The organism is Micromonospora sp. NPDC047620, from assembly GCF_043205005.1.
Taxonomy (GTDB): domain Bacteria; phylum Actinomycetota; class Actinomycetes; order Mycobacteriales; family Micromonosporaceae; genus Micromonospora.
In genome coordinates this window covers 1-55816 of record NZ_JBIDDG010000039.1, presented here as the reverse complement: position 1 = coordinate 55816, position 55816 = coordinate 1, and the positions used below count along the sequence as shown (strand labels likewise).

The following is a 55816-nucleotide window of genomic DNA, read 5'->3' as shown; positions in this document are numbered from 1 at the left end:
CGTCAACTCATCTACCGCGCCCGCACCCTCTACCGCTGGGACACACGCCCCACCACCCGCAGGCTCAGGTAACACCTATCGCCGGTCGCTCTAAGAAGCCGCACCGATAGGCGTGTTGGAGACACCCGGCCGGGGCGGTGGGGCACCATCTTGGTGATCACGGTGTGGTGACGTTCCGTGATTACTGAGGGGTGTTTTGTGCCTGTCCTGCCGTCCTGGCTGACCGAGCCGTTGTGGGAGCAGTTCGCGGCATTACTGCCCGAGCGGTCGGTCTACGATCCGGCTCATCCGCTGGGCTGTCACCGGCCACGCATCAGTGACCGGGTCGTCTTCGACAAGTTGCTGCAGCTGCTGCGGTTCGGCTGTTCCTACCAGGCGATAGCCGACAGCACGTGCTCTGCCACCACGATCCGCACCCGCCGCGATGAGTGGATACGACTGGGCGTCTTTACCCGGCTGAGGCAGCTCGCGCTTCAGGCGTACGACCGGATCGTGGGGCTGGTCCTGGACCAGGTCGCCGTCGACGGCTGCATCACCAAGGCTCCCGGCGGTGGCGAGGTCGCGCGGCGCTCGCCGGTCGACCGCGGCAAACAGGGCCTGAAACGCTCCGGCATGGTGGACGGCTACGGCATCCCCCTGGGGCGTGTCCTGGCCGGGGCCAACCGCCATGACTCACCACTCCTGGCCCCGACCGTGGACCTCCTGGGCGATTTCGCGCCCTTGCCCGAACAGACTCTTGTCCACCTCGACGCCGGCTACGACAGCGACAGCACCCGCACCCTGCTGGCCGGGCGCGGCCTGCACGGCCGCATCGCGCACAAGGGCGAGAAAGCCCCCACTCAGGCGGGGCGGCGGTGGCATGTGGAGCGCACCCATGCCTGGCAGAACGCTTTCCACCGCCTGGCCCGCTGCTTTGAGCGCCGCGCCGTGGTCGTCGACGCGTTCTTCGACCTCGCCGATGCCATCATCACCGTCCGTAGTCTGATCCGCCGGGCGTGGACCAGCCACCGCTGGCACACCCGACCCCACCGCCGCCCCTGAACTATCGACGTTGGCACGCCCCCGGGGGGCGTCGGCCACGTGGCAGCCCCCAGGGGCGTGCCATGCGGGACGCGGTCAGCGGGGGCCAGCACTATGGACGATGGTGGACGCGACCGGGACCCTTGGCGGCGAACAAGCCCGGCCCCATCCGGTTCGGCGGTGAAGGTTCAGTTGTCGCGTGTTTCAGCAGCGCGAAACGGTAGACCTGCGTAGACGCGCCGCTTCAGCTCGCGGAAGTCGCGGAAACCGTCCATGTGGGTGATCGCGTTGCCGTTGTCGTCATGGTCGTCGAACACGCGCAGTAGGTCGCGGTCGAAATGGTCCAGCATGCGGAGGTCGTCTATGTCGATCGCGGCTGGCGGGGTCGCGATCTCGAGGCGCGGTTCACCGATCACCGCGTCGGCGTTGAGCGCGCCACCGATCGTGAAGTGATGGTGTTCGCCATAGAAGAGCTGGGCATGGACGTCGCCGCCGATGTAGGCGGCGCAGTCGTTGTAGTCGCCGATGAGCCGATCGGTGCTCAGGTCGCCGTGGACCTCGAGCCAGCCGCCGGTCACCACGTCGCGGGCCCGCATGTTGCCGGTCACCAGCAAGAAGGACTCGGGATAGTGGCTGTCGACGTACACGCCGTCGACGACCAGATCGCCGAGCACGACCAAGAGGTAGGCGCACTCGTCCAGTTCGAGGTCGCCGGGTATGTGCAGGTCGTGATCGGCAAGCCAGATATCGCTGGTGTAGCTCTCGATCTCGTCGAGCGCTGCGGTCACACGCTTGATGTGGTACTTGTCGCACCTGCTGATTGCCGAGAGGACCTCGGCCCGGGAGACCTGATTCTTCTTGTAGCTACGCGCGTTGGCAATCATGGCCAGGACACTCTCCTCGTGTGATTGGCACCCGGTTCTGTCGAAGTGCATCTGCTCAGACGACGAGCCGCCGAGCTGACCTCTTCGAAGCCGCACCGGCATGCTAAACGCCCTCACTGACACGCCCGCTCCGGCCCGACACCCCACGTCGAAATGCCGTACCGCAATAGGTACTTCTACCGACCCCACCGATCTGGAGCAGCCACCGTACCCGTAGCGACAATCACAGTCGGTAACAGCAGCCCCGCCCTCACCCTGACCTGACCGAATTGCCCAACCGCCCTATCCGCGCGGGTTGTAAGAGCTCCTAACTAAATGATGTTGGGCGTGTCAGCGGACGTGAGGATCGTTCTGTCTGAACGTGAGGAGGGGTGAACAGCCGCCGTGGATTGTCTCGGACGAACTCTGGGCCGAGATCGCACCGCTGCTGCCACCCCGACCACCACGGCGGCATCGGTTCCCGGGCCGCAAGCCCCTCGATGACCGCAAGGTGCTGTGCGGGATCCTGTTCGTGCTCTACACCGCGATCCCCTGGGAGTACCTACCCAAAGAGTTGGGCTTCGGCTCAGGCATGACCTGCTGGCGGCGGCTGCGCGACTGGAACGACACCGATGTCTGGCAACGACTGCATGAGGTCCTGCTCGGCAAACTCCGGGCCGCAGGGCAGTTGGACATGTCCCGGGCGGTGATCGACAGCTCCCACGTTCGGGCGCTCAAGGGCCCTGCTGCACTGGTTCCGCCGCCTACGCATCCGCTGGGAGATCCGCGACGACATCCACGAAGCGTTTCTCACCCTCGCCTGCGCCATCATCTGCTGGCGCCGACTCCAACACTCAAAGAGTTAGGAGTTGTTACGCGGTCCAGCCTCCGGTGGCCGCCACGTCTCGGCAGTAGTCGGTGAAGTCGCGGGGTGGCCTGCCCAGAGCTCGTTGAACTCCGTCGGCGAGGTGGGCGTTTCGTCCGTCGAGCACAGTGGTGAATAGGTAGGTCAACAGGGTGACAGCATCGCTGGGCACGCCATGGTCGGTGAGTGCAGTCGCGTAGTCCGCGGCGCTGGTCGGCGTGAATCGGATCGGGCGGCCGGTCGCGGCCGCGATCTCCGCGACCGCGTCGGCGAAGGTCAGCAGTCGTGGTCCGGTCACCTCGTACACCTGACCGGTGTGTCCTGCTTCGGTGAGCGCCGCGACCGCGACGTCGGCGATGTCGTCGGCGTCAACGAAGGGCTCGGCCACCTCTGCGGCGGGAAGGATCACCTCGCCGGCCAGTACCGGCTCCAGCAGGTAGTTCTCACTGAAGTTCTGGTTGAACCAGCTCGCCCTGATGATGGTCCAGTCGACGCCGGATTCCTGGACCACCTTCTCGCAGGACTGCGCCTCGTCCTCGCCTCGGCCGGACAGCAGGACGAGCCGCTGGACGCCGGCGGATACAGCGAGATCGGTGAAGGCCCGGATGTCGTCGATCGCGCTGGGGACCGCGAGGTCCGGGGCGTAGGACAGGTATACCGCGTCGACGTCGGCCAGCACGGCAGACCAGGTGGCCCGGTCCGACCAGTCGAACCGGACTGTGCCGGAGCGGGAGCCGATCCGTACCGGCACGCGGCGTGCGGTCAGCCGGTCGACGATCCGGCGACCGGTCTTGCCGGTGCCGCCCAACACCAGGGTCGTGGGGTTGCTGCTCATGTCAGGCCTCCTGCTGTTCCGGGCCCGGGGTGGCCCATTCGACGAACTGGACGGTGATGCCGCTGGGATCGGTGATCTGGAACAGGCGTTCGCCCCACGGTTCTTCCCGTAGCGGCATGGTGATGGGGACGCCTGCCGCGCGAAGCCTCGTCTCGTGGGCGGCGAGGTCGGTGACGGTGAACGCGACGATGACTCCGGCGGCATGCTCGTCGCGGAATCCTTCGGGCAGCACCTCGGTCCCGCGACGCAGCAGCACGATGTCGACGGCCGCGTCGTCGCGCCCGAGGGAGGCGAACCCGTCGGCGGCCATGCGTTGGTTGAACCCGAGGTGGGTGGTGAAGAAGGCGGTCGACTCGGCCACCTTGTCAACGGTCAGGGAGATGGTGGATGCGGTGATGTGCACGGGGCTCCATGTCATGTCTGAGCGGTGTAGGTCAGGAGGGTGACCCCGCTGTCGAACTCCCGCGCAGAGGTGGGAGCGAACCGGGTCGGCTGGTAGTTGCCGGCGAGCAGCGGGATTCCCGCGCCGGCGACGATCGGGTGGCGCTTGATGATCAGCGTGTCGATCTCTGCGAGCAGGTGACCGGCGAGGTGACCGCCGCCGCACAGCCAGATGTCGGCGCCGTCATCCTGTTTGAGTCGGCGGATGAGGCCGACCGGGTCTTGGGCGACGACCTTCACTGTCGGGTCGTCGACGGTCAGTGACCGGGACACGACGTACTGGCGCAGGTGCGGGTAGGAACTGGTGGTGCCCACGCTCAGAGTCGGTTCGTAGGTGCCACGGCCCATCACGACCGTGTCGAACCGTCGGTGGGGGACGCCGACCAGCCCGAAGTGGTCCCGCATGTGCACGGGAATCGTCTCGGGAAACTCCGCCGCCAACGCGGCCATGTGGTCGCCCTCGTGGAGGAAGCTGTCGTACTGCCCCTGCGGGCCGGCGATGTACCCGTCGAGGGTCGACGCGACGTAGTAGACGAGTTTGCGCTGGCGCATCGTGCTCCTAACGTGAGGTGAAAGGGTCGGTGGTCACCTGCCTGCGGTGGCCCGCGTGTCCGGGACCGAACATGCAGGCCGGCGGGGGGCATCGTTGCCATGGGGCAGCTCCTCGATCGGGTCAGGGATCCGGTCAACCGTCCGCTGTCCACGATCGCCCGGGCCCGAACCGCAAACAACCCAAGATCCAGTAAGGTTCGATAATCGCTGGGTTATCGATCGCCAGCGTTCGAGGGAGGCCGGCGTGGAACTGCGCGACATCGAGATCTTCCTGACGCTGGCCGAGGAGCTGCACTTCGGGCGCACCGCGACGCGCCTGCACGTGTCCCAGGCCCGGATCAGTCAGTCGATCGCGAAACAGGAACGCCGCGTGGGCGCCGCCTTGTTCGAGCGCACCAGCCGCCGGGTAACGCTCACCCCGATCGGTGCCCGCCTACGGGATGATCTCGTCGTCAGCTACCAGGGCATCCTCACCGCGATCGACACCGCCACCACCACCGCGCGCGGCATGCACGGAACACTCACGCTCGGCACCATGGGCGCCCTCGCCCAGGCCGTCGCCGACGTCACCGACCTGTTCCGCGCTCGACATCCCCACTGTGAGCTGCGCTTCCGGGAGGTGCACGTCGCCGACCCGTTCACGCCGTTGCGCACCGGCGAGGTCGACGTCGCGCTGCTGTGGACACCGGTCACCGAGCCCGACCTGACCGTCGGTCCGGTCCTGCGCGCCGACCCGATCATGCTCATGGTCGCCGACGACCACCCCCTCGCCCGTCAAGGCGAGGCCAGCATGGAAGACCTGGGTGACTACCTCGTCGCCCGAACCGCCACACCCATCCCCCGCTACTGGGAAGAAGCGCTCGTGCCGTTCCACACCCCGACCGGCCGAGAAGTACGCCGCGGACCGACAGTCGCCACCTGGCAGGAAGTCCTCACCGTCGTCGCGGCCGGCACCGTCGTGCAACCGGTGCAGGTCGAAGCCTCCCGCTACTACCCCTGGCCGGGCATCACCTACCTACCCGTACGCGACGCCCCCACATGCTCCTGGGCCCTGGTATGGCGCACCGCCGCACACACCGCCCTGATCGCCGCCCTCGCCCAAGCCGCCCACGACCGCCGCCCAGCACCCAACTCAAACCTCTCAGGTCCGGCGCAAAGCCAATAGCGGGACCCTTTCGCCACGTGGCGCGGCCCGCATGGCCGAGCGACCCGCCTACCCGCCTGCCACCGGCCAAGGGTCGGGTGGTCGTGAAGCCGGCGGCGTCGACGAGTGCGGGCACGGCGACGCGCCGGTCCTCCCGCGTGCGGAGGGCACCGAATCGGGCGAGGACCAGACGGGCGAGCCGGTGCTGCTCGAACCGGCAGCGTGGTCCGCGTTTGCGGTCGCCTTCGAAGGTGGCCCAATTGCCAGCCGCTTCCTATCTTCTCGTATTGGCCGGCGACGGCCTACTCGTAGAGCACTGACCGTCCGGCCTCCTGGGCCGCAAAAGAAGACGGCCTGAGGGTGATCCCTGTAGAAGTCGTACCGCTCACGTTCCGCCACGGTGAAATCGGCGCCGAGGAACCCTACGCGAAAGAGCGCAAGGATCCCGTCGACCAGGCCACGTTGGTAGCTGCAGCCCATGACCACGCCGCCGAAGTAGGGCTCAAGGTGCTCCTCCAAACCGTCGTCCTCACGGGCGTACGTCGCCGTCAGCCCCAGCCGAGCACCGAACTCTGGCTCGAGTGCCCAGGAGAACGTCTTCGCCCCGTACCGGTGCACCTCGTCGGCGACGAGCAGTCCAGCCGTACCCCGGTGCAGCATCTGATACCTGGCTGCGGACTGCACGGTGGCCACCAGAAGCCTGGTGGTCGTCGAATGAGTCCCCGTGGCCGTCCCCGAATCGTCCGACGCGAGTGCCGCGAAGATCACGGCTTAACTCCTCCCCAGAGCACCGCCACCAACGGAGTCCGGCGAGCCGCCCACCGAGGAAGCTGCCGACCACAGCGGCCGCGGTGACCGCGAGCGCCAGCCCCCAGCTGATGTGCACGTTGGACAGGTAGCCGGCCAGGCCGGCGAACGACTTCATCGCGACGACCACCAGCGGGTGTGCGCAGGAAACCGAACTCGGCCGTCAGTTGTCGTACCGACTCGCCCAAGGTCTGGATCGCCGCCGGCAGGGCCGCGGTAATCGGTTCCTCGTCGTCGATTGCCGTGATCGCCCTTCGCGTCAGGCCCCGCATGTCACAAGCGGGGCCTGGTCGGGGTCTCCTGCCGGATGGCCTGGTCCGAGACGTTCCGCCGTCGGCGGTGGAGCAGGACGGCTAGCGCCGCGGCGGCGACGAGCAGCAATATCGCCTCGTCCGGCACGGACCCGAGGGTGCTGGTCACCCACTCCTGTGCCGCAGCCTCGACGTCGGTCAGGCCCAGGCCGCCGGCCAGCCCTGCGGTGCCGTCGAAGACCAGGAACAGCGCGCCGAGCGCGATGAACAGCAGCCCGGAGACGAAGGAGGTGCTGTGCACCCGGAACCTGCCCACCGTCAGGCCCCGGCCCCGCAGCCACCGCCGCTGCCCGATGCGCCACCGCTCCCAGACCAAGGCGAGCAGCAGCAACGGCGCGGTCATGCCGAGGGCGTAGACAGCGAGCAGCGCCCCACCGGAAGCGGGCTGATCGGATGTGGCGGCGACCGTGAGGATCGCGCCGAGGATCGGCCCGGAGCAGAAACCGGCGAGCCCGGAGACCGCGCCGAGCGCGAACACCGAGGCCGGGGAGTCTCCGGTCAGCCGGCCCAGCCAGCGCTGCGCGGGCCCGAAGGCGAAACCGCGTCCGGCCAGCTGTACGACGCCCAACGCGATGATCGCCCAACCCGCGACCAGGATCAGGGTGTCGCGGTGGCGGAAGAACACGCCCGCGATGGCGGAGGAACCGACGCCGAGGGGCACCAGGACCGCGGCGAGCCCGAGGTAGAACACGCCGGTGCGTGCCACGAGGCGGCCGGGGCTGCCGAACGCGTACGCGAAGAACGACGGCAACAACATCGCGCTGCACGGGCTCAGCAAGGCGAGCGTCCCGCCGAGCAGCGCGGCCAGGTAGCCGACGTCGCTCATCGCGCCAGCTCCAGCTCCTTCTCGATGGCCTGCTTGAACGCCTCGAACGGCTGGGCGCCGATGATTGGGGTGCCGCCGACGATGAACGCCGGCGTGCCGGTGATCCCCATCGACGTGGCCTCCTGCTCGTCCCGATCGATCGCGGCTGTGGTGACCGCGGAGGCACGGTCGGCGTCGAAGCGCGCCAGGTCCAGCCCGAGCTCGCGGGCGGTGGCGCGCAGCGCCTCGTCGTCCAGGCTCCCGCTGTTGACCCGCCGTTCCTCGGCGTACAGCGCGTGGTGGTACTCCCAGAACTTGCCTTGTGCGCCGGCGGCGCGGGCGGCGGCTGCGGCGTCCCGGGACTCCGGCCCGAGGTACGGCAGGTCCCGCCACTCGATGCGGACCAGCCCCTTGTCGACGTATTCGCGGATCAGCCGGGGTTCGACCTGCCGGGCGTGCCGTCGGCAGAACGGGCACTGGAAGTCGGAGTATTCCAGCATCACGACGGGCGCGTCCGGCTCACCCAGTGCCACCGGGTCTCCCGGTGTCCGCCGGGCCAGCCCGGCGAACGGGTTCTCCCGTTCCTCCCCGGAGCCTGCCGCCTGTCCGCCGGGCGCGGCCGGCGTTGCGTCGGAGGACGGCCGGCCGAGCACGATCAGCACGGCGACCGCGGCGATGACCAGCACCGGACCGAGCCACCCAGCGGTATGCCGGATGGCGTGCGGCCCACTTGCGCGGCGTACGGGCCGACGCGGAGCGGAACGGGCGGAGGGCTTCATGGTTGCTCCCTGGACACTTCTACTATCCGTCCTAGTACTATCCACCCTAGTACTATGCTGGTTCGTACGGAGGTGAGGAGGACCACCATGCGGAGCTGGACGCCGCGCCGGCTGGTCGTCGCGGTGGTCGGTGGCGTCGTCACCGCGGTGGTGATCGCCGTGCCGACCGACCTGCTAGACACGCCCCTGTTCGGCCGCAGCGTTCCGGTGACCTGGTGGGCCTGGCCGGTCCTGGTCGTCACGGCGGCGCTGTCGGGTCTGCTGCTGGCCACCTACGTCCGGCCGGCGGACACGACGCGGCCCCCTCGCGCGGAGCAGCGGGTGGGCGCGGTGGGCGGTGTGCTGTCACTGCTGGCGGTGGGCTGCCCGGTCTGCAACAAACTGGTGCTGCTCGCGCTCGGCACCAGCGGCGCGATGAACTGGTTCGCGCCGGCCCAACCGCTACTGGCCGCCGCCTCGATCGTCCTGCTCGGCTGGGCGCTGCGGCGGCGGCTGCTCGGTGAACGGCAGTGCCCGGTGCCGGCGTCGGGCACAAGGGTCGAGCGGTGATCAGGCCCGGGCGCCGTGACCGCGGCGCGGAACGCTCCCTCGGCCCCTTGGAGTCCGAGGTGATGAACCGGCTCTGGGCGGTGGATGCTCCGCTCACGGTCCGGCAGATGGTCGACTCGCTCGCCGACAAGGGCCTGGCCTACACGACGGTGATGACGGTCCTGGACAATCTTCACCGTAAGGGCTGGGCGGAGCGGGACCTCGTCGGCCGCGCCTACCGCTACCGGCCCCGCATCAGCCGGGAGGAACACGTCAGCCAGGTGATGGCCGACGCGCTCTCCTCCGCCAGCGACCAGCATGCCGCCCTCGCCCGGTTCGTCGACACCATGAGCCCCGAGGAGGCGGCCCTGCTACGCGCCATCCTGCACGACCGGCAGGAGTCGGCGTGATCAGTCTTCTCCTGCTCGTCTGGGCATTGGCCGTCGCCGTGGCTGCGCCACGTGCCATCGCCGCCCGGTCCTGGAGTCGGGCCGCCCCACGGGTCGCCGTCGGCCTGTGGCTCGGTGCTCTGGCTTCGGCGACCGGAGCCGTCCTGAGCGCCGGACTGCTCGTCGCCGTGCCGCCAGCCGCGCTCGCCGCAGGCCTCGACGGCGTCGTCGAGGCCTGCGCCCGCGCGCTGGCCCGCCTCGGCGCTCCCAACGGGACTCTCGCCGCGCTCGCCCTTGCCGCCACCGCCGTGCTCGCCGCCCGCCTCGCGGTCAGCGCGGTCGCCACCCTCCACGCGGCCCGACGGTGGCGGCGGCACCACCTGGCGGCGCTGTCCCCCGTGTCCCGACCAGGACCGACCGGCGGTTGCACCGTGGTGGAGCACGCCACGCCAATGGTCTACTGCCTGCCCGGCAGACCCGGACACGTTGTCGTCACCCGTGGCGCGCTCGACGCGCTGACCCCGCAGCAACTCAAGGCGGTGCTGCGGCACGAACGCGCCCATCTACGCGGTCGTCACCACCTGCTCGTGGCCGTCGCGGCGGCCTTTCACCGGGCCCTGCCCGGGCTGCCCCTGGCCCGCACCGCCGAGAACGAGGTCCGCCGCCTCGTCGAGCACCTCGCCGACGACCGGGCCGGCGCACAGCACGGCCGCCACACCGTCGCCGCCGCCATCGTCCGACTCGCCGACACCACCCCCGGTCATGCCCTCGGCGCCGGCGGCACCGCCGTTGACCGGGTGCGCCGACTACTCACCCCCGCCCCACCCAGGTCGACCGCACGGGGTCTGCTCGGTGCCGCCGCCGTCGCCCTGCTGCTGATGTTCCCCCTGGCCACGACCGCAACAGCCGCGGGGATCGCCGTACATGAGACCACCTGCTCACACTCACGCACCTCCGCCCACGGCTGAGCCTGGGAAAGACCCGCTCACACCCCACCTGCCGGCGACGCTGGGAGGCGGAAGACGCCACCAAACCGAAGGAAGCCGAAACGTGGACAGTGCCGACTGGGATGCCCGCTACGCCGAAGCCCCCGAGCTTGTCTGGACCGCCGAGCCAAACCGGTTCGTCGTCGAGGAGACCGCCGACCTGCCGCCGGGCCGGGCGCTCGACCTGGCCGCGGGCGAAGGCCGCAACGCGGTCTGGCTGGCCGAACGCGGATGGAGGGTCACCGCCGTCGACTTCTCCGCCGTGGCCGTGCGACGCGGCCAGGACCTTGCCCGCGAACGGGGCGTCGACATCGACTGGCAGGTCGCCGACGTCACCACCTACCCGCCCGAAGCCGGCGCCTACGATCTGGTCCTCATCGCCTACCTGCACCTGCCCCGCCCCGACCTGGCCACCGTCCTGCGGCACGCGGCCACCGCCGTACGCCATGGCGGGTCGTTCGTCCTCGTCGGCCACGACCTGGCCAACCTCAGCGCCGGCACCGGCGGCCCGCAGGATCCCGCCGTGTTGCCGACGCCGGAGATGGTGGTCGCCGAGCTGCCCGGCATGCAGATCAGCCGGGCCGAGACGGCCCGCCGTCCGGTCCGGGTGCGGGACAAGACGGTCGACGCCCTGGACACCGTGGTGGCCGCGACCCGCCCGTGACCGCTCCCTACAGGCAGTTCGCCCTGGCAGCACCGTCCGCTCGAATGTCGAAGCCAGACAGGCCGGGGTGCAGCGCCTGGACAGCGAGCGCGAGGCAGTCCAGCGGCGGTATGACGTCGAGGCGCTGCGGGAGCCGATCTGGGAGCACACGGACGTGGTCAGACGGGCTGGTTGCGGTGCCCGCCGCTGCCGCTCCTGCCCTCCCCCACGGCCCGCATGCCGACGGCGGCGAGAAGGCATGCGGTGGTGACGGCGGCGAGCAAGAGGTGCCAGCCGCCGTGCGGTAGGAGCGTGGCGGCAAGCAGGGGCGCGGTGGCCTTGGCCGTGGTGACGGGGGCGGCGAGTCGTCCGGCGATGGTGGCGTAGGCGGTGGTGCCGTAGCGGTCGGCGAGGAGTGCGGGGGTGGCGAGGCTGGCGATGCCGAAGCCGAGCCCGAATCCGATGACGGTGATGATGGCACCCACCCGGCTGGCTGCGGTGAGGGGCATGGCGAGGACGGCGGCGGCCTGGATGGCGAAGACGATGGCGACGATGGTGGTGACCGGGAGCCGACGTCGGGCGCCGGTGAGGACGAGTCGTCCGGTGACGGACAGGACGCCGAGCAGGCCGGCGACGGTGGCGGCGAAGGTGGCGGGGTGGCCGCGGCTGATGAGGTAGCTGACCAGGTGGACGCCGATCGTGCTGGTGGCGGCGCCGTGGGCGATGAGAGCGGCGGCGAGGATCCAGAACCGGGGGTCCCGGTTCGCGGCGCGTACCGCGATGCATCGCAGGGTGTGGTCCGGTCGCGTTGCGGGGCTGCGTGTCCTGGCATGCGGCGGTTTGCGGATGGTGAGGGCGTGTAGTGGCATGGTCACCACGCCGTGGACGGCGGCGAGCGTGAGCAGCGCGCCGCGCCAGCCGAGCTGCCCGGAGAGCAGGCCGGTGAGGGGCATGAAGATGGTGCTGGCGAACCCGGCGACGACGGTGACGACGAGCAGTGCGGTGGGGCGTCGGTCGGTGGTGAACCAGGAGACGATGACGGCGAAGGCGGGTTCGTAGAGGACCATGGCGCCGGTGATCCCGATGCCGATCATGACGGCGTAGAGCTGCCCGACAGTTTGGACCTGGGACCAGGCGATCAGCAGTGCGGTTGCGGTGATGGAGCCGACGGTCATGAGGGCGCGTCCGCCGTGCCGGTCGAGCCACCGTCCGACAGGGATGGCCATGAGGGCGCCGGCGAGGACGCTGGCGGTGAGTGCCCCGGTGACTGCGGTGGTGGAGGCGCCGAGGCTGGCCGCCATTGGGCCGAGCAGGACTGCGTACGTGTAGTAGAGGGTGCCGTAGCCGATGGTCGAGGTGATGGCGAGGGCGGCGACGATGCGCCACCCGCGGCGCCCGCCGACCGTCGGGTCGGCGGGCGCCATCGTGGAGGTGGTCATCAGCTGGCGCAGCACCCGCTGGTCGGGGTGTCGAGGCTGATCAGGTTCAGCGGTGTGGGCAGCAGGCCGCCGGAGATTCCGGTGGCGAGGCCCCTGCCGGCCGGCTGGGTTGCCGGGGTGGTGCCGCAGCAGCTGTCGGTGCCCGTCGGGTCGGCGGGGTTGCTGTTGCACACGCCGGTTTCGGGGAGGTCGAGCTGGACGTCGCGGGCGGCGGTCCAGTCGCCGGCGAGGGCGGCGACGACGGAACGGACCTGCTCGTAGCCGGTGGCCATGAGGAAGGTGGGGGCGCGGCCGTAGCTCTTCATGCCGACGGCGTAGTAGCCGGCTTCGGGGTGGGCGAGTTCGTCGACGCCGTGCGGGGGGACGGTGCCGCAGGAGTGCTCGTTCGGGTCGATCAGCGGGGCGAGTGCCCGGGTGGCGCCCATGACCGGGTCCAGGTCGAGCCGTAGTTCGGCGGCGATCGAGTGGTCCGGGCGGAAGCCGGTTGCGGCTACGATCCGGTCGACGATCACCTGCTCCTCGCTACCGTCGGCGTGGCGGACGAGCACGGCGACGCGGCCGTCGGTTGGGGTGACCGCGTGGACGGAGAAGCCGGTGAGCAGCCGGATCCGGTCGGCGTCGACGTGCTCACGCAGCCGGGAGCCGAGTGCGCCGCGCGCGGGCAGCGCGTCGGCGTCGCCGCCGCCGTAGGTGCGGGCCGGGCTCGCCGAGCGGATCGCCCAGGTCACCTCCGTGCCCGCCTCCGCAGCGGCCAGCTCAGCCAGGGAGAGCAGGGTGTTGGCGGCGGAATGGCCGGCACCGACAACGAGGGTGTGCCGGCCGGCGAAGCGGTCCCGGTCCGTGCCGAGCACGTCCGGCAGGGCGTGCTCCAGGTACGCGCCGGCGTCCTTTTCCCCACGGGCGGGTAGGCCGGAGGCACCGAGGACGTTGGGGGTGCCCCAGGTGCCGGATGCGTCAATGACGGCACGGGCCAGTATTTCGTCACCGTTGGCGAGGCGGATGAGGAACGGCGTCTGCTCGCGGCCGGCAGTGCGCAGCCGGTCCAGGCCGAGGCGGCTGATGGCCTCGACGCGCGCGCCGTAGTGCAGGTGGGGCTTGATCTGCGGCAGTCCCGCGAAGGGCCGGAGGTAGTCGGCGAGCAGTTCCGCGCCGGTGGGCAGGGCACCCTCGGCCGGGGCGACCCAGCCGGCCTTGTCGAGTAGCCGGCGCGTGGCCGGGTCGATGTTGTACCGCCACGGGGAGAACACCCGCACGTGCCCCCATTGCCGCACTGCCGCGCCAGCGGTGTCTCCGGCCTCCAGGACGAGGAAGGGCAGGCCGCGCTCATACAGGTGGGCGGCGGCGGCCAGGCCCACCGGGCCTGCGCCGATCACCACGACGGGCAGCTCGTTCCGGACGCTCATCGAGAAACTCCTCTGTATTGATAAATATCGAATCAAGAAGGTGTAGTTGTGCCGGGGCGGGCAAAGCCCAAGGGAATTCAGATGACGGGGCTGCGGCGCTCGAGCAGGACCACGTCGCGCCACCGACCGTAGTGCCGTCCGATCCGCTCGCGGGTGCCAATGACGCGGAAACCGACATGCTGGCGCAGGGCGAGACTGGCGTTGTTCTCCGGGACTCGGAACCACGAGGCGTAGGTCTGTGCGGTCGCCCGGTCGAGCAGTTCGCCCACCACCACCCCTCCTAGCGTTTATCGCCGGCTGGCGATGAAGGCCTAACAGGAGCCGCCCCTGCCAGGTGGGCGGTGGTGACGACGAGGCGGGCGATCGCGGTCAAGGTGGCGGCGTCGACGCGGTCGGGGGTGTCGGCAGGGCTGTGGTAGCCGCCCATTCCTGCGCCGATGCCGACGGCGGCGAGGCCGGCTCCGCCGTAGCGGCGGTTGTCCGAAGCCATCGGTCCCGCAGCGAGCGGGACGCCGGTGTACCGGCCGGCCTGGTCGAGCAGAGCCAGGAGGCGGTGGGCGGGACCACCGGCCTCGACCGCCGCAGACCCATCCAAGCGGCCGGCTCCGTCGACGTTGACCACCAGGGGTGCGGCGCCCAGATCGCGCAGCTGCGCGGCGTGGTGGGCCGAGCCGAGCGCCCCGACCTCCTCGCCGTCGAGCAGGGCGACGCAGAGCCCGACGCCGTCGGGAAGTCCGCGGGCGAGGATGCGCGCAGCTTCGAGGACCACCGCGACGCCGCTGGCATTGTCCGAGGCTCCTGGGTGACGGAGCCCGGGGTGGTCGCCGACGCCGTCGTAGTGGGCGGTCAGGAGCAGCTCCGTCCCGCCGGGAACGGCCTGCCGGAGTTGGGCGTGGATGTTGGTGCCGGTGACGTCGTCGCGGCGAAGTGGCGTGGCGCCGGCGAACCAGCTGGGGCTGCCGGCTGCGGCGGCGAGGACGGTGCGGTGGGTGTCTGGGTCGAGGGTCAGAACGGGCAGCGGTCCCGGGTCCGGTCCGGCAAGGGTGGTGAACTGCCAGCCGTCGGCGTCGACAGCTCGACGGACGAGCAACCCGGCTGCGTCGCGGGTGTCCTGGTAGGCGTCGAACAGGCTCATCTCCGCCGGCACCACGAGCCACCGCCCGGCAGGGTCGTGGGTGCCGGCGACGCCGAGCCGGCTGCGGCGGGTCTCGGCGGCGTCGACGGAGGCGGGATGGATCGCGACCTGCCGACCGAAGACCAGCCGGGTGGAGCGGTTTGCGTCGCCCCAGGTTGCCGTCACCGCCTCATACACCTGTGGCACCGCCCGGACCTGGAAATTCTCAGTCCAGACCACGGCGCCGATAGCGTCGAGCTGCGTGATCAGCCACGCGCGGGCTGCCGCGCCGCCGGCTGATCCGACCCGCCGTCCTGCCATGCGGTCGGAGGCGAGGGTGGCGACGGTCGCGGCCATCCGGTCGGCACTGACTTCGCCGAGAAGGATCGCGAGGTCGTTTGGGAGGGTCATCCGCAGCACCCCTGTCCCGTGGCCACGGCGTCGGCCTTGGCCTGTGTGCCGCAGCACGAGCCGGCGGCTTGCGCGGCCACCTGCGTGCCGCAGCATGGGCCGGCGCTCGCGGCCTCGCCGGGTGGCGGCAGGATCGAGCCCACGGCCTGGGCGGGGCTGCCGCAGCAGGCTCCGGAGCCGGTGACCCACAGTGCGGCGGCCGGGTCGCCCGCGAAACCGCCGGTGGTCTGGGTGCTCTCGCTCATCACAGGTCCTCTCGTCAGCGAGGGCTGATCATCGTGTAGACGGCGGTGCGGGCGCGGTCGTAGCGGCGCTGCGCACGATCGGCGGTGGTGGACACCTGGGCGCAGGAGTCGCAGAACTGGATGCCGGCGAGAGGTGCTGGTGCACGGCGGTTAGAGCCGAGCATGGTGTTTCCCCTTCCTCCGGACGCCTGTCTTGACGTCCGTCTAAGCAGACGGTTGCATGTTGATTAGAGAAATGTCAACCTAGAGGCATGTCGAAGCAACAGGCGCGGCTCCTCCTCGACGCCGATGCGCCGTGCTGCCCCCCGCTGGCGCAGCGCCGGGTTCCGGCCGAGACGGCTGCCGTCCTCGCGCCCGCGTTCAAGGCCCTCGGCGACCCGGTGCGGCTACAACTGATGTCGATGATCGCTTCCGCTGAGGGCGGCGAGGCGTGCGTGTGCGATCTGACGCCGGCGTTCAACCTGACCGGGCCGACGATCTCGCACCACCTCAAGACACTGCGCGAGGCGGGCCTAGTGGACGCCGAGCGGCGGGGCACCTGGGTCTACTACCGGGCACGTCCGGGAATCCTGCGCCAGTTGGCGGCTCTACTCACCGTCGAACCAGCCGAGTCATAACGCCACCCGACGCCGCGCGTGACCCGCCGCTGGGCGGTCAGCGCAATCCGCCAGCCGTGCGAGCGGAGGCCGGGACACCTGCCAGGCGCGGCGGCCTGCGGCGCCCGGACAGGTGCGCAGCGAGGGCGCGCATCACGTGGGTGGCGTCGCGACTGACGCCGCGCAGCGTGTTCGAGGCGAAGGATCGCTGAAACTCCAGCCCCACGTAGGCCAGCCCTTGATGGCTGGTGGAGAGTCCGCCCACCTGCCGGGGCATACCGTGCGCGAGGGCGCCGAGGGGCTTCAGGTAGCCCAGGTCCGGGCGGTAGCCGGTGGCGAAGATGACCGCGTCGACGGGCTCGATGGTGCCGTCGCCCCAGACGACGCCGTCGGGGGTGAAGGCAGTGAACATGCCCCGGCGCGCGATCTGCCCGGAGGTGACGGCCCGGCGGTAGACACCGGTGTCGAGCACGGTGGCGCGCCGAATCAGGCGGGTGAGGATGCGCCGAGGGAGGCGGTCCGCGCCGCTAACGCGCAGCCAGTGGTGTAGGTCGCGCCCGCCGATGCGCTGCGGCAGGAACCGGACGGCTTCCCGGGTGGCGAGGGTGACGTGCGCGTGCGCCGCGAGCTCGTAGGCGACCTGCACAGCAGAGTTGCCCGCCCCGACGACGATGACCCGCTTGCCGGCGTAGGGGCCGGGCCGACGGTAGTCGGCGACATGCACCAGTTCGCCGGTGAAGTTGCCCCGCCCGGGCAGGTCGGGCAGGTTCGGGTTGCCGAAGGATCCGCTGGCGGCGACGACACCGGCTGCGGCGATCTGGTCACCGGCGTCGGTGCGGACGAGGTATCCGCCGCCGTCTCGCGGGTGGACCTCGGCGACGCGTACGTCGGTGCGGATCTCGGCGTCGAGAGTGCCGGCGTAACGGCGCAGGTAGGCGACGACCTCGTCACGGTGGGGGTAGTGGTCGGGGTCCACGTCGAAGGCCATCCCGGGCATGGCGCTGTAGCGGGCGGGCGAGAACAGGGTCAGGCTGTCGTAGTAGTCCGGCCAGGAACCAGCCGGGGACTCGCCAGCGTGCAGGACAACCGGACGCAGGTCGACGGCGAGGGCGGCGCGGGCAGCAGCGAGGCCGGACTGGCCGCCGCCGATGATGATCACGGGATCAGCTTGAGCGGTCACGCTGGCGATCATATCGAGATTTTGTTGAATGACAATATGAGAGCGAAGAGGAAAGGTGTAACCATGAGCCAGACCGCCGCCGACCAGTCGACCGGGCCGCAGAGCGCCGCCGCGCCGGGTCTTGCGCCGCAGACGCAGGACTTCCTCAAGGCCCTCGGCAGCCCCACCCGGCAGCGGATCATGCTGCTGTTCGCCCGCGGCGCCGAAATGTCCGTGGGCGAGGTGGCCGAGCGGATCGGCATCAGCCAGGCCACGGCGTCGCAGCAGTTGACGCTGCTGCGGCGCGGCGGGGCGGTCACCTCGCGCCGCGACGGAAAGACGGTGTTCTACCGGGCCGACCGCGACGGCGCCCGCGCCGCTCTGGCGGACCTGCACTCCTACCTGACGACCTGCTGCTGATCAGCCCGAACCCTCAGGTCGGACGCCCCTCCGCGGGATCAGCTTGACTCCGCAAGGTAGCTCAGCGATAATTGAGTCAATGAACGCTGAGTCTTCTTCCCTCGCGCGGCGCGCCCGGATCCACGCCGCGCTCGGCGACCCGGCCCGCCTGGCGATCGTGGACGCACTCGCCCTGGGCGACGCCTCCCCCGGCGAGATCGCCCACACCCTCGACATGCCGACGAACCTGGTCGCCCACCACGTCAAGGTCCTCACCGACTCCGGCCTGGTCGTCAAGGGCCGCTCCGAGGGCGACCGCCGCCGCACCTACCTGCGGCTACGACCCGAGGCGCTTGCCGTCCTCGCCACTCCACGCCTGACCGGCGTCGGCCGAGTGGTGTTCGTGTGCACCCACAACTCGGCGCGCTCCCAACTGGCCGCCGCCTTGTGGAAGCAGCGCGAAAACAGCGAGGTCGCCTCCGCCGGAACCAAGCCCGCCGCCCGGGTGCACCCTCGCGCTGTGGCGGTGGCCCACCGCCACCACCTCGACCTCGACCCGGCCGCCACCGCCCACGTCACCGACGTCGTCCGCCGAGGTGACCTGGTGGTCGCCGTGTGCGACAACGCCCACGAGGAACTGACCGGTCCGGTCTGGTCCGGCCTGCACTGGTCCGTTCCCGACCCGGTACGCGTAGACACCGACGAGGCCTTCGAAGCCGCCTATGCCGACCTCGCCGAACGGGTCGACCGGCTCGCCCCCGCCATCCTGCCCGAAGGTCGTCCATGACCAACGCGACGGCCGGCCGGTCGCGCTGTTCCCGTGCACGCACAACGCCGGTCGCTCCCAGATGGCGCTGGGCTACGCCGACTCGCCGACGAGCTGAACGTCACCAACCGCAAACTGTCATGCCCCGCCCACCGGCGCCCCTCGCATCATGAAAGAGAACACACTGATGACCATCGCACTCCGGCGGCGCCTTCTGGCCGAGTTCGTCGGCACCGCCTTGCTGGTCACCGCCGTGGTCGGCTCCGGCATCATGGCCACCGTCCTCTCCCCCGGCAACATCGGCCTCCAGCTGCTGGAGAACTCGATCGCCACCGCGTTCGCCCTCGGTGCGCTGATCCTGATGTTCGGCCCGGTCTCCGGGGCTCACTTCAACCCGGTCGTCTCGGCGGCCGACTGGCTCCTCGGCCGCCGAGCCGGCACCGGCCTCACCGCCCGCGACCTGAGCGGCTACGTCGCGGCTCAGGTCCTGGGCGCGATCGCCGGTGCGGTGCTGGCCAACCTCATGTTCGACCTCGCCGCCGTCGACTTCTCCGGCAAGGACCGCGCCGCCGCCAACCTGTGGCTCGGCGAGGTCGTCGCCACCACCGGCCTTATCCTGCTGATCTTCGCTCTTGCCCGCTCCGGCCGCGCCCCCGTCACACCCGCCGCCGTCGGCGCCTACATCGGCGCCGCCTACTGGTTCACCTCGTCCACCTCGTTCGCCAACCCGGCAGTCACCATCGGCCGCACCTTTACCGACACCTTCGCCGGCATCGCCCCCACCTCCCTGCCCGGCTTCGTCCTAGCCCAGCTCGTCGGCCTCGCCGTCGGTGTCGGCCTGCTCGCCGCCCTCTACCCTGACTCCGCCGAAGCCGCCGATCAGGTCGTCGTCCCCACTGACGAGGACCTTGCCCTCAGCCGCCGCTCGTGACACCCCCGGGCATGGTCGACCGCCGCAGCGATTCCGGCCGCTACCCGACGCACGACCGCAACAGCAAGCGGTTCCTCGACCCGGCGGCACGCCAGTTTCCCGGCCCTACAACTCGCACTGCGTGAAAGGCACCTCATGAGCGACAAGCCCAGCGTCCTGTTCGTCTGCGTCCACAACGCCGGCCGCTCCCAGATGGCCGCCGGCTGGCTGCGCCACCTCGCCGGCGACACCGTCGAGGTCCGCTCCGCCGGCAGCGCCCCCGCCGACCAGATCAACCCCGCCGCCGTCGAGGCCATGCGCGAAGTCGGCATCGACATCACCGATCAGACCCCCAGGCGCCTCGAATACGAGACGGCCGAGGCGTCTGACGTCATCGTCACCATGGGCTGCGGCGACGCCTGCCCCGTCTTCCCCGGAAAGCGCTACGAGGACTGGAAGCTCGAAGACCCTGCCGGCAAGGGCATCGACGCCGTACGCCCGATCCGCGACGAGATCCGCACCCGCGTCGAGAGGCTCCTCACCGAACTGCGTCCCACCGCTTGACCCGACCCGCCACTGCTGCCACGTCCGCCGTCACCCCTCCGGCCAGACATCGCTTCATCCGACCGCTGACACGGCCGGTGGCACTTGGGCAGCCCCAACCTCAAGCCGGTGACCTGCGGCGCCACCGCTACGAGGGCACCCAGGGCCCACGCGACCACCTGCCCGGCCCGGGAAGAATCCGGTCTCGGCATGGAACCTGACCTTCGCCTGCCGCTCAGCCTCGCTTGCTTCGTTGCGGTGCCTCCACGTCCCGGCACGGCAGGCCAAGGCGATCGTGCATGGCCCGTCCGGCGAATGCCGGGTGACGCAGGGGAAACCCGCCCGAACCGGGCCGGTCATTGCAGACCCGTGGTGAGTGCCCTGGTGCGGGATCAGCAAGGTGTCCGACGGCGGAGCGGGTGGGTGCCGGTCAGAGGAAGATCTCGGCAAGGAATCCGATCAGGATGCTGCCGATGACGCTGACGCCGAGGTACATGAGAAAGACACGGTTGGTGACGATGCTTCGGACCGCGGCCATCGCCGGGACGGTCGTCACCGCACCGCCGAGCAGGAACGTCACGACGGCTCCGGCGGACATGCCCTTGGCGAGGAGTCCATCAACGATGGGGATGGCACCGACGCCGTTCATGTAGAGCGGCACACCGATGAACGCGGCGAGTGGAATGGCGATAAAGGGGGACGCTCCGAAAAGCCCGCCGACCAGGTCTTCCGGAACGTACATGACGACCAGGGCCTCGATGAGGCATGCCAGGAGCAGCCACTTGCCGAGGTCGATGGTGTCCCGGCCCATGTTGCGGAAGGTGATGCGCCAGTTTCTCCCGCTGCGCAGGCTGGCCTTGGCCGTCGGCCACCAGGCAAGGTCGTCATCGTCATCGGGCTCCTGCGGCTGTCCGGCGCTGGTCGTTGGCGGCTGTGGAGCGGGTTGAGTCGATGCCGGTTGTCCGGTACCCGTCCCGACGAGCACCGGTTGGGTTTCCTCCTGTTGAGCGTCTTTGACCCGGGGCTCTGTCCGGTCGTCGAAGCGTGTGGTGCGCAGCACGTTTTTGAACATCCCGCGGCGTTCCATGAGCAGCACGGTGAACCCGGCGCCGAGACTGAGCAGCACCGCCCCGACCAGGCGTGCGGTTGCGAGCGGCATGCCGATTTGGGCTGCTGTCATGGCGAAGATCTCAGGGTCCATGGTGGGTGAGGCCACCCAGAACGCCATCACCGCCGATAGTGGTATACCGCTGGCAAGCAGTTTACGGATGAGCGGAATGACGATGAAGGAGCAGAAAGGGCTGAAGGCTCCGACGGCTGCTGCGGCGACAACGCCAACCCATCCTTTGCGTCGGCGCAGGCTACGGCGTGCCACGATGTCGAGGTAGAGCAGGTCCACCATGGCGCTGATGAAGATCGCTAGGACGAACCACATCGCCAGGTGGACCACGTAGTAAAGCGTGAGGCGCACGATCTCAACGACGTCGTTCACGGCTTCTCCTCGAAGGACGCACGTCGGCGGTGGATCGCCGCCACGCGCACTCTATCAATCACCAACGATGATTGATAGAGCGTCACCTGTCGTCGTTGCGTACCGGATGATGGCGCCGCCCTGGTGTCCGGCTGCGACGAGGCGGGAACCCTGCGGGCGCCCGGGCCGGCCGAAAACATCGCATGCGCCGCCAAGGCCCGGGCCGCTCCCGCCAGCCGGCGCGGCGCTTGTCAGCGGGCAACCGCGTAGGCCGCAGCCGCGACCAGAGCACCGAAGACCGGTGTGATGAGCCAGGCGATCGCGAAGTCCCGCAGGGTGCGCCCGGACAGGCGGCTGAGCTGGCCACCGGCCGAGCCGACGATCGCGCCCGTGGAAACCTGGGTGGTCGACATCGGCCACGCCAGCAGGGCACCGGCGCCGACGAGCCCGGCGGTGGTGAGGTTGGCGGTGAATCCTTCGGTGTGCGACATTTTCAGCACGTTGCTGCCCAGGCGGCGGGCGACCCGGACACCAGCCAGTGAGCCGACGGCCATCGCGGCGGCCACGATGACGCTGATCGCGGTTGCGGAGTAGCCGGCGGGCAGCAGAGCGAACCCGCCAATTGCCGCGATCTTCGGCGTGTCATTGAGGCCGCGAGCGCAGCTGGTGGCACCGCTGGACGCCCAGTGCAGCAGGGAGATGACGCGGTCCTGGGTTACTCGCCTTCGCGCCGGCGTGGCCACCGTCGGCTCGGCCTTCGATGCGGCGGAGGCGCCGCCGGATCCGACGGGCACCGGTTCGTGCACCCTGCTTTTGGGCCGCTGGTCATCGCGGCCGAGCATCCGCTTGGCAATGAGGCCCAGCACGACGGAAATGGTGTAGGCCACGACGATGCTCAGTAGCAACGGCAGCACTACCTTGCGCGCCACACCCTGCCACTGCACGGCGGACGGGGCGAGCACCAGAGCGGCGCCGACGAGCGAGCCGACGATGGCATGGGTGGTGGACACGGGCAGCCTCAACAGGCTGGCCAACCCGACCCACGATGTTGTGCCCAGCAGTACGGCGAGCGCGAAGGCGGCTGTCGGGGTCGCGTCAACAATCCCCTTGGAGAACAGAGATCCCATGTTGCGGCCGAGTTGGATGGACAGGAGCGCGCCTACCAACGTCGTGACCGTGCCCCAGACGATCGCCGTGCGATAGGCGACCACACCGGCGCCGGCGAGGGTTGCGACTCCCTTCGACACGTCGTTGGCGCCGTTGGCTGCGGCGAGACCGACGAGCATGATCATGATGGCGACGGTCATTACGAACTCCCCGCGTTCGGCTGATGACCGGACAGTGTTCACCGTCTATTCATTTCTGTCAATGTCTAGCTCGATCGCCCCACATGTATGCCAATTTGGCGCGGCAAATCAACAATCAGCGACCCTGGGCGCGACGTGACCATTTGCCGCAGATGAGGGCCACGTCGCCTCGGAGAGGTGGCGCTAGATCGGTCTATTGACATGGATTGGTGAAGAGTGTCATGGTGGCCGTGCGCGCTGGATCACTCGCTGTCGCCGACCCAAGGGACACGTCATGCCCAACCCCCGGATCATGGTGGTCTCTTCCTTTGAAGCCGAGATCCAGCCCCTGGCCTCGGCGTTCGCCGCGGCCGCGATGCGCGAGCACGGTGCCCACGTCATCGGGTGGGACGCCCACCAGTTTCCCGACCTGCGCCCGCGCGACGACGTCGACATGATTCTGCTGTCGGTGCAGCAGTTCGAGGGGCTGCATCGGGGCGTCGATCTGGCTCGCGCGCTGCGTGCCGAGCATCCCGGTGCGCCCATCGTGGCCTTCGGCCAGTACGCCCAGATGAACAGCTCGGCGTTTCTGGAGACCGTCAACGCGGTCGTCTTCGACGAGCCGGAGCGGATCGCCCCGCAGTTGTGCGCCGCCGCCGCCAAGGAGACTCCGCTGACGGAGGTGCCCGCCCTGCGTACCCGACACGCTATCGCGCCCCGGCCGCCCCGGCGACGCATCGGAACGACCGCCCCGGCCCGCGACCTGTTCCCGTCGGTGGTGCACTATCCGGCCCACCACACCCCGTACGGGCTGATGGGCAACATCGAGGTTTCCCGCGGATGCCACCACAAGTGCACCTACTGCTCGGTGTACGGCGCCTACGACGGCGGGGTGGCGGCCTACGAACTCGACACCGTCCTCGCCGACGCACGGCGGCTCGCCGAGGAGGGCATCCGGCACTTCCTGTTCATCGACGCGGAGTTCTTCAATTCCCGGACCCTGGGCATCGAGGCGATCCGGCGCATCGGCGCGGAGTTCCCCGGCTCGACGTTCGAGTTCACCACCCGCGTGGATCACATCCTGGACTACACCGAACTGCTCGAGGAACTCGTGTCGCTGGGACTGCGCCGGGTCACCTCGGCCCTGGAGTTTCCCTCCGACCGGATCCTGCGCATCTTCGACAAGGGCATCGACGTCGCGCACATGCGCGCCGCGATCGCCGAGGCTGCCCGCATCGGCTTCGAGCTCAACCCCACGTTCATCCCGTTCACTCCGTGGATCCGCTACGAGGAGCTGCTCACCTTCGAGGACTTCCTCGTCGAGACCGGCCTGGCGCGGGTGGTCGAACCCACCGCCCTGCAGACGCGACTGTTGCTGTTCAAGGGATCCCCGCTGCTGGCCTCCCCGTGGGTGCAGGATGTCCCCACTGTCGATCGCGGCTTTCATCTCGACTGGACCCACCCCGACCGGCGGGTGGAGGAGCTGTGGCGGCAACGTCGCAGCGAGGCTGAGGGCGTCGGTGCCGGGCGCTGCTGCGTCAAGTGCTGAGCGGGAAGGAAGGATCGCGATGAGCGGGTCCCATCGGCTCACGGTGACCACCGGACAGCCGCTGCCGCAGATGGGTTGGGCACAGGAGCTCGACGCACTTACCGACGCCTGGCCATACGTCAGCCCGCCGTTTCTGGCCGCCAATGAGCAGGCCATGCCGGAAGCCAAGCCGTGGCACACCATCGCCACGCGGGCCCGCGGCGAACTCGCGCTGCTTCCCGGGTATGTGTTGACCGCCGACCCGGCCGTCGACCACGACCCACGCACCTACCTGGGCTGGCAGCCTCCGACCGGAGACACCGTGTGCTGCGGCGTGGATGTCGCGGCTACCGTTACCGCTGAGATCGACGCGCTCGACCCCCAGGCGTTCTTCCCGGCCCTGCTACTGGGTTCCCCACTGGGCTACCGCACCGAGGTCGCCTACAACTTCTGGACCCCGACCCTCTTCGCCGCGATGGTCGACAAGCTCGTGCCCGCCGCCTTCGCTGCCGGCATCCGCAGCATCGTCGCACCCTGGATCTGCGCTCGGGCCGGCAACGACTCACTCGTGGCCGCCCTCGAGAGAACCGGCGGACACGCCACGTTCTGGGGTTTTGAGGACTACGTGCGGCTCGACGCCGGCTCCTGGGATGGCCACCTGACCAACCTGCCGGCGAAGAAGCGGCAACGCATCACCGGCGACGCGCGCCGCGCCGCAGCCACCGGGATACGAATTCAGCGCGTCGACGGCGAGGCGATCCGACCGTACGCCGCCCGCATCGCCGAGCTGACCTGCCTCAACCGCGAGAAGAACGGCGCCGGCGAGCGGCCCGAGCATATCGCCACCATGCTCACCGTCCTGCTCGACGCAGGTGTCGACCTGCGCGCCTACCTCGGCAGCCTCGACGGCGACGTTGTCGCCTCCTGCGTCGTGTTCCGCAAAGGCCACCACCTGTTGCCCAAGTGGGCCGGCTTTGACTACCAACGTCTGGGCGAGCGCAGTGGGATCTACTTCGCCCTGGTGCTCAACGCCCCGGTGCGCGACGCATATGCCGAAGGGTTGCGTACCGTGGAGTTCGGTGCCGGCGCGCATGAGGCCAAGACGCTACGCGGCTGCCAATCACGGGAGATCACGACGGTAATGGTGCTCGCCGACCAGGCGTTGCGCCCTCGCGTCGCCGAGTTGCTTGACGCATTCGGTGCCGCCCGCCGCGTCGCGTTCAACGCACCGGTTGCGCCCGTGGGCGGCCGGGCCCTGATCACCCTCCCGGCAGGCGGTAGCGCCTGCTGTTCCAACGGCTAACGAACGCAGAAGGGCAGCCCGAGCAATGAGCGATACCGCCGCACCCCCGCAGGAGGTGCAGGAGTACTACCGGGACAAGGCGGCCAGCGCCGCGGCCGGACAAGCCTGCTGCGCGCCGGATCTCGACGACACCTTCGGCGCGGCCAACTACACCGGCATCGGACCGGGTGAGGCGCCCGACGCCGCACTGCTGGCTAGCCTGGGCTGCGGCAACCCCACTGCGGTGGCCGAGCTCCGTGAGGGTGAGACCGTGCTGGACCTCGGCTCCGGCGCGGGCCTGGACCTCATCCTCAGCGCGCGTCGTGTCGGTCCCGATGGCCAGGTCTACGGGCTGGACTTCCTGGAGGAGATGCTGGCCGTCGCCCGTCGCAACATCACCGACGCCGAGATTGACAACATCGTCCTACTCAAAGGCGTCATCGAGGCTATTCCCCTGCCCGCTGACACCCTCGACGTGATCATCTCCAACTGTGTGATCAATCTGTCGGCCGACAAGCCGGCCGTGTTCCGGGAGATGTGCCGCACGCTGGTGCCCGGTGGACGCATCGGCGTCACGGACGTGGTTGCCGAAGACCGACTCACCAGCGCCGACCGGGCCGCCCGTGGCAGCCTCGCCGAATGCGTCGCCGGGGCGTTGTCCGTCACTGAATACCGGGAGCAGCTGACGGCCGCAGGCCTGCGGGACGTCGAGATCACCTTCATCCAGGAGGCAACCGACGGGCTGCACTCGGCCATCATCCGCGCCCGTAAGCCGGCACGACCTGCCACTGCCGATGACAGCCCCGTCGTCTAGTCGACATGATCCAGGTAGCGTTGGGCGAACCACCGCGACGCAGACCACGCCGTCCGGGGGGTTAGCCACGCGAGGGAGACACCGTGTCGAGCAGCCGTACCGACGTCCCGCTGGCGGTGGACCGGGAGACCGCCGAAACCTACGCCCGCTGGTTCCAGGCGCTGTCGGACCCGACCCGGATCATCATTCTGAGCTACCTCAGCCGTTGCACCAGCCCGGTCTCGGTCGGCACGATCGTCGAGGATCTGGACATGGGCCAGTCGACGGTCTCGCACCACCTGAAGACGCTGCTGGCCGTGGGGTTCGTGACCCGAGCCAGGGAGGGCACGGCCCGACTGTACGCAGTGAACCACAGCTGCATCACCATGTTCCCGACGGCGGCCGACGTGGTGATGGGCAGGTCGCCGATGCCGACACCGAAGCCGGTCGGGGTGAGCTGACGCCCCTGCTGGCGCTGGTCGGCAGCGGCGACCGCCGCTACCGTGAATATCTGGTCGCCGGGCTGCACCGCCGATACCGGTTGTGGCTGCTCGATTCGATCGCACCCACCTGGCAGAGTCCGTATCTGGTCGGCTCCACGCTCGTGGATACCCGAGACCCCGTCGCGCTGGCCGAAGCCGCCGCCGGGATCCCCGGACAGCACGGCCGGCTAGCCGGAATGCTGAGCTACGACGAATGGTCGGTCGAGGCGACCGCCCAGGCCGCCGAGCGCCTCAATCTGGTCACCAGCGCGCCGTCAGCGATCACCGCGTGTCGGGACAAGGCGACAACGCGGGCCGTCCTGCGGGCCGCTGGAGTGCCGCAGCCCGAGTCGGTACCGGTCAACACCGTCGACGACGCCCAAGCCGCGGCCGAGCGGCTCGGCTACCCGGTGGTGGTCAAGGCACGCAGGCTTGCCGGCAGTATCGGCGTCGTCCGCGTCGACGATTCCGAGGCGTTGCGGCAGGCCTACCACAACGCCGACGCCGTCCGGTTCCCCGGCGTCGTCCGTGACGGTAGCGACGTGCTGGTCGAGCAGTACCTCGACGGGCCCGAGGTGAGCGTCGACAGCGTTGTCGTCGACGGCGTTGTCAGCCCGCTCGTGCTGGCACGCAAAGAAATCGGCATGGATCCGTACTTCGAGGAGACCGGTCACGTCGTCGACGCCGCCGACCCACTCCTGAATGACGAGACGCTGCGCGACCATCTCGATCGGGTGCACGCCGGCCTCGGCATCACCCACGGCATGACCCACACCGAGTTCCGACTCACCCCCCAGGGCCCACGGTTGGTCGAGGTCAATGCTCGCCTCGGCGGCGACTTCATCCCGTACCTCGGTCAACTCGCCACCGGCATCGATCTCACGGCCGTCGCCGGCGCCGTCGCGACCGGTGCCGCACCGGACCTAACCCCCACCACACGACGTGTGGCTGCGATCCGCTTCCTCTACCCGCCGCACGACTGCCAGGTCCTCGACGTCACCGTGCACACCGCCCGAATGACCCCGTCGATGCACGCCGCCGTCGCCACCGCCACACCCGGGCAGGAGATGGCGCTGCCGCCACGCGGCTATCTGTCCCGCTACGGACACCTCATCGCCGTCGCCGACACCGTCGAGCAAGCCCGCGCCGTACTCGATCTCGCACCGCACGTCATCGAACTGCACCACAAGCGCTTGGGAGCATGACATGATCACGTTCATCGCGCTCAGCGGATTCCTCGGCGCCGGAAAGACCACCACCATGGTCGCCGCCGCCCATCTGTTGGAGCGGCAGGGTAAACGGGTCGCCGTCGTCACCAACGACCAGGGCACCGACCTGGTCGACACCAAGGTCGTACGCAGCAGTCTCGACGCGGTCGCCCAGGTGACCGGCGGCTGTTTCTGCTGCCGATTCGAAGACCTCGTGCACGTGGTCGAACAGCTCATCACCGACGGTGACGTGGACGTGGTCATCGCCGAGGCTGTCGGCAGTTGCACCGACCTGCAGGCGACCGTCGTCCGGCCGCTACGCAAGTTCTACGCCGATCAGTTCGTGGTCGCGCCACTGGCAACCGTCGTCGACCCGCTGCGGTGGCGGGCCTTCGCCCGGGCCGCCCAACGCGGCGAACCCGAATCTGACCTGTCCTACCTGTTCGGGCGGCAGCTACGCGAAGCCGACGTGCTGGCCATCAACAAGATCGACCTCGTCGGACCCGCCGAGACCGAGACCGTCGTCGCCTCACTGCGCGCCCAGAACCCAGACGCCGTTATCGTCCCCTACTCAGCCAAGAGCGGCACCGGACTGGCCGACCTCATCGAGGCGTGGAGCGGACAAGCCCGATGGAGCGATGACCTCGACGTCGACTACGACCGGTACGCCGCTGCCGAGGCGCAACTCGCCTGGCTCAACCAACAGGTCACCGTCGCTGCCACCAACGGCGGCTTCTCACCGTCCCGCTGGGCCACGGCGGTTCTGACCCATCTCGCCGCGACGGCGGCGGACGCCGACGTCGAGATCGGCCACGCCAAGTTGACCGTTGACAGCGGTGGCCGGTTGACCAAGATGAGCGTCACCGGAAACGGTACGACTCCCTCGGTCGATTTCGCCGTCGACGAGCCGACCACACAGGCGGTCGCGACCGTCAACGCCCGGGTGGCCTGCGAGCCGACCGTGCTCGACGAAGCGGTCCGGCAAGCTATCGCGCACGCCGACGCCCTCACCGGCGCGATCTCCCAGGCTGCGGACACCTATTCGTTCAAACCGGGATACCCCATGCCGATCCACCGAATCTCCGCCACCATGATGGAGGAAGGGGCCCAGCGGGTGGTGCCCTGATCCCCGGGCGGTCAGCCGTGCTCGGGAATGCCGACCACCCGGTGCGATGCCGCGTACATGACCTCGGCTACAAGCCGACGCACATGACCTCCCCGGGCGCTGTACAACGCGCGCCGACCGTCGCGCCGCACTGTGACCAGTCCTGCCAGCCGTAGCTTGCCCAAGTGCTGCGACACCGCCGGCCGCGCCACTCCCAGTGCCGCCACCAGCGCGGTCACGTCATGGTCCCCGTCGACAAGCAGCCACATCAACCGCAGCCGAGTGCCGTCCGCAAGCATCCGCAACATCTCCGTTGCTGCCTCGATGTGGCTGTCGGCAGGGAGGCGTTGTTGCAGGTCACTGGCACCTGCACCATTGTCGCGTGCGTACATGAGCACATATTATCGCCGCCGTCGGGGGTACCACCCCCTGCAGTGAAGGGACGTGGGGAGACGCGGTGAAGGACCACGATCATGAGCAGGGCCACGACCACCTGGCCGGGCACGAGCACGTTCACGACCCGCACGACCACGGCCATCACCACGGGGACCGGCTCGCCGCCTGGTGGCACCGGCTGACCCACGCGGTCGTCCCCCACTCGCACGACTCCCGCGCGAAGATCGACCCGGCGTTGGAGTCCTCCCGCGAGGGACTGCGCGCCCTGTGGATCTCGCTCGTCGGTCTCGGGATCACCGCCGTCGCCCAAGCCGTCATCGTCGTGCTGTCCGGCTCGGCCGCCCTACTCGGCGACACCCTGCACAACGTCGCCGACGCCCTCACCGCCGTGCCCCTCGCGATCGCCTTCCTACTCGGCCGGCGCGCTGCCACCCGCACCTACACCTACGGCTACGGCCGGGCCGAAGACATCGCCGGCATCATCATCGTCGCGGTCATCGCTGCCTCCGCCGTCGCCGCCGCCTGGACCGCCATCACCCGACTGCTGCACCCGGCCGAGGTGACCCACCTGCCCTGGGTGGCCGCCGCCGGCCTCGTCGGCTTCATCGGCAACGAGCTGGTCGCCCGCTACCGCATCCGCGTCGGCCGCCGTATCGGCTCCGCCGCCCTGGTCGCCGACGGCCTGCACGCCCGCACCGACGGATACACCTCCCTCGCCGTACTCCTCGCCGCCGGCGGCGCCGCCCTCGGCTGGCGCTGGGCCGACCCGGCCGTCGGCCTGGCCATCGCCGTCGCCATCACCTTCGTCCTCAAGGACGCCGCCCGCGAGGTCTACCGACGGCTCATGGACGCCGTCGACCCCACCATCGTCGACCAGGCCGAAACCACACTGCGCGCCGTCGACGGCGTCCGCGACGTCACCGCCGTCCGACTCCGCTGGATCGGCCACCGCCTCCACGCCGAAGCCGAACTCGTCGTGGACACCCACCTCAGCCTCGTCGCCGCCCACGAGATCGCCGCCGACGCCGAACACCAACTCACCCACGCCGTACCCCGGCTCACCAGCGCCACCGTCCACACCGATCCCGACTGCCACCCCGGCGCCCACCACCACACCGACCTGTCACACAAGCGCCGACAGATGATCCGCTGACAACCCGAGCGTGGTGACGGTGACCGTCATGCTTCAGTAGCACTCATTCGGTGACGACTCGACCGCCAGCCTTGGTGGTGACCACGATCCGCCATAGCTTCGCGCTGTGCAGCGCGACGAGGGTGAGTTCAGCCTTCAACGCGAGATCATCGGTAGCAGCCGATCGATCCGGGCCGCCGCCGACGACCGACAAGGTCGCCTGTCGCACAGTGAACGGCGCCCTCATGGGCTGCAGCCGCGCATCGGCCAGCAAGCGATGCACCTGCACCCCGGCGGAAGGCTTCTCCGCAGAGGGGTGAGCGACGGGTAGAAAGGCACCCGCTCGACGCCGATGCCGAGTCGGGCGCCGTGCGCACGGACGGCGGTGTTGTAGCCGCCGTCGACCCGCGCCTTGACCACGGTCGGATGGCGTGGTCAAGGGGACCAACCGCGTGATCAAGACCATCGCCCGCGACGCCTACGGCCTCCGCAACCCTGAAAACCAGCGCCTACGCACCCGCACTGCCGCCACCCGACGCCACCACGGGCAACTCAACCCCGCTCAGGTTCGACGAGCCACGATAGTGGCGAAGCCAGGCTTGGCCGTCGAACACGGGTACGGGCCCCATCCGCGCGATGTCGTTCATGTTCTGCATCCTGGTCGTCACCTCCGTTCGTAGGCGTTGCTGATAGTCACGCCCGAATCCAGAGAGTTCCTTGATCCGCTGCTGCAGAACGCTGCGCTCGTTCTCGAGATCGCGGATCGCGTCCTGATGGCGTTGGCGAGCCGCCTCGTCGGACTGCTGAGCGCTTGCCTGCGCCTGCTGCACCAGTGTCTGCGCCTGTTGTAGCGCCTGCCCGATCAACTTGTCTGCCTCACGGCGGGCATCATCGATGTGGCCGTCCGCCGTCTGCTGCGCCATCTCCAGCATTCTGGCAGTCTGGCCAACCTGCCCGTCACCCTCGTAAGACGGCCCGCCCTGCGCGAGAACCTGCTCCAGCTCGGCATGGAACAGGTCCCGGGCCCGTTCAGCGTCAGCCTTCTCAAGCATCATCTGCTGCAGTCGCGACCGCAGCTCCATCAGCTCAGCCAGATCAGCCGCGCCGGGCCTGTCTCCATCATGGATCGCCGAGCCTCGCGCGAGCCCTTGGCGCAGCGCCTCATTCTCCTCGATCAGTCGGATGATCTCCTGCTCGATCCGGTCGAGGAAGGCATCAACGTCCTCTTCGTCGTAACCCCTCTTGCCGATCGGCGGCTTCTTGAAGGCGACGTTGTGAATGTCGGCCGGAGTAAGTGGCATCTTAGCTCCCTAAAGTTCGCCCAGCGGTCCTGGCATCACGTCTGACAGCTATCCGAGCGGCGCGATCTGCGCCGCAGGCCATCAGTCGATCGAGGCCGGCTCTGGTCACGGACCCTACCTTCGAATCCTGATAAAGCCCGCAGTTGAGATAGTCGGTGGCAAGCCTCGCGGATCGTCACCAACATCCCTGCCATCGAGCATCGTCCGCCGCCAGCAAGGCCGCTTTTCCCATCGTGCTGCCGATCCCCAGTCCACCTGACACCCGTCCGGGCCACAAGCTCTCCCCGTCTGCCTGCGGATCCAGGTTGGGGAACTGGCGCTCCGAGGGGCGCGCGTCCGGTCGCCCCTCGGCACCCGGCAGCCCAGGCTAACCCAGGGGTCGCGTCGGCCCAGCGCACCCCGACGCGTAGCAGCCACTCGCGCGTCCGTCCGCGTCACGGCATGGCCCAACTTCTCAAATGATCCCCAACCACAATTGTCGAGTCAGTCGAAGCGTGCGCTGCGGCGGGAGGCGAGGGGCACCCGGACTTGCCGGGCGCCCCTCGTGGTCGCGGCGCTCAGTGGCGGGACGAGGATCTGACCGGCGCCAGGGCGGGAGGCCGTGGCGCGGGTGCCATTTGCGTCAGGCGAGAGCCAGGAAGAGCTTCTCCAGCTCCTCCTCGGTCATCTCCGGGGTCTCGCCGCGCTCGCGCGCGGCGTTGCAGTGCCGCATCCCGGACGCGATGATCTTGTAGCCCGCCCGGTCGATGGCCTTGGACACCGCGGCGAGCTGAGTCAGCGCTTCGCGGCAGTCCTGGCCGCTCTCCATCATCTCGATGACCGCGTTCAGTTGCCCCCGAGCCCGCTTCAGCCGAGTCAGGGCCTCGCCGGTCATGTCAGGTCGAAGTCTCATCACGCCACCTTTCCCGCCCCACCATACCCCCGGGGGTAAAGTCGCATCTGGGGATACCCCCACCGGTATGCTGAACCGTGAAAAGCCGCCGGTGCATTCCCCGCCGGCAGACTGACACTCGGCGCCCGCTCTTTCTTTTCTGGGAGGTTCCATGGTCGCGATCCGGCGTCATCAGGTGGTCATCGTCGGCGGCGGCACCGCTGGCATCAGCGTTGCGGCGCGGCTGCGGCGCAACGGCCTCACCGACATCGCCCTGATCGAGCCCTCGAAACACCACTACTACCAGCCACTCTGGACGGTTGTCGGGGCCGGACTGGCCAAGGCGAGCGAAACCGTTCGCCCCGAACAGAAGGTGATCCCGAAGGGTGTGAGATGGATCCGCGATCGGGCGACCGGCGTCGATCCGGACAACCGGAGCGTCACGCTCGCCGGCGGCGAGGCCATCGGCTACGAGCAGCTCGTCATGGCTCCCGGCCTCCAGCTCGACTTCAACGCGGTGCCCGGTCTTGCCGAATCCGTCGGCAGTAACGGGGTTTCCAGCAACTACCGGTACGACCTCGCCCCGCGTACCTGGGAGTTCATCCAGCGGGTTCGTGGCGGCACGGCCGTCTTCACGATGCCGGCGGGTCCCATCAAGTGCGGTGGAGCTCCGCAGAAGATCGCCTACCTCGCGGCCGACTGGTGGCGCCGGCAGGGGCTGCTGGATACGACGCGGATCATCCTGGTGCTGCCCACACCGACGATCTTCAGTCAGCCGGACTGGGCGAAGGCGCTCGACAAGATCGCCGCCGACTACGGCATCGAGGTCCGGTACGAGTCGCAACTGTGCGAGGTCGACGGGGACAACCGACGTGCCGTCATCCGCGACAACCGCTCGGGCACCGAGGAGACAATCACCTTCGACCTGTTGCACGCCGTGCCGCCGCAGAGCGCTCCGGACTGGCTGAAGAACAGCCCGCTGGCCGATCCCGCGAGTCCCTTCGGCTACCTGGAGGTCAACCAGTACACGCTCCAAAGCAAGCGCTGGCCGGACGTGTTCGCCCTCGGCGACGTGGCGAACCTGCCCACGTCGAAAACGGGTGCGGCCATCCGCAAGCAGGCGCCGGTGGTAGTGACCAACCTGCTCTCCGCCCGCCGGAACGCGCCCCTGACTGCCCGTTACGAGGGCTACACCTCCTGCCCGCTGGTCACCGCACACAACCGGATGCTGCTGGCCGAGTTCGACTACCAGCTCAAGCCGAAGCCGAGCTTCCCGTTCATTGACACGATGAGGCCGCGGTACGACATGTGGCTACTCAAGCGCTACGGGCTCCCGGCGATGTACTGGCACGGCATGCTGCGGGGCCTGGCCTGACCGCCCTGGCTTCTCGGCGCGTGCAACCCGCCTCTGGCGCACCGTGCACTGGAGGCGGACCGCGCCATCGGCCTGCTCCTGCCGTGCAACGTGGTGGTCCGCTCCGACGGGCCGGACGTCACCCTGGTTCAGGCGCTCGATCCGCAGGTGATGGTGCAGATGAGCGAGGCGCCTGAGCTGCGTGAGGTCGCCGACGAGGCGACCCGCCGGCGGCGGGCGGCGCTCGGCGCGCTCTCAGGCTGAGAGCCGACAGGGGTGCGGGCACCGCCCGCACCCCTGTCGCGTCGCTCTTCGTCTCAGTGGCTGGCCAGCCGCCCGGAGGTCTTCGCTCGCACCTCGTCCATGTCCAGGTAGCGCACCGCCTGGATCACCGTTCTCGCGCCGCAGACGGGACGCTGGGCTGCGAGAGGACCAGCACGTCACGAAACGCATCAGAGTCGAATCGAGGTTGTCCGGGCGGCGGAACGGCCTGCGGGCTCCGTCTTCGGTGTCGATCTTGCCGAACGCAGATCCCATCACTGACAACAGCCCCGAGGTTCACCGCGACAAAGCCGCGCTGGTCACAGAGATCCCTCTCGCGACGGTCGCGAACGACCGTGGACGCCACACCCCGGGGTGCTTCCCCTGACGGCGCCAGGCGAGCTGGCAGGGGCGCAGGCCGGCGCGCTATGGTCAAACTGGCATACCCCCGGGGGTATCCGGTCAAAGGAGTAGAGCTATGCGAGAGGTCGATATCAGGACCTTCGCCGCCGCCCACGCCGACGGGGCGACGGTGATCGACGTGCGGGAGCCCGTCGAGTACGTCGGGGGGCACGTCCCCGGCGCCCGGTGCATTCCGCTGGGCCACCTGCCCGCCAGCATCAGCGACCTCGTGGCGGCGCGGTTTTCGTCATCTGCGCCAGCGGCAACCGCAGCCAGGTGGGTGCCGAATTGCTCGAGCGCGCCGGCATCGCCGCCCGGTCGGTGGCCGGCGGCACGGCAGCGTGGGGCCGCGCCGGCCACCCGCTGACCGAGGGCAGCCGGGCCTGACCGCGTGCCGCTCAGGCGCGCGATCCCGCCGGGCGGCGGCACTGCTCGCCCGCGAGGGTCACCAGGCCCACAACGGCCGGTGGCATGCGGGCCTGGGTCGACGCAGGCATGGCCCCGCAGGCAAAGGGGGCCGGCCCGGCCGGCTGATCTGACCCGACATCTGGCCGAGGGCCCTAACCGTTCGGGACCTTCGGCCGGAATATACCCCCTGGGGTATGCGCTAATGTCATTGCATCGCTGGTCATCACTGCGAAGGAGTGCAGCACGATGTTGTTCACCCAGTACTACCTGGACTGCCTGTCCCAGGCGTCGTACCTGGTCGCCGACCAGGCCACCGGGCGGGCCGTGCTCGTCGACCCGCGCCGGGACATCGACGAATACCTGGCCGACGCGCGGAAGCACGGTCTGACCATCGAAGGGGTGATCAACACCCACTTCCACGCCGACTTCCTCGCCGGTCACCTCGAGGTGGCCGCCGCCACCGGCGCCTGGATCGGCTACGGGCGGCGGGCCGAGACCGAGTACCCGAGCCGCAAGCTCGCCGACGGGGAGCGGATCAGCCTCGGCGACGTGACCCTCGAGATCATGGAGACCCCGGGCCACACCCCGGAGTCGATCAGCATCCTGGTCCACGAGCACGCCACCGATCCGGTGCCGTACGGGGTGTTGACCGGCGACGCGCTGTTCATCGGCGACGTGGGCCGGCCCGACCTGCTCGCCTCGCTCGGCGTCACCGCCGACGAGCTGGGCCGGATGCTCTACGACAGCGTGCAACGCAAGCTGATGGGCCTGCCCGACGAGGTCCGCGTCTTCCCCGCGCACGGCGCCGGCTCCGCCTGCGGCAAGAACCTGTCCACCGAGCGGCAGTCCACCATCGGCGAACAGCGCCGCACCAACTACGCCTGCGCCCCGATGAGCGAGGAGCAGTTCCTCAACCTGGTCACCGGCGGCCAGCCGGCCGCGCCCGGCTACTTCGCCTTCGACGCGGTGCTCAACCGCAAGGCCCACGAACTGTTCGACCACACCCGTGCCCCCCGCCCGCTCGACGCCGCCGAGTTCGCCGAGGCCCGCGCCGAGGGTGCGCTGGTGGTGGACGCCCGCGACCCGCAGGAGTTCGCCGCCGGCCACCTCCGCGGCGCGCTCAACGTCCCTGCCGACGGCCGGTTCGCCGAGACCGCCGGCAGCGTGGTCGCACCGGACCGCCCGGTGCTCGTCGTCGCCCCACAGGACCGGGAGGAGGAGATCGTCGTACGCCTCGCCCGGATCGGCTTCGACCAGGTCGTCGGCTACCTGCGCGAGCCCGAAAGCGCGTTTTTGGAGATGGTCGCCGACCTGACCCGGGCCAGCCGGGTCACCGCGACCGAACTGCGCGAGGCGCTCGACCGCCCCGACGCGCCGGTGGTGCTGGACGTCCGCAACGCCGGTGAGCGGGAGCAGGGCGCCGTCGACGGATCGCGGCACATCCCGCTCGCCGAGCTGACCCGGCGCCTCGACGAGGTCCCGGCCGACCGGCCGGTCGTCGTGCACTGCGCCGGCGGGTACCGCTCCTCCGTCGCGGCCAGCCTGCTCCGCCACGCCGGCCGGGCCGACGTCTCCGACCTGCTCGGCGGGTACGGCGCCTGGCAGACCCTGCACGCGGCCGTCTGAGCACCACCACATCCCGAGCCGGGTGACCGAGGGAGGAGGCTCTCGGTCACCCGGCTTCGACCGGTCAGAGAGGCACCTATGACGAAGAACCCTGCGACGTCTGCCGCGCGCCTCGCCCCGCCGAGGCTGGGACTACGGGCAAACGCCGCGCAGTTCCTCCTCCTCGTCGCGGTCAACGCCCTCGTCGGCGGAGTGCTCGGCACCGAACGCACCGTCCTGCCGCTGCTCGGCGACCGCGAGTTTCACCTCGGCGCGTACACCGCCGCACTTACCTACATCCTCGCCTTCGGCGCCACCAAGGCGATCACCAACTTCCTCGCCGGCACGCTGTCCGACCGGTACGGCCGAAAACCGTCCTGCTCGCCGGCTGGCTGGTAGCCGTCCCCGTACCCCTGCTGATCATCTGGGCACCGAGCTGGGGCTGGGTGGTCGCGGCCAACGTGCTGCTCGGCGTCAGCCAGGGGCTGGCCTGGTCCACCACGGTCATCATGAAGATCGACCTCGCCGGTCCCGCGCGCCGCGGCCTCGCCATGGGACTCAACGAAGCCGCCGGCTACCTTGCCGTCGCCGCCACCGCCCTCGTCACCGGATGGCTCGCCGCCCGGTACGGCCTGCGCCCCGCCCCGTTCCTCCTCGCCCTCGCCTACGCCGCCCTCGGCCTCGGTCTGTCCACAGCCGTCGTCCGGGAAACCCACGGTCACGCCCGCCACGAAGCGACCACGCGTGGGGCAGCGCCCGACAGGCAAGTCGTCCACCGGCCGCGTCGCTGCGCTCACCTCCTGGCGCGAGCCCGCCCTCGCCTCCGCCAGCCACGCCGGCATGGTCAACAACCTCAACGACGGCCTCGCCTGGGGCCTCTTTCCCATCCTGTTCGCCACCGCCGGACTCTCGTTGACCCAGATCGGCGTGCTCGCCGACCTCTACCCCGCCGTCTGGGGACTCAGCCAGCTCGTCACCGGCCCGGCCTACGACCGCCACGGCCGCAAACCGTTCATCGTCGCTGGCATGCTCACCCAGGCCGCCGCCCTCGCTCTGATCGCGCTCGCCGACGGCATCACCGCATGGGCCACCGCGGCAGTGCTCCTCGGCGCCGGCACCGCCGCTGTCTATCCCACCCTCCTCGCCGCCATCGGCGACATCGCCCACCCCACCTGGCGCGCCCGCGCCGTCGGCGTCTACCGACTCTGGCGCGACGGCGGCTTCGTCGTCGGCGCCCTGCTCGCTGGCGCCGTCGCCGACCTCGCCGGCATCCGCGCCGCCATCTGGGTCGTCGCCGCCCTCACCGCAGCCGCGGGCATCCTCACCTGGGCAAGGATGTACGAAACCCACCCGCGGAGCAGGCACCACAACCTGTCGCCACGGCAGCCCCACACCGGCTCCGTCGTCGACCTGCTGACCCAACCACCCGGTGCTCGATCATCGCCTGTGCAGGAGTCCAGACACGGCCGCGCCAACCACTGGTAGACCGTCATCCATGGCCGAACCGCGGGCAGGTCCCGCCAGGTGACCCAGACAAGACAACGTGCCACACGTTCACGTTTCAAAGATCCACGAAACACACGACCGTCAGAGCGACACGACCCAACCGCCGTCGACGGTGAGCGTGTGCCCGGTGACGTACGCGGATGCGTTCGAGGCGAGGAACACCACGGCGCCGGCCAGGTCCCCCGCCTCGCCGACCCGGCCCAGGGGAATGTGTCGTGCCACCAGTTCGTCCTCGACCTCCCTGGTGGGCATGAGGTCGGCGGTCATCTCCGTGCGCATGTAGCCCGGGGCGATGGCATTCACCCGGATGCCATGTCTGCCCCACTCGTAGGCGAGATTCTTCGTCAACTGCACCACGGCTGCCTTCGACGCGTCGTACACCGAGGACCGCTCGCCGTCGACGACCAGACCGCCGATGGAGGCGAGGTTGATGATCCGGCCCCCGCCGTGCGGCCGCATGGCCCGCGCGGCGCGCTGGGCCACGAAGTACGTGCCGCGCAGGTTGACCCCCAGGGTCAGGTCGAACTCGGCGGCGGTGGCGTTCAACGCGCTGTTGCGCAACGACACACCGGCGTTGTTCACCACCACGTCGGGGACGCGGCCTTGCCGTTCGAGGGCGCCGAACGCGCCCTCGATACTGTCGAGGGAGGTGACCTCCAGCGCCAGCGGATGCGCGCGGACGCCCTGCTGGCGCAGGTAGTCGCACGCCTGCTCGGCGCGGTCCGCCGTCAGATCGGTCGCGATGATCTCGGCGCCGGCCTGGCCGAGGGCGAGGGCCTGGGCGCGGCCGAGACCGCCGTGGGCGCCGGTGACCAGGGCGCGTGCTCCGTCGAGGGTGAACAGGGATGTCAGTGCGGCCGATGGCACGGCGCAGTCCTTTCCGGCGGCTCGGGCACGCCCGTCGGGCGGCTACAGGCCGTAGTTGGTGAGGATCTCGAACACCTGCTGGGAGTCGTGGCGGACGTGCTCGCGCATCTGCTCGGCGGCGGTGGAGGCATCATCGTCGGCGACGGCCGCCGCGAGGGGACGGTGGTCCACCGCGGTCCAGTCCGGGGTAGTGACCACCTTGGAGCAGAAGTACCACTGCCGCAGGGCCAGGTTGAAGTAGATCCGGGCGGTCGTCTTGAGGTACTCGTTGCGGCTCATCAGGTAGATGCCCTTGTGGAACGCGGCGTCCAGGTCGATGCACCGTTGCAGGTCGGTGGTGCGGGCCTGCTCCTCGGCGAGCGCGACGAGTTGTTCCTTCTCCGCTTTCGAGCCGCGGCGGCAGGCCAGCGTGGTGGCCAGGGACTCCAGTTCCAGTCGCAGTTCCATGACCGAGCGGGAGTCCTTGAGCGCGATCTCGGTGGCGTAGGTGCCGCTGCGCGGGTAGATGACCACGAGCTTCTCGAACTCCAGCCGCCTGATGGCCTCACGCACCGGGGAGAGGCCCACGCCGAGGTCGGCCCGCAGGTCGTTCTCGACGAGCCGGTCCCCGGGCATGATCTCGGCGCGGACGAGTCGAGAGCATAGGCTGGCGTAGGCCGATTGGCTCATCAGGGCGGTGCCCGTCTGGTCGATGCCGACGAGCGCGCCCTTTCCGACGTACTCCGACAAAATCGCGATTCCTTCCCCACGTCGTGCGCCGCTTCTGCGCAGCGGCCCCGCACTCTGGCAAGCTACCGGACGGTTACGGGAGCTCCGACGCTCCGGCGCGGGACGGGTCGCCGAGAAGGTCGTCGATCACCGTCGAGATGCCGTTCTCCACGGTGCAGGCGTAGTCCCCGACGGAGAACTCCCCGCCGAGCACCTCGACCACCTTCAGCGCGACGCCGTTGACCGAGAGCGAGTCGGTGAGCTCGACGGCGGCGGGTCCGAAGCTCCGGTGCTTGAGGACGAAGTCCTTCGAGGTGTCCCGGGAGACGATCTCGAAGATCCGGAACCCTGGCCCGTCGGCTTCCGGCAGGGCGTGGACCTGGAGGTGCGGGTAGAGGGACATGTCCGCCCAGGCCGCGTTGTCGTGCCCGTCCACGGGGGTCATCGAGATACCGAAGATCAGCTTGCCGGAGCGCTGTACGGCGCCGGAGACCGCGCCGGCGGTGTCGGTCAGCGCGATGTCGGCGTACTGCTTGGGATAGCCCCAGACCTCCCGGCCGAAGGCGACGCTCCAGGGCTGGTCCTCGTACTCGAAGAAGTAGTTGACTCCCCGGTGGTCGCCGTAGCGGACGGGGATGACGACGCCCGAGTCGTAGAAGGAGCCGGGGGTGGCGTTGCCGAAGTCCGCGATCTGCACGACGAACCGGTCGTCGGCGAGCTCGAACGGGGTTGGCGCGAGGAGCGCCTCCAGGTTCGCCCGGTCGCCTCGGCAGTAGACGGAGAGGCTGCGCAGGTCCTTGCACCAGTAGGGCCGGTCGCCGCTCGGGTACCCGAGGTAGGTGAAAAAGTCCCTGGTGTCGTACGTCTTGCTCATCGGTTGGTTTCCCTGACCTTGTCTATGGAGGGTGGGGCCTAGTCCCGGCCGGCTTCGTGGATCTTGCGGAGGAACGAGCGGAGTTCGGGCGCGGCGGGTGATTCGAAGATCTGCTCGGGCGGACCCTGTTCGAGGATCACGCCCCGGTGCAGGAAGCAGACCTTCGATGAGATCTCGCGGGCGAAGGGCATCTCGTGGGTCGTCATCATCATGGTGATGCCGTCGGAGGCGAGTTCCCGGACCAGGTTCAGCACCTCGATCACGAGTTCCGGGTCGAGGGCTGAGGTGATTTCGTCCAGCAGCAGGGCCTGCGGGCGCATGAGCATCGCCCGGGCGATGGCGACGCGCTGCTGCTGGCCACCGGAGAGTTGCGAGGGATAGGCGTCGGCCTTGTCGCGCAGACCCACGCGGTCGAGCATCGCCCGCGCGTTGGCCTCGGCCTCGGCCTTGCTGGCCACGCCGGCACGGACCGGGGTGAGCGTGCAGTTTCGCAGCACCGTCATGTGCGGGAACAGGTTGTAGCTCTGGAAGACGATCCCGACCCGGCGGCGCAGCCCGACCAGGTCGACGCCCTCGCCGGAGACGACGTCACCGTCGAGGAGGATCCGCCCGCCCTGGACGTCCTCCAGCCCGTTGACGCAGCGCAGCAGCGTCGACTTGCCGGAACCGGAGGCGCCGATGAGCGTGACGACCTCGTGCCGGCCGACGGTGAGGTCGACCTTGTCCAGCACGGTGAGGTCGGCGTACCGCTTGGTCACCTTGTCGAACTCGATGAACGCTCGGGACATGCCTCACGCCCCTGTCTTCCTGGCCCCGGTACGGGCGAGCAGGTAGTCGACGAACCGGGTCTGCGGGATGGTGATGAGAACGAAGACGATGCACACGGCGGTCACCGCGGAGAGGTTGAAGTCGTTCGCCGAGTAGATCTTGGCCTGGCTGAACGCGTCGATGATGCCGACGACGATCACCAGCGCGGTGTCCTTCTGCAGGCCGATGAAGGTGCTGAGCATGGGCGCGGCGATGTTGCGGGCCATCTGCGGCAGGATGACGAACCGCTGGACGTCGGTCTGGGTCAGGCCCATGGACAGGGCTGCGGAGCTCTGGCCGGGGTTGATCGACTCGATCCCGGCGCGGTACAGCTCCGCGTTGTAGGCGCTGTACGTCATGGCCAGCGCCACGATGGCGTAGACGACCAGCGATCCGCCGCTGAGGAACGGCACCTCGGTCAGCGGTAGGCCGTAGCAGACGAGGTAGATCAGGACGACCGACGGGATGCCGCGGAACACGTCGATGTAGGCGATGGACAGCACCCTGACCGGGCGGAAGCCCCGGCCCGGCAGTTGCCGGGCGATGGCGAGCACGAGCCCGAAGACCATGGCGAGGACCTGGGCGCCGAGCGCGATCTGGATGTTGATCCACAGGGCGCGGAGGATGTCGAGGAAGCTGCGCGACATGTACTCGCCGTTGAAGAACGTCTTCTGGACTGCCCCGTCGTTGGTGAAGACCATCAGGGCGAGCACGGTCACGATGGCCAGGCAGCCGCTGAGTCCGAGGGACGAGATGGCGGCGTTGCGGGAATGCGCCGCCGCCCGGCGGGCCTCGACGTACCGGCCGGCCCCCCAGTGCTGCCGGGACCGGTGGCTGCGCCGGTAGGCCAACGAGAGGGGCCAGCCGAGCGCGGCGACCGGGAGCGCGGCACCGAGCAGGATCCGTGTCGCGGGTGCGTCGACCAGCATGGTGGCGAGCTGGTAGCACAGGGTTGCGGCCAGGACGGTGAGGACGGCGGCGGCGGTGAGGTAGGCCGTCGTCGACAGTGGCCTGGTCGGAGTGAGGCCGGTACCGGATGGTGTCGGCGGGGCGTCACGTGTCTCGGGTGTCTGCACCTTCATGGTCAGGCACTCCAGTCGGCCAGTTTGTCAGGGTCGCCGCCGAGGATCGGGTTCAGCCACTTGTCCATGATGGCGGCGAGGGTGCCGTCCTTCTCCATGTCGGCGAGGATCTGGTTGACCGCCGTGACGTTCTGCGAGCCCTTGGGGAAGAGCGCTGCCACGTCGCCGCCGACCGGGTACTGTCCGACGACCTCGAGCTTGCCGTCCGAGCTGGCCGCACGGGGCATGACGGTGGCGGTGTCGTTGAGCGCGGCGTCGACCTGCCCGGCCAGTACGGCGTTGAAGAGGTCGTCGTTGGAGGCGAAGACCCGCACCTGCTTGGGCTTGAGCGTCTCGTTGACGTACGTGAGCTGAACGGATCCGGCGAGCACGCCGACGGTGGCCGTCCTGATGCTCTCCTTGGTCAGGTCGGATCCGGTCTTGACGAGGACGCCGGTGCGGTAGGTGTTGTAGGGCGTGGAGAAGTCGACGGCCTTGCGTCGTTCGGGTGTGTCGTAGATGTCCCAGACCGCGAAGTCGAAGTTCGAGGTCTTGGCGGTGACGAGGGCCTCGAACGAGGCATTCACCAGCTTGATCTTGCTCAGTCCGGCGCGGTTGGCGATTTCGGCGTCGAGGCAGTACATGTAGCCGCCGTTGACCGATTCGAGGGTGTTGCCCCGGTAGCCGGCCGGGTAGGGCAGCGAGGCGGCGACGGTGAGGGTGTCCTCGGTCATGGTCTTCATCTCGTGGACCGTGGGGTTCGCGGTCACCTCACAGTCGCCGAAGCCGGTTGCCCCGGAACTGGTGGACGAGGCGTCCGTGCCGCACGCGGCCAGGGCGAGCATCCCGGTGATGGCCGTGGCGACACCGAGGGAGCGGAGTGACCTCTTCATCTGACACCTCCGTGTCGATGGTCATGAAACGATGGGGGGAGTGGAATGTCAGTGACATGTTAGTGAAGTGTGAAGGACTTTACACCTGATCAGCAGGTCAGTCCAGAGGGATTTCAGGCTGGTAGTGCCCGTCAGCGGGAGCCCATGTGGGGGTAACGGTGGTCTCGCGGCGGGTCGAAGGTCTCCTTGATTGACCGCGGCGAGATCCAGCGGGTCAGGTTCGACGCCGCGCCCGCCTTGTCGTTGGTGCCCGAGGCACGGGAGCCACCGAACGGCTGCTGCCCGACCACCGCCCCGGTCGGCTTGTCGTTGACATAGAAGTTGCCGGCGGCGAACCGCAGCTGTTGACTGGCCCAGGCGATCGCCGCCCGGTCGCGGGCAACGACCGCGCCGGTCAGCGCGTACGACGAGAATGACTCCAACTGGTCGACCGCGTCGGTGAAAGCGTCGTCGTCGAAGACGTGCACGGCCAAGATCGGCCCGAAGTACTCCGTGCGAAACATCTCGTCGGTGGGGTCGGTGCTGTGCACAACAGTGGGGCGGACGAAATAACCGATCGAATCGTCGACCTCGCCGCCGGCGAGCACCGTCAGCGAGTCCCGCCGGTGGGCTCGGTCGATCGCGGTCCGGTGCCGGCTCAACGCCCGGGCGTCGATCACCGCCCCCATGAAGTGGGAGAGGTCGGTGACGTCACCCATCGTCAGCGCCTCCACCTCGGCGAGCAGCGGGTCGCGCACCCTGTCCCACACCGACCTGGCCACGTACGCCCGGGAGGCGGCCGAGCACTTCTGCCCCTGGTACTCGAACGCGCCCCGCAGCAGCGCTACCCGCAGCACGTCCGGATCGGCCGAGCCGTGCGCGAGCACGAAACCCTTCCCGCCGGTCTCTCCGACGATCCGGGGGTACGACCGGTAGCCCCCGAGGTTCGCTCCCACCGTCGACCACAGGTGCTGGAACGTCGCGGTGGAGCCGGTGAAGTGGATACCTGCCAGGTCGCGATGGGCGAGCGCCACCGCCGAAACGTCGAGGCCATCGCCCGGCAACATGTTGATCACGCCGGGCGGCAGGCCGGCCTCCTCCAGCAACTCCATGATCAGGCTCGCGGCGAGCTGCTGCGTCGGCGCGGGCTTCCAGAGCACCGTGTTCCCCATCAACGCCGGCGCGGTCGGCAGGTTGCCCGCGATCGCGGTGAAGTTGAACGGGGTGACGGCGTAGACGAAGCCCTCCAGGGGGCGGTGGTCGGTGCGGTTCCACACCCCACGGGAGTTCGCCACCGGCTGTTCGCCCACGATCTGCCGGGCGTAGTGGACGTTGAACCGCCAGAAGTCGGCCAGCTCGCACGCGGAGTCGATCTCGGCCTGGACGGCGGTCTTCGACTGGCCCAGCATCGTCGCGGCGTTGAGTCGCTGCCGCCACGGGCCGGCCAGCAGATCGGCGGCCTTGAGCAGGATCGCGGCGCGGTCGTCGAGGGACAGCTCGCGCCAGCCGGGCGCCGCCCTTTCCGCCGCCGCGATGGCGTCCTCGGTGTCGGTCCGGGTGGAGTTGCGCATCACCCCGAGCACATGACGGTGGTCGTGCGGCTGCACCACCGCGATCTCCGCTCCCCCACCCATCCGGCGGCGGCCACCGATCACGGCGGTCAACTCCACCACCCAGCTCTCCTGCCGCGCCAGCTCCCGCTCCAGCGCTGCCCGCTCCGGGCTGCCGGGGGCGTAGTTCAGGGTCGCTTCGTTGACCGGGGACGGCGGACTCGTAACGGCATCCACTCTTGTCCTCCTCGCATCGACGGAATCCACAGTCCAGCTGAGGCCGGACCTGCGGGCGGGCGCGGTTGGTGATGCCCGGCGAGGCTTACCCAGATCGGGGCACCTCGGCCGGGTGGCTGACATTACACTAAAATGTCAGATGCGCCAGCCCTCAACTCCTGACTCCCCCGGCCACCTGATCACCGATCGCCGCCACCACACCGTCGGGCTCGAAATCGCCCCCGCGATCCCGATACGGGTTCACCCCAGCCAGCCACGCGAACCGACCCAACACCCGGTTCCCACGCGGCCTCGGGTTACCGGCTCGGGCGGGTCACGCCCGTACCGTTGAGCTGCGCCGGCCCAGGCTGCGGCGAGCACCGAATCGGTGCCATCCTCGGCGCACCTGCTCCGCGAGCTTTCAGTTCCTCTCCTGCGCCGGCCGGTGGCCGCTCCCCGCCGGGCAGCGGCCACCGGCACCGGTCACGGCCGGCGGGGACGGCGGGTGAGAGCGAAGCCAGCAACGCCGGCTGCGGCGGCGAGTACGCCGCCCACCGTGCTCCAGATCCAACGCGAGCCGAGGCCGGGCAACCAGTCGAGGTACCCGCTCTCGTCCTCCTCGACCGATTGTGCCGCCGGTTCGGCGCTGAGTACCGTGCCGGCCTGCGTGGGCGGCACCAGCGGTGCCTTCAGCTCGCCGTCGTCGCGGGAGTCTTGCCGGTCCGCGCCGACCAGCAGCTCCACGTCGATCGGGAGCCCGAGGTCGGCCTCCGGCAGCTCGGCCACCGACAGCCGGACGTAGTACGTCCCGGGCAGCGGGTCGGCCGACCAGGGCTCGGACCAGGTCCGTACCTGTCGCAGGCTGCAACCTAGCGACACACTGCCGAGAGAGGCCTCGACGGTGGGAGTCTGCGCGCCGGCCGTGCAGGACTGGCGTCGCCGTAGCCCGTCGAAGACCTCCATCGTCCAGGTCGACGCGCCGCTGCGCGACTTCGGGAACGACACAGTCGCGGTGATCTCGTGCCGTTCACCGGCCGCGGCCGGGAACGACCAGTACAGGTAGTCGCCGGTGGAGGCGGCGACCCGGACCGGCTGTCCGCCGGCGATGCCGGCGGCGGTCAGAAAGGAGGTCCCAGCCCGGGTGACCGGGGTGGCGCCCGGCGAGGGTGTGGGCGCGGCCTGGACCGGGGCGGGGACGGCCAGCAGGGCCAGGCCGGCGGCGGCCAGCGCCGCTCCGCTCCGGATCGTCCTGGTACTCATCAGTTCTCCCTCCAGGTGGCCACCCACCAGCGGGTGAGAAGGCCGGTGACCAGTCCGGTGAGCAGGCCGGCCACGGTCAGCAGCACCAGCAGCACCCAGCCCCGACCGAGGTCGGGGGCGGCCGGGGCGGGCGAGGACGCAACCACGTCCACGGTCAGCTCGACCGGCATTCCGGGCGTCGCCTGGGTGCCCGGCCGGGGCGCGAAGGCGTTGCTGACGACCAGGCAGACCGTGGTGGCCGGGACGGCGGTCGTGGCGTTCGGCGTCGGGGGCACCCCGTCCGCCTGCTTCTCGCTCGCTGACCAGCGCAGGCCGGCGGAGACCACGTCGGTGCGGCCGCTGCCCGCATCCACCCCCCGGACCAGTTCCCGGCCGTCGGTGGCCGTGGCCCGCAGCAGCACTCCATAGTCGCGGTTCACCGGGCGGTCCAACGCCATGCTGACCGAGGCACGCAGCTCCTGCCCGGGGCGGACCGGCACCCGGTACCAGCGATGTTCCGAGAACGCCTCCCGGTCGCTGTAAACGCCGGGGCCGAGTAGCGGCGCATCGTCGCACGCCGACTTCCCGGCGACCACGGCCGGGGCCGCCGTGTAGGTGTCCTTCGCCCGGTCGACCAGCTGCTTGATCCGGCTGGTCAACTCGTCGGCGCTCTGTGCGGCGGTGTACGTGCCGCCGGTGGCGCCGGCGATACAGAGCAGCTGCCGGCGCACCTTCTCGTCCGGGGCCAGCCCGAGCGTGTCGACCACCAACTTCGTACCCTGAGCGGCTAACTCCCGGGCAACCTCGCAGGGGTCCGGCGGGGCGCAGGTGTCCTCGCCGTCAGTGATCAGCACGATCCGCCGGGCGGTCGTGCCGGTGCCGAGGTCCTGGGCGGCCGAGCGCAGAGCCAACCCGACCGGGGTGAACCCGGTCGGCCGCAGGGACGCCACCGCAGCCTTGGCCTGCACCCGATCGACCGGGCCGACCGGCACGATCTGCTGGGTGTCCAGGCAGCCCAGCTTCTTGTCCTTGCCCTGGTAGGTCGCGCCGAGCACTCGGATACCGAGCTGGGTCTCCTCGGGCAGCGCATCGACGACCTCGTTGAAGGCCTGCTGGGCGACGGAGATCCGGCTGCGTCCGCCGATGTCCTTGGCCCGCATCGAGCCGCTGACGTCGAGTACCAGCTCGACCTTCGGTGGTTCGACCGGTGTCTCCTCGTCCGCGAGGGTTGGCGCCGGACCGGTCATCACGGTCGCCGCCAGCAGTCCGATGAAGACGGCCGCCGATCGTCTCTTGTTGATCACCGGCGGAGTGTAGGGCACATCCACTATGGATGATCGCTGAGGCCGAGGTCGAAGGCTGAAGCACCCACCGGGGAGCTCTCCCTCTGGGCTGCGGCGATGAGTTGGGTCAGCGCGGGGTTCGACGAAGAGGCGTTGCCGCTGGTCAGCAGGGTTGGCCGGTGCGGGATCGACTGGGCTCTCCGACAGGGGACAAGATCGTGTCGTACCTGGACGGCAGAATGCTGGCTTGGCGATCACGACGGCTCACACCGTCCGCGCGAAAGGACGAGTTGGGTGAGAGACGGACCGCCGCGCCGGCTTGCTATCAATCACGATGACTATCACGCCGAGCATGTGGGGCGCACCGCCGACGGAAGGCAGTTCTTCCTCACCACCCCGTTTGAGCCCGCCATTCGTGGCGAGGACGGCGGTCAGGAGTTCGTCGCCCTGTACCTCTTCGATGCCGACGGCCGGTTCCTGGAGGCCAGGATTGACGCCTTCGGTCCCAGAGTTCGGATGGACCGGACGGCACGGCGGGCGGCATACGACGCCCGGCTGGAAGAACTCGGGGAGGTTACGTTCACCCGTATCGAAGTCGAGCCCTTCGCGGTCAATCGGTTCGGTACGACCTTCGGCCTGGTGCCCAGAGAGCCCGAAGATGACGACGACGTATGGTGGGTCACCCTCGAGCCCGGCGACTACATGGCCTTCACCGAACCATGGGACAGCGGCGAGTACGACACCTGATGCCCACTCACGCAGGTGCACCCAACTCGGCAGAGTCGGCGGTAGCGGCTGGCGGGCGCGCGGTCGGCGGCAGATCGGGATACCGGCCGGCCGCTGGTAGCTGTAGGCGTCATGGCCTGCTCAGCGGGACCAGGGCAACGTCTTGCAAGCCCGCCGCTCGGCGCCAGCGGGCGACTTCGGCCTCGGACGTGGGTTGGCGGGTGGTCTCCCGTCAATCGCTGGATAAGGTGACGTTCATGGCGACCGGGGACGAGCCGACCAGCACTCCGTCGCCGGACCCGGCCGAGGTGCCGCGGTTGTACGCTCCGCTGCCTGACCGCACGGAGGACACCTCCACCACGTACGAGCGCTGCCTCAGGAAGCTGATCGACCTGCTCGGCGCGGAGCGCCCGCTGGTGACGACCGACACCCGGCGTTCACGGCGGAGGTGGCAGCACGAGGCACGGCGAGTGATTGCGCAAGCGATGCGCCGTCGGCCGGTGCGGGAGGAGTGGTTCGAACCGTTGGTGCGCGCTGCGATCCTCGAACCGGATCCGAGTTTCAACCGGCAGCTCGTCGAACCGGCTCTTGCCGCCTTCGGCCGTAGGCGTGTGCAGTTGGCGCTGCTCGAACATCTCCGGACGGGCACCAACCCTGAACGGGCCGGCGCAGCACGAGCCTGGTACTGGACGCAGGTTCCCCTCACCTACCTCGCCGGCTCCCGCTCCCCGACGCCGGAGAGTAAGGCCGAGTACAACGCGTTCGCCGACCTCCGCCGCGAGTGGCACGAAACGGCCTTACGCATGTTCGTCGCCAACGAGGACCTGGACGTCCGCCGGTGCATTCTTCCGGGACTCGACCTCGGTACGCAGCAGTACCCCGAGGATCTGCACGAGACGGTGGCTGAGGCGATTCGCATCGCCCGCACCCATCCAGACGAGTACCTGCGGCATCGGGTCGAGCACCAGATCTGACCACGTCCACACACCGACTGGCTGGTCGCCTGACCCGCGACTCGCGGCAGATTCAGTGCATCGATCATGACTCTGGGATAGGTCGGAGGCCTGGCAGGCGCTCGACTTGTCGCGCACTCAGGCGTCGATGGACGCAACGTCGCCAGAAGTGTAACCACTTGGTTACGCTTTTGGCATGGACGAGGTAGCCGCCGCGATCGCCGATCCGGTGCGGCGGGAAATCCTGCTGATGCTGCGCGACGAATCGCTCTCGGCCGGCCAGATCGCCGGCCGGTTCGTGATCAGCCGGCCGGCCGTCAGCCGTCACCTGCGCGTGTTACGCGAGGCCGGCCTGGTACGCGATGCGGCGGACGGACGCCGGCGCGTCTACACACTGGTCGCCGCGCCGCTCGACGAGCTGGCCGGGTGGCTGGGACGGCTGATGCGCCCGTCCGGCTGGCAGCACCGCCTCGATGCGCTGGAGACCGAGGTCTACCGCACCCGCCGCGAGCGGCACACGGCCGCCGGGCGGCACCCATCCCAAAAGGAGACCGCATGAGCCCGACACCCACCGGCCGACTGTTCGGCGACGACCTTGTGCTGACCCGCACATTCCGCGCTCCCATGGCTGACGTCTGGGCCAGCCTCACCGATCCGGCGCGCACGGCACGCTGGTTCGGCCCGTGGCAGGGCGACGCCGCACCGGGACGCACGATCAAGGTCCAGATGGTGCACGAGGAGGGTGCGCCCTGGATGGACATGACCATCGACGCGTGCGAACCGCCGCGGCGGCTAGCGGTTTCCGCAGTGGACGAGCACGGCGGCTGGCATCTTGACATGGTGCTGGTCGAGAGTGCGGGCGTGACCGAGCTTCGGTTCACGCAGCACCTGACCGGTACGGAGGGTGTCGGCGAGGTCGGACCGGGCTGGGAGTACTACCTGGACGCGTTGGTAGCCTCGCGCGATGGCCAGCCGGCGCCGGACTTCGACGACTATTACCCCGCGATGAAGGAGCATTTCGAGGCGCAGCGATAAAGACGCATGCCAAATGATGCTCGCTAGCGCAGTCCGCGGCAGATGGGGATGCCGGCGCTCCAGCCGGGCGCTGATCTTGCAGACGACACCTTGCACGATGGCTCGGCGCATAAGAAAGACTGGTGGGCATGGCTGACTTGGGCGATGCGAAGGCTGCGCTGCACCACTACCTCCGGGCGACTCGCGATGACCTGATCTGGAAGCTCGACGGGCTGAGCGAACGCGAAGCCAGACTCCCCCGCACTGCGACCGGCAACAACCTGCTGGGAGTCCTCAAGCACTGCCTCAATGTCGAAGCCGGCTACTTCGGGCCTACCTTCGGGCGCGAATTCCCGACGCCTGAGGAACTGGTCCCCATGCAGGCGTTCGAGGAGGACCCGCAGGCAGACTGGTACGCGCGGGAGGAGGAGACGAAGGATGGGCTGATCGACCTGTACCGCCGCGTCGGGGTGTTCGCAGATCAGACGATCGAACAGTTACCGCTCGACGCGCCGGGGCGGGTGCCGTGGTGGCGGCCAGGTGGACAGGCCGTGACGCTGCAAAGGATCATCGTCCACGTGACCTGCGACCTCGCCCGTCACGCCGGTCACGCCGACATCATGCGCGAGCAGCACGACACGGCGATCGGCCTGCGGCGGGAGAGCACCAACATCCCTCACGACTACGACTGGCCGGCGTACGTCACCAAGCTGACGAAGCTGGCCGACCGCTTCGGGTAGCCGCCCGGTCCGTCGGTGCAGTCGGTGAGTTCAGCATCCGCTCCTCGGCAGATCCGGTTGTCCGTCGACGAGGTCAACACCCGGATCGCGACAGATGGGTATCTCAAGGCATCTGCAGGATGGGCCGCACCGGAGTCTCTCCGTGCGGCCACCGTCGTAGACGGCCTCCGCCAGGTCTGGGTCACGGTAGGCGGTGGCGAGAGCGAGCCAAGGTGAGGAAGCTGCCGTAGGCGCCGCAGACTGCCGCGCCGCCGTCTCCGCCGCACAGGACCGCTGGGTCGGTGGTGAACTCGGCCCGGTACGGGTCGTCCCCGATGACCAGGCCGAACAGGTCGGTTCCTGGATGAGGGCACATCGCCGTAGCTCGCCCTCGGGATACTCGTCGCCCTAGCGGAACAGGCTGGTAGCCCCGGCTGCGCAGGCGCGCTCCCACTCGTCGGGAGTCTGCGACACGTGAGCATTTACCTGCGGTGGCTGGTCGGGGCGTACCACTACGATCGCATCATCGAGCAGGGCTTCTACGGCTGGCTCGGGGACATTCGGATCGTGCACCGGCCACTGCCGGTCCGTCATTTCATGCGCCCCTGACGGACGACGTAGGGCACGGTCAGGAAGCGTCCCCCTTCCCATTCAGGCAGGGACCCCAGGGCTCCCTCCTGCCGTTGCATGAGGGTCGAGCCCGATTCTGCGCCGCCGGGCCACGCTGCGGACCGGCCAGTCGTGCAGCCGCGCACGCGGGGCCCCCGGCCTCCTGGGGGGTGCAGGAGACCGGGGGCGCCCGGGTCGGCAGCGGTCAGGCGGTGATGCGGTTCTTCGCCGGCTCGGGAGCGGCGAACGCCTCGGTGGCCGGAGTGCGGAAGGCGTGCACCAGGCCGGCGATCGACAGCAGCAGGAGCAGCCCCGCCCCGATGAACGTCACCAGAGCGGCCTGCTCGGCCTTACGGCCGAACTCGCTGAAGCCGTACGAGGTGAGCAGCATGCCGCGCAGCGTCTCGCCCTTGAATACGGTCTCCCGCTGGCCGCTGGCCTCCGCCAACTGCTTCTGCAGGTCGGCCAGGGCCGGGTCGTTGGTCTGCGTGGCCTGCTCGACCTTGGCCCGCAGCTCGCTCTCCGGCGCGCCGAGGTCGGCGTACGTCTTCCCACCGGCCATGGACTTCAGGTGCAGCCCGATGAACTCGTTGGCGTAGCACTCGGCCTGCTTGCCGGTGGTCATCTTCTGGCCGGCGTACTCGACCAGGCAGGCCGCCTTCTTCTCCTCGTCGGTCAGCTTGTCGGCCGGCTTGAAGGTGATGTGCTGCGCGCCGAGCTGGTCGCGTACGTAGTCGTTGGCGAAGTTCGCGTTCGTGGTGAGGACGAGGCCGGCGATGAGCAGCAGGACGGTCAGGCCCAGCCCTCCGATGCTGAACAGCAGGTCCAGGGTGCGTCGCTTCATGTCGGAACTCCCGTGAGGATGGCAACGTCTGTTGGTGTCGCGTTTCATCCTGGATCATCACGGCGGTCCTTGTCAGGGCCGAACCCCCTGTCCGTCCGTGACCTTCGGCTCCCCCGCCCCGGGCCGTCCGGCCACCTCAGGGACCATTCCTCGGCCGGGTCGCCTTCGCTCGCGGCGCCCGTCGTCGGCGCGCCGCTGGCGGGCCGCCATGCGTCCACGGGCTCTCCTCGGGGCGTCGGGAACACCCGGCCGGCAGGAACGCGTCGGAGAGGATGGGTGCAGCAGAGCCGCCCGCTCACCTCGGGCACGGCGCCCGGCGGTGCGGTCAGCCCCCGGCCCATCCCGTCGGAGAGCTCCAGACCACCGCCGTCCTGCCGTCTGGGCCCGGGGTCAGGAAAATCACTCTCGCCTTCTGCGCCGGCCCGGGTCGGCGACCACAGCGTCGAGCATGGCCGCCCTGGTCGACACCGACAAGGTCATCCGCACCGAACGGGCCTGGGACGCCAGGCCTGCCAACGCATCGCCGACAAGTTTCACCCGCGGACCGACCGACGCCTGGCCGTCCCCCACGGCAGTGAGCCGCCCTGCGGGCGGACGCCGCCTGCCGGGCCGGTGTCCGGCTGAGCCTACTGCCGGTCGTACCGGATGTGGTCAGGCTCGACGCCGAGGTCGACCAGGCGGTGGGCCATTTCCGTGACCATGGCCGCTGGTCCGGCGAGGTAGGCGTCGTGTCCGGCCCAGCCGCCGTAGCGGGTCACGACGTCCACCACCGTGCCGGGTTCGTACGGGCCGGCGTCACCGTCGGAGACCGCCAGCACCAAGCGGAGCCACGGGAAGCGGTCGGCAAGCGAGCGGAGCGATTCGAGATCGTACAGGTCGTCCCGGGTGCGGGCGCCGAAGAACAGCCAGGTTGTCGGCGGGCTGGCCAGACGGGCCAGCCCGCCCAGCAGCGCCCGCATCGTGGCCAGACCGGTGCCACCAGCGACCAGCAGTACGCGGTTGCCCGAGGCGGTTGCGAGGCTCGTGATGCCACGCGCCGGGCCGAGCCGCAGCACATCACCCACGGCTGTCTTGTGCACCAGGACGTCGCTGAGCCGGCCGGCACCCGTCGCCCGCACATGGAACTCCAACACCCAGTCGCCGCCGGGTGGGTTGGCCATGGAGTAGGACCGCCAGGTGCGCGGCAGCCGCCCGGATCCGACCGTGGCGTACTGCCCGGCCCGGTAGTCGTACGCCTCGGCGGTGCGTACCCGCAGGACTGCCAGGTCGGGGCCGCGCAGCTCGTGGTGGACCACGGTGCCCTTGAAGTACGGCGGAGCGGAGAGCTCGCCCGTGGCGGCGTTGCTCATCACGCCGGCCAAGAACCGGTATGCCCGTGACCAGGCCTCGTCGTGTTCGGGACACCAGCCGGCGCCGGCGCGGGCCCGCAGCGCCTCCATCAGCGCCGCACCGAACGGCTGGAAGTGGCTGGCGCGTACGCCCAGCTTGCGGTGCGCCCGGCCAAGCTCCTCGAAGACCGGCACGATGGCCTCTGGCTGGTCCAGCCCCTCGATGAGCTGCCGCACCGACCAGGCGAGCTGGTCGCGTTGGGCCGCGAGCGAGTCGGGGAACAGCGACCTCAGGTGCGATCCGTCCCGGAACAGCGCCGCGTACAGGTACGTCAGCGTGTCGGTGAGCGGCTCCAGCAACGCGAGGCTCTCCCGCAGCAGCCGCTGGTCGTCCACTCGTTGCGGCCAGGCCGCCAGCAGCGCCCCGGCGGACGCCTCCCGCTCGTCCGGTGCCGGGCCGTCCCCGCGCATCCTTCGGCGCAGCACCATGGAGTGGTGCAGGCCGAGCAGATCGTGGTAGTCGTGCGCGTGGTCCCTCGCCCTCATCGTCACGCCGGCATGCTAGGCGCGGCCTGCTGGCAAAGTGCGTCTGATCAGGACGAATGTGCGATCTACCACCGCTTGTAGTAGTCGGGGCGGACAGCCCTTCCACGACCGGTCCAGTCCGTGCTAAATGCCGCGTCAGGCAAAGTTCGCCGTGCGGCGTCGCCGATGCCTGCATGTCCGCCGTGCCGTCCGTGCCCGCGGCCACTTCCCCAACGAGGCCGCCGCGCTGAAGTGCGTCGACCTCGCAGTGATGAGCCTCGACCCCACCGGGCAGGGCCACCGGCGCTGGACCAATCGCTGGAAACCCGCCCTCAACGCCCTCGAAGGACGCCTGTCCGCAGGCCGCAAGTAGCCGTCAGCAACCCGAGTTACACCGTTCGTTGCGTTTCATGTGCGACCAGCCTCTAATACTTCAGAACACAGTAAACAACAGTGGGGTGTGTGAACCGGTACCAGTGGTTCCACCGGTAGTCCCGCGTGCACCTGTCGCCGTTGGAGGCCCCTGGGACGATGTCGACGACGTGAACCGTTCCCTTTGCCTTACACTTCGACGCGCCGACGATCCAGCCATCATTCTTTGGGAATTTGTAACAGTAATTGCGCACCAGGTGGAGCTCCAGGCACAGGCGGTAGCCGTCTTCCGTAATGTACGCGGACTCGGGATCGGCGCACGCACCCCGTTCATAGTCCACTGAAACCACCCGATAGGTGCCACGCGTGCCGTTGCAGTTGCCAATCCCCAGGAATTCCCCGTCTTCGCTGACGACGATGCACTGCCCGATCTTCGCGGGCGGCGGTGGCGGAGCCGCCTCGGTCGTCGGCTCCTCCTCCGGCGGGGAGTACGTTTCCTCGGTGGACGGCGGTGGGGGTGTCGTCGGCGACGGCACGGGGGAGGATCCGTCCGCGACGGCTGTTTGCCGGCCGTCGTCGTCCATGTTGGAGACGACCAGCGCGCCGGCCGCGACCACGCAGGTCCCGAGCAGGCACAATGCCAGCACCCCGGCGATGACGCCGATGATGAGAGGCCCGTTGCGCTTCGACGGCGCCATCGGCGGCGCTGACGGCGGCGCGGCCATGCCGGGCTCCGGTGGAGTCACACCCTGGTCGTCGGGCACGTCAGACGGCGGAGGCAGCGTCACCCGAGGAGTGTGACATAGATCCACTAAGAGCGACCGGCAGTAGGTCTGGGATCTGGGCAGACGGGAGCCCGGGGTAGTGACAGGCACGGGGCCATTGATCATCGGAGTTCTCTACGC

The 55816-nt window shown here is 69.4% G+C and carries 58 protein-coding genes and 7 pseudogenes; 33 read left to right on the top strand and 32 right to left on the bottom strand.

Features of this window, described 5'->3' with window-relative positions; genetic code table 11:
- Window positions 1-198: 198 nt before the first annotated feature.
- Window positions 199-1041: an IS5 family transposase gene (locus tag ACGF5C_RS30960; RefSeq protein ID WP_393307347.1), complete on the top strand. Its 843-nt coding sequence runs from the start codon at window positions 199-201 to the stop codon at window positions 1039-1041.
- A 167-nt stretch (window positions 1042-1208) separates the two neighbouring features.
- On the opposite strand, the gene ACGF5C_RS30955 is transcribed toward ACGF5C_RS30960, so the two are convergent.
- Complete coding sequence (locus ACGF5C_RS30955; RefSeq protein ID WP_393307345.1) at window positions 1209-1904, bottom strand: hypothetical protein; 696 nt, start codon at window positions 1902-1904, stop codon at window positions 1209-1211.
- Window positions 1905-2292: 388 nt separating this feature from the next.
- Here ACGF5C_RS30955 and ACGF5C_RS30950 point away from each other — a divergent pair.
- A pseudogene (locus ACGF5C_RS30950) lies at window positions 2293-2620 on the top strand (transposase); the annotation flags it as partial.
- A 135-nt stretch (window positions 2621-2755) separates the two neighbouring features.
- Here ACGF5C_RS30950 and ACGF5C_RS30945 read toward each other — a convergent pair.
- Genes ACGF5C_RS30945 through ACGF5C_RS30935 form a run of 3 tightly spaced genes read right to left on the bottom strand, consistent with a single transcriptional unit; the run spans window position 2756 to window position 4576 of the window.
- The gene (locus tag ACGF5C_RS30945) at window positions 2756-3583 is read right to left on the bottom strand and encodes an NAD(P)H-binding protein (RefSeq protein ID WP_393307343.1); all 828 of its coding nucleotides are present in this window, start codon (window positions 3581-3583) and stop codon (window positions 2756-2758) included.
- A 1-nt stretch (window position 3584) separates the two neighbouring features.
- Entirely contained in the window at window positions 3585-4001 is a 417-nt protein-coding gene (locus ACGF5C_RS30940) for a VOC family protein (RefSeq protein WP_393307341.1), read from the bottom strand.
- On the bottom strand, window positions 3998-4576 hold the full coding sequence (locus ACGF5C_RS30935; protein ID WP_393307339.1) for a dihydrofolate reductase family protein: 579 nt from the start codon (window positions 4574-4576) through the stop codon (window positions 3998-4000). The genes ACGF5C_RS30940 and ACGF5C_RS30935 overlap by 4 nt, the downstream gene beginning before the upstream one ends.
- Window positions 4577-4820: 244 nt before the next feature.
- On the opposite strand from ACGF5C_RS30935, the gene ACGF5C_RS30930 reads away from it, so the two are divergent.
- Entirely contained in the window at window positions 4821-5741 is a 921-nt protein-coding gene (locus ACGF5C_RS30930; protein WP_393307337.1) for a LysR substrate-binding domain-containing protein, read from the top strand.
- Window positions 5742-6525: 784 nt separating this feature from the next.
- Here the strand turns inward: ACGF5C_RS30930 and ACGF5C_RS30925 are convergent.
- From ACGF5C_RS30925 to ACGF5C_RS30915, 3 genes and pseudogenes are all read right to left on the bottom strand, one after another.
- A pseudogene (locus tag ACGF5C_RS30925) lies at window positions 6526-6663 on the bottom strand (sulfite exporter TauE/SafE family protein); the annotation flags it as partial.
- Between the two features lie 137 nt (window positions 6664-6800).
- Window positions 6801-7664: a cytochrome c biogenesis CcdA family protein gene (locus ACGF5C_RS30920; RefSeq protein WP_393307335.1), complete on the bottom strand. Its 864-nt coding sequence runs from the start codon at window positions 7662-7664 to the stop codon at window positions 6801-6803.
- Window positions 7661-8329, bottom strand: coding sequence for a DsbA family protein (locus ACGF5C_RS30915; protein ID WP_393307333.1), 669 nt, complete (start codon window positions 8327-8329; stop codon window positions 7661-7663). Before ACGF5C_RS30915 ends, ACGF5C_RS30920 begins: the two co-directional genes overlap by 4 nt.
- A gap of 180 nt (window positions 8330-8509) precedes the next feature.
- Here ACGF5C_RS30915 and ACGF5C_RS30910 point away from each other — a divergent pair, with 180 nt between their 5' ends.
- The 4 genes from ACGF5C_RS30910 (at window position 8510) to ACGF5C_RS30895 (ending at window position 10989) form a co-directional block, all read left to right on the top strand.
- A complete protein-coding gene (locus ACGF5C_RS30910; protein ID WP_393307331.1) occupies window positions 8510-8971 on the top strand; it encodes a hypothetical protein in 462 nt (153 codons plus the stop codon).
- Entirely contained in the window at window positions 8968-9360 is a 393-nt protein-coding gene (locus tag ACGF5C_RS30905; protein ID WP_393307329.1) for a BlaI/MecI/CopY family transcriptional regulator, read from the top strand. Before ACGF5C_RS30910 ends, ACGF5C_RS30905 begins: the two co-directional genes overlap by 4 nt.
- Entirely contained in the window at window positions 9357-10307 is a 951-nt protein-coding gene (locus ACGF5C_RS30900) for a M56 family metallopeptidase (RefSeq protein ID WP_393307327.1), read from the top strand. The genes ACGF5C_RS30905 and ACGF5C_RS30900 overlap by 4 nt, the downstream gene beginning before the upstream one ends.
- Before the next feature lie 82 nt (window positions 10308-10389).
- Window positions 10390-10989 carry a class I SAM-dependent methyltransferase gene (locus ACGF5C_RS30895; protein WP_393307325.1) on the top strand — a complete coding sequence of 200 codons (600 nt, stop codon included), beginning with the start codon at window positions 10390-10392 and terminating at the stop codon, window positions 10987-10989.
- A 158-nt stretch (window positions 10990-11147) separates the two neighbouring features.
- Here the strand turns inward: ACGF5C_RS30895 and ACGF5C_RS30890 are convergent, their stop codons facing one another.
- The 6 genes and pseudogenes from ACGF5C_RS30890 to ACGF5C_RS30865 all read right to left on the bottom strand — a co-directional run bounded on the left by ACGF5C_RS30890 (window position 11148) and on the right by ACGF5C_RS30865 (window position 15744).
- Window positions 11148-12407 (bottom strand): MFS transporter, encoded by a 1260-nt coding sequence (locus tag ACGF5C_RS30890; protein WP_393307323.1) that lies wholly within the window; start codon window positions 12405-12407, stop codon window positions 11148-11150.
- Window positions 12407-13810: an FAD-dependent oxidoreductase gene (locus ACGF5C_RS30885; protein ID WP_393307321.1), complete on the bottom strand. Its 1404-nt coding sequence runs from the start codon at window positions 13808-13810 to the stop codon at window positions 12407-12409. The genes ACGF5C_RS30890 and ACGF5C_RS30885 overlap by 1 nt, the downstream gene beginning before the upstream one ends.
- A gap of 77 nt (window positions 13811-13887) precedes the next feature.
- Window positions 13888-14022 (bottom strand): annotated as a pseudogene (locus tag ACGF5C_RS30880) (GNAT family N-acetyltransferase); the annotation flags it as partial.
- A 68-nt stretch (window positions 14023-14090) separates the two neighbouring features.
- Entirely contained in the window at window positions 14091-15335 is a 1245-nt protein-coding gene (locus ACGF5C_RS30875) for a M28 family metallopeptidase (protein ID WP_393307319.1), read from the bottom strand.
- Window positions 15332-15580: a hypothetical protein gene (locus ACGF5C_RS30870; RefSeq protein ID WP_393307317.1), complete on the bottom strand. Its 249-nt coding sequence runs from the start codon at window positions 15578-15580 to the stop codon at window positions 15332-15334. Before ACGF5C_RS30870 ends, ACGF5C_RS30875 begins: the two co-directional genes overlap by 4 nt.
- A 14-nt stretch (window positions 15581-15594) precedes the next feature.
- Window positions 15595-15744 (bottom strand): hypothetical protein, encoded by a 150-nt coding sequence (locus tag ACGF5C_RS30865; protein ID WP_393307315.1) that lies wholly within the window; start codon window positions 15742-15744, stop codon window positions 15595-15597.
- Window positions 15745-15831: 87 nt separating this feature from the next.
- On the opposite strand from ACGF5C_RS30865, the gene ACGF5C_RS30860 reads away from it, so the two are divergent.
- Entirely contained in the window at window positions 15832-16197 is a 366-nt protein-coding gene (locus ACGF5C_RS30860) for an ArsR/SmtB family transcription factor (protein ID WP_393307313.1), read from the top strand.
- Window positions 16198-16234: 37 nt separating this feature from the next.
- Here ACGF5C_RS30860 and ACGF5C_RS30855 read toward each other — a convergent pair whose 3' ends face one another.
- Window positions 16235-17356, bottom strand: coding sequence for a flavin-containing monooxygenase (locus ACGF5C_RS30855; RefSeq protein ID WP_393307311.1), 1122 nt, complete (start codon window positions 17354-17356; stop codon window positions 16235-16237).
- Window positions 17357-17419: 63 nt separating this feature from the next.
- Here ACGF5C_RS30855 and ACGF5C_RS30850 point away from each other — a divergent pair, with 63 nt between their 5' ends.
- From ACGF5C_RS30850 to ACGF5C_RS30835, 4 genes are all read left to right on the top strand, one after another.
- Window positions 17420-17755 (top strand): ArsR/SmtB family transcription factor, encoded by a 336-nt coding sequence (locus ACGF5C_RS30850; RefSeq protein ID WP_393307309.1) that lies wholly within the window; start codon window positions 17420-17422, stop codon window positions 17753-17755.
- A gap of 79 nt (window positions 17756-17834) precedes the next feature.
- A complete protein-coding gene (locus tag ACGF5C_RS30845; RefSeq protein WP_393307307.1) occupies window positions 17835-18521 on the top strand; it encodes a helix-turn-helix domain-containing protein in 687 nt (228 codons plus the stop codon).
- Between the two features lie 166 nt (window positions 18522-18687).
- Window positions 18688-19431, top strand: coding sequence for an MIP/aquaporin family protein (locus ACGF5C_RS30840; RefSeq protein WP_393307305.1), 744 nt, complete (start codon window positions 18688-18690; stop codon window positions 19429-19431).
- Between the two features lie 135 nt (window positions 19432-19566).
- Window positions 19567-19974: an arsenate reductase ArsC gene (locus ACGF5C_RS30835; RefSeq protein WP_393307303.1), complete on the top strand. Its 408-nt coding sequence runs from the start codon at window positions 19567-19569 to the stop codon at window positions 19972-19974.
- Between the two features lie 409 nt (window positions 19975-20383).
- Here the strand turns inward: ACGF5C_RS30835 and ACGF5C_RS30830 are convergent, their stop codons facing one another.
- Window positions 20384-21445, bottom strand: coding sequence for a permease (locus ACGF5C_RS30830; RefSeq protein WP_393307301.1), 1062 nt, complete (start codon window positions 21443-21445; stop codon window positions 20384-20386).
- 230 nt (window positions 21446-21675) lie between these two features.
- Window positions 21676-22731 carry an inorganic phosphate transporter gene (locus ACGF5C_RS30825; RefSeq protein ID WP_393307299.1) on the bottom strand — a complete coding sequence of 352 codons (1056 nt, stop codon included), beginning with the start codon at window positions 22729-22731 and terminating at the stop codon, window positions 21676-21678.
- Between the two features lie 274 nt (window positions 22732-23005).
- Between ACGF5C_RS30825 and ACGF5C_RS30820 the strand changes: the two genes are divergently transcribed.
- The 6 genes from ACGF5C_RS30820 (at window position 23006) to ACGF5C_RS30795 (ending at window position 29129) form a co-directional block, all read left to right on the top strand.
- Window positions 23006-24259 carry an RCCLKC-tail radical SAM protein gene (locus tag ACGF5C_RS30820; RefSeq protein ID WP_393307297.1) on the top strand — a complete coding sequence of 418 codons (1254 nt, stop codon included), beginning with the start codon at window positions 23006-23008 and terminating at the stop codon, window positions 24257-24259.
- 43 nt (window positions 24260-24302) lie between these two features.
- Window positions 24303-25541: a GNAT family N-acetyltransferase gene (locus tag ACGF5C_RS30815; RefSeq protein ID WP_393307295.1), complete on the top strand. Its 1239-nt coding sequence runs from the start codon at window positions 24303-24305 to the stop codon at window positions 25539-25541.
- A gap of 25 nt (window positions 25542-25566) precedes the next feature.
- On the top strand, window positions 25567-26334 hold the full coding sequence (locus tag ACGF5C_RS30810) for a methyltransferase domain-containing protein (RefSeq protein ID WP_393307293.1): 768 nt from the start codon (window positions 25567-25569) through the stop codon (window positions 26332-26334).
- Window positions 26335-26417: 83 nt separating this feature from the next.
- Window positions 26418-26774 carry an ArsR/SmtB family transcription factor gene (locus tag ACGF5C_RS30805; RefSeq protein WP_393307291.1) on the top strand — a complete coding sequence of 119 codons (357 nt, stop codon included), beginning with the start codon at window positions 26418-26420 and terminating at the stop codon, window positions 26772-26774.
- Between the two features lie 143 nt (window positions 26775-26917).
- A complete protein-coding gene (locus ACGF5C_RS30800) occupies window positions 26918-28000 on the top strand; it encodes an ATP-grasp domain-containing protein (protein ID WP_393307290.1) in 1083 nt (360 codons plus the stop codon).
- Window position 28001: 1 nt separating this feature from the next.
- Window positions 28002-29129, top strand: a complete 1128-nt coding sequence (locus ACGF5C_RS30795) for a GTP-binding protein (protein WP_393307288.1) — start codon at window positions 28002-28004, stop codon at window positions 29127-29129.
- An 11-nt stretch (window positions 29130-29140) separates the two neighbouring features.
- On the opposite strand, the gene ACGF5C_RS30790 is transcribed toward ACGF5C_RS30795, so the two are convergent.
- Entirely contained in the window at window positions 29141-29500 is a 360-nt protein-coding gene (locus tag ACGF5C_RS30790) for an ArsR/SmtB family transcription factor (RefSeq protein ID WP_393307286.1), read from the bottom strand.
- Window positions 29501-29565: 65 nt separating this feature from the next.
- On the opposite strand from ACGF5C_RS30790, the gene ACGF5C_RS30785 reads away from it, so the two are divergent.
- On the top strand, window positions 29566-30657 hold the full coding sequence (locus tag ACGF5C_RS30785) for a cation diffusion facilitator family transporter (protein ID WP_393307284.1): 1092 nt from the start codon (window positions 29566-29568) through the stop codon (window positions 30655-30657).
- 43 nt (window positions 30658-30700) lie between these two features.
- Here the strand turns inward: ACGF5C_RS30785 and ACGF5C_RS30780 are convergent, their stop codons facing one another.
- The 3 genes from ACGF5C_RS30780 to ACGF5C_RS30770 form a co-directional block, all read right to left on the bottom strand.
- Complete coding sequence (locus ACGF5C_RS30780; protein ID WP_393307282.1) at window positions 30701-30910, bottom strand: hypothetical protein; 210 nt, start codon at window positions 30908-30910, stop codon at window positions 30701-30703.
- 235 nt (window positions 30911-31145) lie between these two features.
- Window positions 31146-31937, bottom strand: a complete 792-nt coding sequence (locus ACGF5C_RS30775) for a DivIVA domain-containing protein (RefSeq protein WP_393307280.1) — start codon at window positions 31935-31937, stop codon at window positions 31146-31148.
- A gap of 622 nt (window positions 31938-32559) precedes the next feature.
- Entirely contained in the window at window positions 32560-32829 is a 270-nt protein-coding gene (locus ACGF5C_RS30770) for a metal-sensitive transcriptional regulator (RefSeq protein ID WP_393307278.1), read from the bottom strand.
- Between the two features lie 151 nt (window positions 32830-32980).
- Here ACGF5C_RS30770 and ACGF5C_RS30765 point away from each other — a divergent pair, with 151 nt between their 5' ends.
- The 7 genes and pseudogenes from ACGF5C_RS30765 (at window position 32981) to ACGF5C_RS30735 (ending at window position 38323) form a co-directional block, all read left to right on the top strand.
- Entirely contained in the window at window positions 32981-34183 is a 1203-nt protein-coding gene (locus ACGF5C_RS30765) for an FAD-dependent oxidoreductase (RefSeq protein WP_393307277.1), read from the top strand.
- A 21-nt stretch (window positions 34184-34204) separates the two neighbouring features.
- A pseudogene (locus tag ACGF5C_RS30760) lies at window positions 34205-34426 on the top strand (DUF302 domain-containing protein); the annotation flags it as partial.
- A gap of 475 nt (window positions 34427-34901) precedes the next feature.
- Window positions 34902-34988 (top strand): annotated as a pseudogene (locus ACGF5C_RS30755) (rhodanese-like domain-containing protein); the annotation flags it as partial.
- A 491-nt stretch (window positions 34989-35479) separates the two neighbouring features.
- On the top strand, window positions 35480-36859 hold the full coding sequence (locus ACGF5C_RS30750; RefSeq protein WP_393307275.1) for a rhodanese-like domain-containing protein: 1380 nt from the start codon (window positions 35480-35482) through the stop codon (window positions 36857-36859).
- 78 nt (window positions 36860-36937) lie between these two features.
- Entirely contained in the window at window positions 36938-37237 is a 300-nt protein-coding gene (locus ACGF5C_RS30745) for a hypothetical protein (RefSeq protein WP_393307273.1), read from the top strand.
- A pseudogene (locus ACGF5C_RS30740) lies at window positions 37216-37533 on the top strand (MFS transporter); the annotation flags it as partial. The gene ACGF5C_RS30745 and the pseudogene ACGF5C_RS30740, both read left to right, overlap by 22 nt.
- 49 nt (window positions 37534-37582) lie before the next feature.
- Window positions 37583-38323 (top strand): MFS transporter, encoded by a 741-nt coding sequence (locus ACGF5C_RS30735; protein WP_393307271.1) that lies wholly within the window; start codon window positions 37583-37585, stop codon window positions 38321-38323.
- Between the two features lie 102 nt (window positions 38324-38425).
- On the opposite strand, the gene ACGF5C_RS30730 is transcribed toward ACGF5C_RS30735, so the two are convergent.
- The 9 genes from ACGF5C_RS30730 to ACGF5C_RS30690 form a co-directional block, all read right to left on the bottom strand.
- The gene (locus tag ACGF5C_RS30730; protein WP_393307269.1) at window positions 38426-39211 is read right to left on the bottom strand and encodes an SDR family NAD(P)-dependent oxidoreductase; all 786 of its coding nucleotides are present in this window, start codon (window positions 39209-39211) and stop codon (window positions 38426-38428) included.
- A gap of 42 nt (window positions 39212-39253) precedes the next feature.
- A complete protein-coding gene (locus tag ACGF5C_RS30725) occupies window positions 39254-39940 on the bottom strand; it encodes a GntR family transcriptional regulator (protein WP_393307267.1) in 687 nt (228 codons plus the stop codon).
- A gap of 73 nt (window positions 39941-40013) precedes the next feature.
- Complete coding sequence (locus ACGF5C_RS30720; protein ID WP_393307265.1) at window positions 40014-40793, bottom strand: acetoacetate decarboxylase family protein; 780 nt, start codon at window positions 40791-40793, stop codon at window positions 40014-40016.
- 38 nt (window positions 40794-40831) lie between these two features.
- On the bottom strand, window positions 40832-41581 hold the full coding sequence (locus ACGF5C_RS30715) for an amino acid ABC transporter ATP-binding protein (protein WP_357704088.1): 750 nt from the start codon (window positions 41579-41581) through the stop codon (window positions 40832-40834).
- 3 nt (window positions 41582-41584) lie between these two features.
- Entirely contained in the window at window positions 41585-42682 is a 1098-nt protein-coding gene (locus ACGF5C_RS30710; RefSeq protein WP_393307263.1) for an amino acid ABC transporter permease, read from the bottom strand.
- A 2-nt stretch (window positions 42683-42684) separates the two neighbouring features.
- Complete coding sequence (locus ACGF5C_RS30705; RefSeq protein ID WP_393307261.1) at window positions 42685-43554, bottom strand: ABC transporter substrate-binding protein; 870 nt, start codon at window positions 43552-43554, stop codon at window positions 42685-42687.
- Between the two features lie 131 nt (window positions 43555-43685).
- Window positions 43686-45320: an L-glutamate gamma-semialdehyde dehydrogenase gene (gene pruA, locus ACGF5C_RS30700; protein ID WP_393307259.1), complete on the bottom strand. Its 1635-nt coding sequence runs from the start codon at window positions 45318-45320 to the stop codon at window positions 43686-43688.
- A gap of 462 nt (window positions 45321-45782) precedes the next feature.
- Window positions 45783-46559: a peptidase gene (locus ACGF5C_RS30695; protein WP_393307257.1), complete on the bottom strand. Its 777-nt coding sequence runs from the start codon at window positions 46557-46559 to the stop codon at window positions 45783-45785.
- The gene (locus tag ACGF5C_RS30690; protein WP_393307256.1) at window positions 46559-47842 is read right to left on the bottom strand and encodes a VWA domain-containing protein; all 1284 of its coding nucleotides are present in this window, start codon (window positions 47840-47842) and stop codon (window positions 46559-46561) included. The genes ACGF5C_RS30695 and ACGF5C_RS30690 overlap by 1 nt, the downstream gene beginning before the upstream one ends.
- A 273-nt stretch (window positions 47843-48115) precedes the next feature.
- Between ACGF5C_RS30690 and ACGF5C_RS30685 the strand changes: the two genes are divergently transcribed.
- From ACGF5C_RS30685 to ACGF5C_RS30660, 6 genes are all read left to right on the top strand, one after another.
- The gene (locus tag ACGF5C_RS30685; RefSeq protein ID WP_393307254.1) at window positions 48116-48568 is read left to right on the top strand and encodes a hypothetical protein; all 453 of its coding nucleotides are present in this window, start codon (window positions 48116-48118) and stop codon (window positions 48566-48568) included.
- Window positions 48569-48756: 188 nt separating this feature from the next.
- Window positions 48757-49521, top strand: a complete 765-nt coding sequence (locus tag ACGF5C_RS30680) for a hypothetical protein (protein ID WP_393307252.1) — start codon at window positions 48757-48759, stop codon at window positions 49519-49521.
- A 175-nt stretch (window positions 49522-49696) separates the two neighbouring features.
- Window positions 49697-50059, top strand: coding sequence for a metalloregulator ArsR/SmtB family transcription factor (locus ACGF5C_RS30675; protein WP_393307250.1), 363 nt, complete (start codon window positions 49697-49699; stop codon window positions 50057-50059).
- Entirely contained in the window at window positions 50056-50535 is a 480-nt protein-coding gene (locus tag ACGF5C_RS30670) for an SRPBCC family protein (RefSeq protein WP_393307248.1), read from the top strand. Before ACGF5C_RS30675 ends, ACGF5C_RS30670 begins: the two co-directional genes overlap by 4 nt.
- Window positions 50536-50663: 128 nt before the next feature.
- Window positions 50664-51254: a DinB family protein gene (locus ACGF5C_RS30665; RefSeq protein WP_393307246.1), complete on the top strand. Its 591-nt coding sequence runs from the start codon at window positions 50664-50666 to the stop codon at window positions 51252-51254.
- A 453-nt stretch (window positions 51255-51707) separates the two neighbouring features.
- Window positions 51708-51842, top strand: coding sequence for a hypothetical protein (locus ACGF5C_RS30660; protein ID WP_393307244.1), 135 nt, complete (start codon window positions 51708-51710; stop codon window positions 51840-51842).
- 205 nt (window positions 51843-52047) lie between these two features.
- Here the strand turns inward: ACGF5C_RS30660 and ACGF5C_RS30655 are convergent, their stop codons facing one another.
- Window positions 52048-52686, bottom strand: coding sequence for a hypothetical protein (locus ACGF5C_RS30655; protein WP_393307242.1), 639 nt, complete (start codon window positions 52684-52686; stop codon window positions 52048-52050).
- Window positions 52687-53312: 626 nt separating this feature from the next.
- Window positions 53313-54560 (bottom strand): globin domain-containing protein, encoded by a 1248-nt coding sequence (locus ACGF5C_RS30650; protein ID WP_393307349.1) that lies wholly within the window; start codon window positions 54558-54560, stop codon window positions 53313-53315.
- Window positions 54561-54738: 178 nt separating this feature from the next.
- Here ACGF5C_RS30650 and ACGF5C_RS30645 point away from each other — a divergent pair.
- A pseudogene (locus ACGF5C_RS30645) lies at window positions 54739-54912 on the top strand (IS256 family transposase); the annotation flags it as partial.
- 52 nt (window positions 54913-54964) lie between these two features.
- Here the strand turns inward: ACGF5C_RS30645 and ACGF5C_RS30640 are convergent.
- Complete coding sequence (locus tag ACGF5C_RS30640; protein WP_393307240.1) at window positions 54965-55699, bottom strand: hypothetical protein; 735 nt, start codon at window positions 55697-55699, stop codon at window positions 54965-54967.
- Window positions 55700-55816 lie beyond the last annotated feature (117 nt).

Coding starts and splice junctions, on each gene's coding strand:
- ACGF5C_RS30955 (WP_393307345.1), bottom strand. CDS start 1,904: ATGATTGCCAACGCGCGTAGCTACAAGAAGAATCAGGTCTCCCGGGCC.
- ACGF5C_RS30945 (WP_393307343.1), bottom strand. CDS start 3,583: ATGAGCAGCAACCCCACGACCCTGGTGTTGGGCGGCACCGGCAAGACC.
- ACGF5C_RS30940 (WP_393307341.1), bottom strand. CDS start 4,001: ATGACATGGAGCCCCGTGCACATCACCGCATCCACCATCTCCCTGACC.
- ACGF5C_RS30935 (WP_393307339.1), bottom strand. CDS start 4,576: ATGCGCCAGCGCAAACTCGTCTACTACGTCGCGTCGACCCTCGACGGG.
- ACGF5C_RS30920 (WP_393307335.1), bottom strand. CDS start 7,664: ATGAGCGACGTCGGCTACCTGGCCGCGCTGCTCGGCGGGACGCTCGCC.
- ACGF5C_RS30910 (WP_393307331.1), top strand. CDS start 8,510: ATGCGGAGCTGGACGCCGCGCCGGCTGGTCGTCGCGGTGGTCGGTGGC.
- ACGF5C_RS30890 (WP_393307323.1), bottom strand. CDS start 12,407: ATGACCACCTCCACGATGGCGCCCGCCGACCCGACGGTCGGCGGGCGC.
- ACGF5C_RS30885 (WP_393307321.1), bottom strand. CDS start 13,810: ATGAGCGTCCGGAACGAGCTGCCCGTCGTGGTGATCGGCGCAGGCCCG.
- ACGF5C_RS30875 (WP_393307319.1), bottom strand. CDS start 15,335: ATGACCCTCCCAAACGACCTCGCGATCCTTCTCGGCGAAGTCAGTGCC.
- ACGF5C_RS30870 (WP_393307317.1), bottom strand. CDS start 15,580: ATGAGCGAGAGCACCCAGACCACCGGCGGTTTCGCGGGCGACCCGGCC.
- ACGF5C_RS30865 (WP_393307315.1), bottom strand. CDS start 15,744: ATGCTCGGCTCTAACCGCCGTGCACCAGCACCTCTCGCCGGCATCCAG.
- ACGF5C_RS30860 (WP_393307313.1), top strand. CDS start 15,832: ATGTCGAAGCAACAGGCGCGGCTCCTCCTCGACGCCGATGCGCCGTGC.
- ACGF5C_RS30850 (WP_393307309.1), top strand. CDS start 17,420: ATGAGCCAGACCGCCGCCGACCAGTCGACCGGGCCGCAGAGCGCCGCC.
- ACGF5C_RS30845 (WP_393307307.1), top strand. CDS start 17,835: ATGAACGCTGAGTCTTCTTCCCTCGCGCGGCGCGCCCGGATCCACGCC.
- ACGF5C_RS30840 (WP_393307305.1), top strand. CDS start 18,688: ATGACCATCGCACTCCGGCGGCGCCTTCTGGCCGAGTTCGTCGGCACC.
- ACGF5C_RS30835 (WP_393307303.1), top strand. CDS start 19,567: ATGAGCGACAAGCCCAGCGTCCTGTTCGTCTGCGTCCACAACGCCGGC.
- ACGF5C_RS30825 (WP_393307299.1), bottom strand. CDS start 22,731: ATGACCGTCGCCATCATGATCATGCTCGTCGGTCTCGCCGCAGCCAAC.
- ACGF5C_RS30820 (WP_393307297.1), top strand. CDS start 23,006: ATGCCCAACCCCCGGATCATGGTGGTCTCTTCCTTTGAAGCCGAGATC.
- ACGF5C_RS30810 (WP_393307293.1), top strand. CDS start 25,567: ATGAGCGATACCGCCGCACCCCCGCAGGAGGTGCAGGAGTACTACCGG.
- ACGF5C_RS30795 (WP_393307288.1), top strand. CDS start 28,002: ATGATCACGTTCATCGCGCTCAGCGGATTCCTCGGCGCCGGAAAGACC.
- ACGF5C_RS30790 (WP_393307286.1), bottom strand. CDS start 29,500: ATGTACGCACGCGACAATGGTGCAGGTGCCAGTGACCTGCAACAACGC.
- ACGF5C_RS30775 (WP_393307280.1), bottom strand. CDS start 31,937: ATGCCACTTACTCCGGCCGACATTCACAACGTCGCCTTCAAGAAGCCG.
- ACGF5C_RS30770 (WP_393307278.1), bottom strand. CDS start 32,829: ATGAGACTTCGACCTGACATGACCGGCGAGGCCCTGACTCGGCTGAAG.
- ACGF5C_RS30765 (WP_393307277.1), top strand. CDS start 32,981: ATGGTCGCGATCCGGCGTCATCAGGTGGTCATCGTCGGCGGCGGCACC.
- ACGF5C_RS30750 (WP_393307275.1), top strand. CDS start 35,480: ATGTTGTTCACCCAGTACTACCTGGACTGCCTGTCCCAGGCGTCGTAC.
- ACGF5C_RS30745 (WP_393307273.1), top strand. CDS start 36,938: ATGACGAAGAACCCTGCGACGTCTGCCGCGCGCCTCGCCCCGCCGAGG.
- ACGF5C_RS30720 (WP_393307265.1), bottom strand. CDS start 40,793: ATGAGCAAGACGTACGACACCAGGGACTTTTTCACCTACCTCGGGTAC.
- ACGF5C_RS30715 (WP_357704088.1), bottom strand. CDS start 41,581: ATGTCCCGAGCGTTCATCGAGTTCGACAAGGTGACCAAGCGGTACGCC.
- ACGF5C_RS30710 (WP_393307263.1), bottom strand. CDS start 42,682: ATGAAGGTGCAGACACCCGAGACACGTGACGCCCCGCCGACACCATCC.
- ACGF5C_RS30705 (WP_393307261.1), bottom strand. CDS start 43,554: ATGAAGAGGTCACTCCGCTCCCTCGGTGTCGCCACGGCCATCACCGGG.
- ACGF5C_RS30695 (WP_393307257.1), bottom strand. CDS start 46,559: ATGAGTACCAGGACGATCCGGAGCGGAGCGGCGCTGGCCGCCGCCGGC.
- ACGF5C_RS30675 (WP_393307250.1), top strand. CDS start 49,697: ATGGACGAGGTAGCCGCCGCGATCGCCGATCCGGTGCGGCGGGAAATC.
- ACGF5C_RS30670 (WP_393307248.1), top strand. CDS start 50,056: ATGAGCCCGACACCCACCGGCCGACTGTTCGGCGACGACCTTGTGCTG.
- ACGF5C_RS30665 (WP_393307246.1), top strand. CDS start 50,664: ATGGCTGACTTGGGCGATGCGAAGGCTGCGCTGCACCACTACCTCCGG.
- ACGF5C_RS30655 (WP_393307242.1), bottom strand. CDS start 52,686: ATGAAGCGACGCACCCTGGACCTGCTGTTCAGCATCGGAGGGCTGGGC.
- ACGF5C_RS30650 (WP_393307349.1), bottom strand. CDS start 54,560: ATGAGGGCGAGGGACCACGCGCACGACTACCACGATCTGCTCGGCCTG.